This is a genomic window from Phycicoccus ginsengisoli, from assembly GCF_054779295.1.
In genome coordinates this window covers 168,328-222,944 of sequence record NZ_BAAGYN010000004.1, presented here as the reverse complement: position 1 = coordinate 222,944, position 54,617 = coordinate 168,328, and the positions used below count along the sequence as shown (strand labels likewise).

Sequence of the window (54,617 nt, the reverse complement as noted above, 5' to 3'; positions counted from 1 at the left end):
CCGAGCGCCCCGACCCGCTGGGCGAGCCGGAGCAGCCGTACGACGTGGTCGTCGACGACCGACTCGTCCACCGCGCCGGACCGCACGTCGGCCACGAGGGCGTCGCCCCACGGGCCGTCCGGTCCCGGCATGACGAGGTCGAGCCCGCCGAGGGCGGCGGGCGCGGAGGACTTCGTGGCGTACCAGTCGGACATGAGCAGGCCGTCCCAGCCCCACTCGTCCTTGACCACCTCGGTGTTGACGTGGACCTGCTCGGTCGCCGGGAGGCCGTTGACGTCGTTGTAGGCCGCCATGATCGACCACGGGTTCGCCTCGTCGACCGCGATCTCGAACGGCAGCAGGTAGACCTCCCGCAGCGCGTCCTCGCTCACGACCGAGTTCACGTAGTTGCGCAGCGTCTCGGACTCGTTGGCCACCAGGTGCTTGAGGCAGGCGCCGATCCCCCTGTCCTGCATGCCCTGCACGTAGGCCGCGGCGAGGCGGCCGGTGAGCAGCGGGTCCTCCGAGTAGGCCTCGAACAGCCTGCCGCCGAGCGGGGTCCGGTGCAGGTTGATGGTCGGGCCGAGGACGACGTGGATGTGCTGGCGCTCGGCCTCCTCCGCCAGCAGCGCCCCCACCTCCCGGGCGGTGTCCTCGCTCCAGGCCGAGGCCAGCAGCGTCGCGTTCGGGAAGAGGGCGACCTGGTCGCCACCAGTGAACTTCAGGCCCCGGACGCCGGTCGGGCCGTCGGAGAACGCCATCGGCGCCAGGCCGATCGAGTCCTCCCCGTGCAGGGTGAAGGAGGTGGCGCCGGTGAGCAGGCGCACCTTGGTCTCGAGGTCGAGCTGGCTGACGAGGGCGGCGAGGTCGGTCACCGTCCCAGTGTCGTGCCCGAGCGGCGATCCGTCTCCGTGGAGGTCGCGCCGTCCCGGCGACCGGGACGCGGTCAGTCCCCGGCGGCGGGCCGCGTCGGTATTCCGGTGGCGAGGACGTCACCGCCGACAGGCAGAATGACGCGGTGACCACGATCGTCTTCCTCCACGCCCACCCCGACGACGAGGCGTCGCAGACCGCCGGCTCGATGGCGCGTGCCGTCGCCGAGGGGAGTCGGGTCGTCACCGTCTTCGCGACGAACGGTGACCACGGCGAGCTGCCGGCTGCCGGTCTGCCCGAGGGCGAGACGCTCGTCGACTGGCGCCGGCGGGAGGTGCTCGCGGCGGCCGACGTGCTCGGCGTCCAGCGGGTCGCCTGGCTCGGCTACGCCGACTCGGGCATGCGCGGGTGGGAGCAGAACGACGCCGACGGTTCGTTCCACGGGGCCGACGTCGAGGAGGCAGCCCGCCGGCTGGCCGACATCCTCGACGAGGAGGACGCCGACGTGCTGGTCGGCTACGACTCCCACGGCGGCTACGGCCACCCCGACCACGTCAAGGTGCACCCGGTCGTGCACCGCGCTGCCGAGCTCGCCCGCCGCCGGCCCCGGCTGCTGGAGTCGACGATGAACCGCGACGCCGCGCGCCGGATGTACCAGGCGGCCCTCGACGCGGGGATGCCCGAACAGGCGTGGGACCCCGACCAGCCGATGGACGACGGCAACCCGCTGGGCACCCCCGAGGCCGAGATCACCTGGGAGGTCGACGTCAGCGGCTACCTCGCCCAGCGCCGCGAGGCCCTGGAGGCCCACCGCAGCCAGGCCAGCGACATCGAGATGATGCTCGGCATGCCGGACGAGGTCTTCGCGACGATGTTCGGGACCGAGCACTACATCGAGCCCGGCGCGGAGCCGGGCATGCGACCGGGCTGGCCGTTCGGCGGCTGAGCGTGGCGCAGCCGAACGACCCCGCACCCCCCGCGCCGGCCGGGGCGGCCGGGGCGGCCGCGGTCGGCGTCCACCCGGTCGACCTGCTGCGTCGTCCCCAGGTGGGTCGGCTGCTCGTGTCGGCCCTCGTGGGCCGGTTGCCTAACGGCATGGTGCCGCTCGCCCTCGTGCTCTTCACCCGTGACAGCGGCAGCGGGTACGGGCGCGCGGGACTGCTCACGGCGGCATACTCCCTGGGTTGTTGCCTCGGCGGCCCGGCGCTGTCGCGCGCCATGGACCTGCGCGGCCAGCGCGCGCCCCTGGTCCTGGGCGGCGTGGTGTCGTCGCTGGCCCTCGCGCTGCTGCCGGTGACTCCGGCCGCCTGGGGGCTGGTCGTCGCGCTCGCAGCCGGCCTGGCCACCCCGCCGCTGGAGCCGGCGCTGCGCACGCTGTGGCCGTCGGTCCTGGCGCCGCGGCAGGTGCCGGCGGCGTTCGCGCTCGACGCCGCGGCCCAGGAGCTGGTCTTCGTCCTCGGGCCGCTGGTCGTCCTGCTCGCACAGCTGACCGGCGCCGGTGGCGGCCTGCTCGCCGCGGCACTGGTGGGCCTCGCGGGCACCGTGTGGTTCACCTCGGCGCCGGCGTCGCGCGGCTGGGTGCCGCCGGTGCACGAGGACCGCCACTGGCTGGGCCCGCTGCGCTCGCGTCGCCTCGTCGTGCTCTACGCCGCCCTGCTGCTCGTCGGCCTCACCATCGGCGTGCCCGCAGTCGCCCTCGTCGCGTGGGCCGAGCAGGCCGGTGACCGTGGCCTCGCACCGTGGCTCGTCGCCGCCAACGCCCTCGGGGCGCTCGCCGGCGGTGTCGGGTACAGCCCGAGGGCGCCGCACCGCGACGCGCGGCGTGACCTCCTGGTGGGAATCGGGGTGCTCGTCGTGACGTATGCCGCGCTGGCCCTGGTGCCGCGGAGCCTTGCCCTCATGGCCCTGCTCACCGTCGCGAGCGGGGTGGGACTGCCCGTGGTGCTGACCTGCGTCTTCCAGCTCGTGGACCGGTTGGCCCCGCCCGGGACGACGACCGAGGCCTTCGCCTGGCTGATCTCGGCGTTCCTCGTGGGGTCGTCGGTGGGGGCGGCAGCGGCCGGGTCGCTGTCGGACGCGGGCCGGATCGCGGGAGCGTTCCTCGTCGCAGCGGGTGCCTCGGCCCTCGCGGGGCTGGTGGCCACCGGAGTGGTCAGAGGTGTCGCAGCGCCTCGCGCCGACTGAGCGCGCTGAGCCGGCCGTCCCACTCGGCCACCCTGGCCAGGACCCAGTCCGGGTCGGTGCGCGCGTGCTGGCGCAGCGCCCAGCCGATGGCCTTGCGGAGCCAGAAGCTCGGGTCGTCGAGGTTCCACTCGATCGCGTGGCGCAGCAGCTCCACGTCCGTGCGCTCGCGGGCAGCGAGCTGGCAGATCACGCTCGTACGCCGCAGCCACAGGTCGTCGTCGGTCGCCCACGACCACACGACGGGGGTCGCAGTCTCCCGGTGCGACAACAGGATCGGGCCGACGTGGTGGCTGGCCACGTCGTCGACGAGGTCCCACCAGGCGCCGGTCACGACGAGGTGCCGGTACAGCGGCAGCGTCGCGTCGTCCTGCCACGCCCGGTAGGAGCGGTGCCCGGCGAGGGCCGTCGCGGCATACCGCTCCTCGCGGTGGGTAGCCTCGTCCCACAGCTCGCGGACGGCGCCCTCCCACGTCGCACGGTCCCCGATGCGCAGGGTGGGGTCGGCGAGGAGGGGGCGCAGCAGGGCCTTGAGCTCGGGCGAGGTGAGGCCGCGGAACGGCATCGCGGACTTCAGGTACGCCTGCTGGGCACGCGCCCGCTGCGGGTCACCGGCGGGGGCGAGAGTCTCGCGGACGGCCTCGACGAGCGGGTGTGTCACGGGACCAGCATGGGCCAGCAGCCAGCACACTGTCGCCACGCCGGGACGCCCGGCCGACCTCGAGGGGGAACCGTGACCACACCACCACTGCAGCCCGCGCCCGTGCGCCCGGCGTCCGACCGCCGCACGCCGGTGACGCTGCCGACGTGGGTCAACGTCGTGCTCGTCCTCATCCTGTTCGTGTCGTGCGGGGCAGCCACGGACAGCACCCCGGCCCCGCCCTCGTCCTCGGAGATCGCGGACCAGGTGACGCAGCGGCTGCAGAACGGTGGAGGCGGCTCGGGCATCGCGCCGGCATCGGGCGAGGACGTCCAGGACCTGTGCCGGCTCATGGGTGCGGTGCTCGCCGGGCAGAAGCAGAAGGTGGACACCGTCATCGGCGCCGACGCGACCACGCAGTGCGCCGAGGCCGCCCGCGAAGGCGCAGCACCCCACTGACACCACACGGCTGGGGCTGGGTCAGTGATGCGCCCGACGCATCACTGACCCAGCCCCGCCGGAACGCATGCCGGTCCCCGGCCGAGAGGGCATCGACATCGCCGTCGGGACGCCGGCCGGGACCCGGCACGGTGGCGAGACCAGGCGGTGGGCCTGGGGCGTCGGGGGCCGTCAGTGCCCGGCGTGCCCGCCCTCACCCGTCGTGGCCGGCGTGCGGACCGCGAAGGCGATCCCGACCGCGACCACCGCGAGCACGGCCCCGACACCGAAGCCCCACCGGACGCCCTCGCTGAGCGCCACCAGCGGTGCCGCGCCGCCCTCGGCCGCGGTGGCAGCGCGCCCCGCCATGACGCTCACGACGACGGCGGTGCCGGCGGCGGCCGCGACCTGCTGCAGCGAGCCGAGGACGGCGCTGCCGTGGGCGTACAGGTGCGGGGGCAGGACCGACAGGCCGGAGGTGAAGACCGGCGTGAAGATGAGTGCCAGCGACACCATGAGCACGACGTGGGCGGCGAGCACGAGCCACGGGGAGGTCTGCGTCGACACCTGCGTGAACACGGCCAGGGTGCCGGCCATGACCACCGCGCCGGGGATCACGAGCTTGGGCGCGCCCAGCCGGTCGTACGCGCGGCCGACGACCGGCCCGAGCACGCCCATGGCCAGGCCGCCGGGCATGAGCAGCAGCCCGGTCGAGAGGGTGCTGAGCCCGAGGACGTCCTGCAGGTACAGGGGCAGCAGGATCATCGCGCCCATCATCGCCATGAACGCCGAGCACATGAGCGCGAGCGCGATCGTGAACGGAGCGAAGGTGAGGGTGCGCAGGTCGAGCAGCGGCCCGGCACCGCGCTGCAGCCGCACCTGGCGGACGGCGAACGCGGCGAGCGCGACCACGCCGACGACGGTGACCAGCAGCGGGGGCACCGCGTGGGTCGCCCGGCCGCCCTCGCCGAGACCGCTGAGGCCGTAGACGAGCGCGCCGAACCCGACCGCCGACAGGACCACGCTGGGCAGGTCGATCCGGCTGGCACTGGGCTCGCCGATGTCGACGAGGGCGCGCAGCCCGAGCACCGCGGTCACCCCGGCGATCGGCAGGACCACCGCGAAGATCAGCCGCCACGACCCGAGCTGCAGCAGCACCCCCGAGACCGCCGGCCCGAGGGCCGGGGCCACCGACATCACGAGGGTCACGTTGCCCATGACCCGGCCACGGTCCCGTGGGGCGACGAGGGTCATCATCGTGGTCATCAGCAGCGGCATCATCACGGCCGTGCCGCTGGCCTGGACGACGCGGGCGGCGAGCAGGACGCCGAAGGTCGGGGCGGCTGCCGCGAGTGCCGTGCCGGTGAGGAACAGCCCCATGGCCAGTGCGTAGGCCGTGCGCGTCCGGACCCGCTGCAGGAACCAGCCGGTCGCCGGGATGACGACGGCCATGGTGAGCATGAACGCGGTCGAGAGCCACTGCGCGCTGGTGGCGGGGACGGCGAAGTCGCGCATCAGCCGCGGGATGGCGTTGACCATGATCGTCTCGTTGAGGATCACCACGAACGTGGAGAGCACGAGGATCCGCAGCACCAGCGTGGTGTCGACGGCGACGGGAGCCGCGTCGGTCGCCATGGCGCCGGTGGCACCGGGAGCTGTCGCGGCGTCGAGGGTCGCGGGTGAGTGGGCTTCGTCCGGTCCGCGGCCAGGCACGGCGAGCTCGTCTGTGGTGGCAGTCATGGGAGAGGTCCTTCGGTCAGCGGGTTCACGGGTTTCGACCGGGGTCGGTCGCGGAACTCATCGCTCGTCCATGACGGACATCGTCGTGGGTGGCGCGGGCCACCCTCAACGGGTTATCGGGGGAGGCCGACGTGTCGGCGGCCGACACAGGTTGCGCCGGCTCAGCGCGGAGGGTCGACGATCGCGCCGTCACGCACCGGTGGGCGGCGCAGGTCCACCACGACGCCGATGGTGTTGCCGGTGCCGCGTTCGTAGGCGGCGAGGGCCAGGTGGTCGCCGTCCCCGTCCAGGGTGAAGAGCACGCCGATCGGGGCGGGACGGGTCGTCACCTGCGCGAAGCCCTCCCGCCGCGCCTGCTCGACGACGTCGGCGTGACGGCGCGCATGAACCCGGTCCGGCGGCCGTCGTGGAAGCACCCCAGCCCCGAGGTCGTGCGCAGGTCACGGACCGCGACGTCGCCGCGTCCCATGCTCCACTCCGCGCGCTCCGTCACCTCCAGGACCGGGCCCTGGATCCGCTCGAGGTCCGCAGTCAGGACGTCCTCACGGTCGCGCATCCGGTCACGGCGCCCCAGGTCGACCACCCACAGCTCGCCCGAGGTGGAGCGGACCTCGACGGAGCGTCGGCGGCGGTCGAACCTCAGTCGCGCCCCGTCGGCCGACCGCACTCCGGTGGGCAGCGACGACCAGTCCAGGGACAGATTCGGGTCCTGGAGGTGGGCCAGTGCCTCCCGCGCGGTCAGCCGCCGCAGGTGGGCGGCGAGCCCGGAGGTGTCGTCGTCCTCGTCGGGCGGTCGAGGCATGGCCGGGTCAGGCCACGCCGTAGCGGACCCGGGCGCGTTCGCGGGCCTTCTCCGCCTCCACCTCGCGGTCCTTGGGTGGCGCCGTGGTGGTGAGGTGGTCGAGCAGGTGCTGGGTCGCGTGGGCCACCTCGAGGACGGCCGCGTCGAACGCGGCCTGGTTCGTCTGGCTCGGGCGGGTGCTTCCGCTGACCTTGCGGACGTACTGCAGGGCCGCGGCGCGCACCTCCTCGGAGGTCGCGGGGGGCTCGAAGTTGTGCAGCTGGCGGATGTTCCGGCACATGGGGGCAGGCTACGTCGGACCGGCCCCCGGTGTCGCGGACCGAGGACCCTCCGGCACCGCCGGGGCCGCTGCCGGGGCTGCTGCCGGGGCTGCCGTCGGGGACAGGGCAGGAGGGGTGCACGACGGCCGTCGTGAGGGCGGCGGCTGGGGAAACGGCTCCGGACTGCAACACGCCCGGAAGTTTCTGTGGTCCACACCCGGTGGACCACGTCCGTGCAGGTCAGCGACCCGCGCCGGGCACGGTGCGGCCGGAATCCACAGGGTTATCCCCCGACTGTGCACAAGCGGGTCGGGCGTTGCGCACACCTTCTCCCCAGCTCCTCCACAGGAGGGATTTGGGGGCCGTCCGCCCGCGGCCCTACCGTGGGCCGGTCACCCGCCCGGGGCGCTGTCAGTGCCCACTGGTCCACTGGAACCACACGGGTGTCGTTCGTCGCCGCACAGACAGGGGAGTAGCCGGTGTCACTGGCCGAGTTGAGCACCAGCGCCTTCGGCTCGGCCGGCGACGGTGCCCCCGGCGGTGGCGACCAGCGGGTCCCGCCGCAGGACGTCCACGCGGAGCAGTCGGTCCTCGGCGGCATGCTGCTGTCCAAGGACGCGATCGCCGACTGCGTCGAGGGCCTCAAGGGCACCGACTTCTACCGCCCGGCGCACGAGCTGATCTACGACGCCATCCTCGACCTGTACTCCCGCGGGGAGCCGGCCGACGCGATCACCGTCTCCGACGAGCTGTCCAAGCGCGGCGACCTGCAGCGGGTGGGCGGGCAGGCGTACCTCCACCAGCTCATCCAGGCGGTCCCGACCGCCGCCAACGCCGGCTACTACGCCGAGATCGTGGCCGAGCGGGCCGTGCTGCGCCGGCTCGTCGAGGCGGGCACCCGGATCGTGCAGCTCGGGTACCAGCAGGGCAACGGCGACGTCGAGGACATCGTCAACGCCGCCCAGGCCGAGGTGTATGCCGTTGCTGACAAGCGCGGCGGCGAGGACTACGTCGCGCTCGGCGACGTCCTCGAGGAGACCCTCAACGAGATCGAGGTCGCGGCCGGGCGCGACGCCAACGAGATGCTGGGCGTGCCGACCGGCTTCATCGAGCTCGACGAGCTGACCCACGGCCTGCACCCCGGCCAAATGATCGTCCTCGCGGCCCGACCTGCCGTCGGAAAGTCGACGATGGGCCTCGACATCGCCCGCTCCGCGGCCATCAAGCACAAGCAGGCCACGGCCATCTTCTCGCTCGAGATGAGCCGTTCCGAGATCACCATGCGCTGCCTGTCCGCCGAGGCCCAGATCCAGCTGCAGGACCTGCGCAAGGGCACGATCGGCGACGCCGGCTGGAAGAAGCTGGCGCGGATCATGGGGCAGATCTCCGACAGCCCGCTGTTCATCGACGACTCCCCGAACATGTCGCTCATGGAGATCCGGGCGAAGTGCCGCCGGCTCAAGCAGCAGCACAACCTCAAGCTCGTCGTCATCGACTACCTGCAGCTCATGAGCTCGGGCAAGAAGGTCGAGTCGCGCCAGCAGGAGGTGTCGGAGTTCTCCCGTGCGCTCAAGCTGCTCGCCAAGGAGCTCGAGGTCCCGGTCATTGCGATCAGCCAGCTGAACCGTGGCTCGGAGCAGCGCGCCGACAAGCGGCCGGCCATGTCCGACCTGCGTGAGTCGGGCTCGATCGAGCAGGACGCCGACATGGTGATCCTGCTGCACCGCGAGCCCAAGGTCGAGGGCCGCGAGGGCGAGGTCGACGTGATCGTCGCCAAGCACCGCAACGGCCCCACCAAGGATATGGTGCTGGCCTTCCAGGGCCACTACGCCCGGTTCGCCAACATGGCCCGCGACGGCTTCTGACCGGCCTGTCGTGTGTCGCGACACCAGGGTGTCACCGCGCGCGACATCGGGTGTCACGGTAACGACACGGGAGTGTCACCGGTCGCGACGCCTGAGTGTCACCACTGATTGTGGATAAGTGACATGGAGCGTCACCGGTGACGCCTCGTGTCGTTTGTCCACAGGGACAGCAAGAACGCCCCGACCCGTGATGGGTCGAGGCGTTGGCTGGTTCGAAGACACCGTTCCGTGGGCCCGACCGACTGGGGGGATCTGTCCACCTGGTGTGCCAACATGAACGCGATGAAGGGGGGACGGTGTTCGTACTTGCTGCACTCGCGTTGGCCGCGACTGATGACGATCGGCCGGGCTGACTCGCGTTGTCTGCCCGTCCTTGGGGTTAGACCTAGACGAACGGTCACGGGTTGCCGGAACGGCTGCAGGAGCCCGCGGCACCCGTCGATGATGTGGCCGTGAGCGGCCAGGACCTCGTGGTGAACCGGTGGCGGCGGTACGGCAAGGACCGCCTGTACGTCGAAACGCCGGACGGGTCCAAGGTCGGGTTCTGGGACCTCGTCACGGAGACGGGGCACCCCGAGTCACCGGACTCCGAGTCGTCCCTGCTGGCGGCGGTCGCGTCATGGAAGTCGACCGCGGGACTGGCCGCCGCTGGGCCAGCGGCCACCGCGCCGGTTGAGGCCGACCAGGCCGCCTCAGCGCCCCAGGGCGGGGACGAGGAGCGCAACGGAGCGGGAGAACCGGCCGCGCCCGTTACGGCGCTGGTCGAGTCAGGGGACCACGCGGCAGACCTGCTCCTCGGGTTGCCCGATGACGCCACTTCGACGCATCCAGCGGAGGTCGTCGATGCCTCTGGTTCTGGCTCCGTGCCTGAACCGGCCCGGCCCTGGGTCGACCTGGCCACCAACAGTCCCGGAGCCGAAGCGCGAGAGCGCGCCCAGGCGGCCCGTGACTCGGCCCCTGTCAAGACCGTTCTCGCCCGCGTCCTCGGCGTCCACACCAACGAGCGGGCGTGGCGCATCGGCGCGGACGGCGAGGAGAAGGTCGCCGCCCAACTCGCGAAGGTCGCCAAGAAGGACCCTCGCTGGCGGTTCCTGCACGCCGTCCCCGTCGGCAACCGCGGCTCGGACATCGACCACATCATCATCGGGCCAGGTGGTGTGTTCACCGCCAACGCCAAGCACCACCCCGGGGCAAAGATCTGGGTCGGTGGGAACACGTTCATGGTCAACGGCGCCAAGCAGCCGTACGTGCGGAACGCCCGCCATGAGGCCCAGCGCGCCGCGAAGGTCCTCACTGAGGCGTGCGGGTTCCCCGTCCATGTCGAAGGCCTGATCGTCACGGTCAACGCGAGTGACGTCGTGGTCAAGACCCAGCCAGAAGGCGTCTCGGTGACCCCGCGCATGCAGGTCGCGCGGTGGCTCCTGCGGCACGGTGACATCCTCACGCCCGAGGCCATCGATGCGGTCTACGACGTCGCTCGGCGTTCCACGACCTGGCGGTAGGTCCCGTGGCGTCGAACCTGTCCCGTCCGCCTGTCAGGATGCCCGCATGACCGCGTACGAGCCGACGACCACGGCCTTCAGCGCGGTCGGGCTCCTCACCCTCGTCGGTCCCGTCGACGGCAGTTGGGAAAGGGTCACGTGAGCGACGCACCCGACAGCCGGTCGGCCCGCTATGAGGACCGGCCCTACCGCGGACTGGCGTCAGCGTCCATGGCAGCCGGTCTGCTGTTCGGTCTAGGCGCGTTCGTCGTCGCCGCCGTGCTCATGGGCTTCGACTACTTCGCCGTGCGCGACAAGCCGACCGAGCACGCTGTGGTCATCTCACAGGGACCGTCGGGCACCAGGGAGGCATGCGGGCCCCGAGCGCTCACCCCGGACACGCCGGGGGAGCAGACCACGTACCGCTCGACCGACCCGCCCGCTGGCCTGCCTGCGGAGTTCAGGATCAACCACTGCCCGGACTGGGACGACCACCCCGGCGACGTCGTCGAGGTCCGCCGCACAGGCCTGACGCAGGACGACATCTACGTCGACCCGATCCAGAGCGCCGGGCAGTGGCTCGGCATGGCCGGAGCAGTCGGGGCCGCCGCAACCCTGATCGCCGCCGTGCTCACCTACGTGAAAGAGGCCTGGGGAGTGCACCGCGCTCAGCGCAGGATTCGCCGCCACAAGCACGCCCCGGCCAAGTAGGAGGCCAACACTCATGGTGATCAGCCGACGACAACTGGCGCTCCTTGCCGTGGGAGCGGCCGCCGCCTAGCGGCGCGACGTCCGGCTTCTCGGGCACGTCGCCTCTCGTCACACCCAGATCGCCGCGGGTATGCCGTCCGTGAAGGTCTCCGGAGGATCCGGCAGCGACCGGGCCTCGCCGTTCACCCACCGGGCCGCCGTCCACGCGGCGGCGCAGGCGTCGAGGACGTCGTCCGCGGCATACCCGCTCCCCGAGAGGACCGACGGGGAGGCGAGGCCTGCGGCGCGGAGCGCGGCGAGCCGGGCGACCCGGCCCTCGTCCGTCTTCTTGCCTGCCGTGATCGGCGCGCCGGCCATGGTGGCGAAGCAGAGCTCGGGATGCACCTCGAGCACCCGGACCGTCGGGCGACTGCGCACCCACGTGTCGACCTCGAGGATCTTGGCGCGCAACCCGAACGCCTGCGCCCCCACCCCCTGACCGGTCAACGCGCGGTTCACCGGGTCCGCGGCAGTCCTGGTCGGCTCACCGTAGGCAGCGCGGGTCAGCGTCGTGAACACCGAGGAAGCCTTGCCCCGCAACGCCTTTCGTGCCAGCGAATCAGCCTTCCGCGTCGTCGTGTCGGGCAGCCCGATCGGGATGTCGATCGCCACCACCTGGATCGCCAGCGACCGGCGGACCGTCTCCACCAGCGCGTCGATGGTCGCCGCCACCGCGATGCGGGGGCGAGGGGTGCCGGGCTCGAGGATCGCACCGACCCAACCGGCCCTGCACGCGTCGACGCCGAGCACAGGTGCCGACACGACGACCGGCGGCAGCGGTTGCGGCCCGGAGCCGGCCCTCGCGACGGCGACTGTCGTCTCGATCTCGGTCACCGTGGAGCGAGCGGCCAGCAGCGCGGCCTCGACAGCGGCCGGATCGGGGACATCCGTGTCGAGCAGACCCGCGAGCGCGGCTGCCTGGTCGGCCAACCGTCGCGAGAGCTCACGAGCCTGCCGACCACCCGCCATGCCGATGCCGCCTCCCGTCGAACCGTCGAGGGGTGACACAGTGCCAGACATGCAGGCAACCCCCGAGCACCAGGCTGCACCCGCCTTCGACGTCGCGGCGCTGCGCGCGCAGTTCCCCGCGCTGCAGGGAGGCGCGGCGCACTTCGACGGACCGGGCGGCTCGCAGGTCCCGCAGGCCGTCGCCGACGCGATCTCCCAGCAGCTGACCAGCCCGATGTCCACCCGCGGCGAGGTGACCGCCGCCGAGCGGAACTCCGACGCGGCCGTCCGCAGCGCACGACAGGCGCTCGGCGACCTGATGGGCACCGACCCGGGTGGCGTGGTGTTCGGGCGCAGCATGACGGCGCTGACCTTCGAGCTGGCCCGCACCCTGGCCCGGGACTGGGGACCCGGCGACGAGGTCGTCGTCAGCCGGCTCGACCACGACGCGAACATCCGGCCGTGGCTGCTCGCCGCGGAGCAGGTCGGCGCGACGGTGCGGTGGGCCGAGTTCGACCCGTCCACCGGCGAGCTGCCCCCCGAGGCGGTCGGTGCGGTCGTGACCGACCGCACCCGGCTGGTCGCGGTCACCGCCGCGTCGAACCTGGTCGGCACGAAGCCCGACCTCCCGGCCATCGCGGCACTCGCCCACAACCGGGGCGCGCTGCTGTTCGTCGACGCCGTCCACCTCGCGCCGCACGGGCTCGTCGACCGGGTGGCGATGGGGGCAGACCTGGTGACGTGCTCGCCGTACAAGTTCTTCGGGCCGCACTGTGGCGCCCTCGCCGCCGCGCCCGAGCTGCTCGAGTCGCTGCACCCCGACAAGCTGGTGCCCTCGTCCGACGCGGTGCCCGAACGGTTCGAGCTCGGCACGCTGCCCTACGAGCTAATGGCCGGCGTCACCGCTGCCATCGACGTGATCGCGGGCATCGTCCCCGGCGACGGCTCCCGCCGGGACAGGCTCACCACCTCGCTCGCGGCGGTCGGCGCCCACGAGCTTCGGCTGCGCATGGACCTCGAGCCACGACTGGCCGAGCTCCCGGGCGCCACGCTCCACTCCCGCGTTCCGGAGCGCACGCCGACGCTCCTGGTGACCTTCGAGGGCCACGACAGCAAGGACGTCTCCCGCCAGCTCGCGGCCCGCGGCGTCAACGCCCCCGCTGGGCACTTCTACGCGCTCGAGGCCTCCCGTGCCCTCGGCCTCGGTGACACCGGCGGCCTGCGCATCGGCCTCGCCTCCTACACCGATGCCGACGACCTCGAGCGCCTCCTGGCCGGTCTCAGCGAGGTCGTCGGGCGCTGACTGCCGGCCATACCCCGGGGTCGGGCGGAGGTGGCCAGCCGGGCGAGCGGGGGCAGGGCCGTGAGGCCTCGGTCGCGCCGTGCCGACCTCGAGCCGTCGCGCGGCGTCAGGGGTTCTGGACCAGGCGCAGCAGGGTGCCGTCGGGGTCGACGAGGTAGCCGATCCGCAGCCCCGAGTGCTCAAGCCGTGGTGGGTGCAGGCGCGGCCACCCGCGGTCCGTCTCCGGGATGCCCGTCGCGCGGCACGTCTCGTAGAAGCCGTCGACGTCGTCGAGCCGCAGGCAGCAGCTGAACGAGCTCGTCGCCGGGTCGACGCCCGGGTAGAGGAAGAACTCCAGCATGAGGTCGGACCTCGTCAGGATCAGCCAGCCCTCGTCACGGTACGCGGGCTCGAACCCCAGCCCCGCGTAGAACTCCGTCGTCGCGTCGAAGTCGCGCGACGGCAGGTTGGGTGTCGCCACGTTGCCCACCGGGTCCCCCTTCGTCTCCTCGAGGGCAGTCTTCACCCGGCGACGCCGCGACGGAAGGGCCCCGGGGCGGCGTTGGGGGTCTCACGCGAGCGACCCCACGGGGGCGACGCCCGGTCGGGCGGCGGCGCGGCGAGGCCGCCGTCGGGCGTGCGGATGCCCCTCAGCGCCAGGACCCCGGCGAGGCAGATCTCCCACGCGAAGAGCGGCACGGCCAGCACGGGCTGGGGGCTCGCGACGCCGAACATCACGCCGACGTTCATCACCGCGACGAGGACGGCGCCGACGATCCCCAGCACCGGCACGAACCGGGGCACGAGCCGGCGACGCAGCAGCAGGACGGCCAGCACGACCGCGTTCACGGGGTTGACCAGTCCCGGACCCACCAGAAACGTCCAGTCGTGGACGAGGTGGAGACCCGCGACGACGCCCGGCTCGAGGGCCGGTGAGGCCGTCGAGCCCGGCCGGGACACCGCGGGGAGGATGGCGACGACGCCGGTGAGGATGACCGTCGCCTCGAGGGTGCGCAGCGCGGAATACCCCACCGCAGCGCCTGGCCCGTGGGGTCGCAGCAGCGGGTAGAGCGCCAGCGCCGTCCCGACGACGGCGAGCGCGAGGACGACCTCGAGCAGCCCGGCGGCGAGCACGGACCCGCGCGCGGCGAGCGGGGCGCCGGCATCGAACGCCGAGCCGCCATAGAGCGGCACGGCGGCGACAGACGTCACCCAGGTGACGAGGTAGAGGGCGGCGGCGACGAGGGCGAGGCGACGGGGTGCGGTCATGGCTTCTCCCGGGGAACAGAAGGTGTACGGCGTACACCTCGGGAAACGACGACGGTAGGTGTACGCTGTACACCTCGTCAACCCCCAACCCTCTGGAGGCGGTATGCCGCGTGGTGGCCGGGAGTCCCTCACCCGCGCCAGGGTCCTGCGCGCCGCCGTCGCGCTCGCGGACTCCGAGGGCCTCGACGCGGTGACCATGCGGCGGCTCGCCGACGTGCTCGACGTCGTGCCGATGGCGCTCTACAAGCACGTGGCGGACAAGGACGACCTCCTCGCCGGCATGGTCGACGTCCTCGTCGAGGACATGGCGGCCCCGCCTCCCGCCTCGCCGAGGCGGTGGCGCGACGGCGTCCGGGCGGCGCTGCACGCAGCCCGCCGGGTGGTGGTGGCGCACCCGTGGGCGCAGCGGGCGATCGAGTCCAGGACCGTGCGCACGCCTGCCGTCCTCGGCCACATGGAGCGGGTGAGCGGGGTCTTCCTCGCGGCCGGGTTCACCCCGGACCAGACGCACCACGTCATGCACCTGCTCGGCAACCGGATCTGGGGGTTCAGCCCCGAGCTGTTCACCGGCGCCCCGGACGCCGGTGCGGCGTCGGCCCCGGCTCGTCGGAGCCGGGCGCCCGAGCCGGACCCGGCGGACTACCCGGCGATCGTGGCCATCGCCACGGATGCCCGGGCGCGGCGCCCCGACGCCACCGGGTGCGACGAGGACTTCGAGTTCGACTTCGCCCTCGACGTGCTCCTCGCCGGGATCGAGCGGCTGCGACGGGCGCACTGGTCGTCCCCGTCCTGACCGGCAGGGTGCCCGCCCGACCCGACGGGCCGGACGCCACCCGGCGCCGCCGCAACGACGGGCCGGCGCCGGCCGCAGTCCGGCCGCCGTCGCCCGCCGTCCGCCCGCCGTCCGCCCGCCGTCAGGCGGATGCCCGCGCGAGCACCTGCTGGGTGTGGCAGTCCGCCGGCAGGAACGTCTCGAGGTGCAGCTCGTCCAGCGTCGCGTCCGTGGCCGTCTCCAGGCGCGCGCTCACGCTGAAGAACCGCAGGACCGTGCCCTCGTGCTCGAGCTCCAGGGCCAGCACCGGCCCGGTGGGACGTGCTGCTCGCGCGGCACCGGGCACGTGCCCCGCAGCCTCCCGGGCGAGCGCGGCGAGGGCCGGGTCGTGGGTCGCCTCGGCGCGCGCCTGCACCTGGGAGACCAGGTGCGCCGCCCACTGCGACAGGTTCCGGATCCGGGGGGCCAGCCCACCCGGGTGCAGGCTGACGCGGATCGCGTTGACGGGCGGCTCGAGCAGCTCGGGGGCGCAGCCGGCCAGCAGCAGGTCCGTCGCCGCGTTGGCGTCGACGACGTCCCAGTGCCGGTCGAGGAGCAGCGCCGGGTTCGGCAGGTGCGCGTCGAGCAGGTGGCGCAGCCCCTCCATCACCACGCCGAGGTCCGCGTCGTCGAGGCCGCGGCCGGTCGTGGCGCGGCGCGTAGCCGCCGGCGAGGAGCAGCTCGTCGCGCGAGCGCAGCGGCACCTCCAGGGACTCGGCGATGCGCTCGATCATCTCCGCCGTCGGCCGTGAGCGCCCTGTCTCGACGTAGCTGAGGTGCCGGGTGCTCACGTGCGCCCGCGTCGACAGCTCCAGCTGGCTCAGCCGGCGGCGCTCGCGCCAGCTCCGCAGGAGGGTGCCCACCTCGGGCCGGGTCTGCGTCGTCGTCACCGCCGCAGTCTCGCAGCCAGCCTGCAGTCTGGCCATGACCTCCGAGGTCATCGACCCGCCGCACCCGGCCGGGGGAGCCTTCGGTTGCCGGGCGGGACCGCCGGCCGGCCACCATCCAAGGAGAAGCCATGCAGGACAACGGAATCCACACCCACACCGGCGCCGTCGACACCACCGACGCCGTCGACACCACCGCCACCGACACCGGCGCCGTCGACACCACCGCCGTCGCGACCGCACCGGACGCTGCCGTCGACGGCGGGCGAGTCCGCACGGCATACCTCGCCACGTGGAACGCGACCGACCCCGGTGAGCTGCGCGCCCTCCTCGAGGCCCACTGGAGCCCGGAGGCCACCTACATCGACCCGCTCGCCGAGGTGGCCGGGCACGAGGGCGTCGCGGCGCTCGTCGGTGCCGTGCAGGCGCAGTTCCCCGGCTTCGTCTTCACCGCCGTCGGGCAGCCGGACGCCCACCACCGCCAGGTGCGCTTCCAATGGGGGCTGGGGCCGCAGGGTGCCGCGCCGGTCGTGGTCGGCTCCGACGTCGTCGTGCTTGACGCAGCCGGTCGGGTCGCCGACGTGCGCGGCTTCCTCGACGTCGTGCCCGAGGGCGCGGCCTGAGCGGCGTGGATGCCGGGCCCGTGTCTGCCGTGCGGCGGGTCAGTGGGCGGAGTCGCGCACCCGGCGGCCCACCCACTCGAGGGCGTCGGCGACCTCGGGTCGGACCCGGGCCGGGTCGGTGAGCCAGTCGACCAGGGCGCGGTCGTCGCGGGCGATCCCGGCCAGGACGTCGGCGGCCGCCGCGGCGATCAGGGCCCCGGCCCGGGGGACCGGCAGCTCGTCCCCCACCGCGTCGTCGGCCCAGCCGTCGGCCAGCGCGAGCAGCTCGTCCTCGACGTGCCGGCGACGGGTGTCGGTCACGACGGCAGCAGCAGCCGGAAGCGCCCCCAGCGCCTCCTCCCCGGCGCTCGCGCGGACCTCGCCGAGCAGCTCGACGAGGTGCAGCTCCATCAGCCAGGACGGCATGCCGCGACCGGCGAGCACGCGACACAGCCAGCCGACCTGGCGGACGGCCCGCTCCTCACCGAGGCCGGCGAGCGAGACCAGCCACGCCGAGTCGGTGCTGGCGAAGCGTGACCCGCGCTCGCCGTAGCGGATCCCGTAGTACGGCATCGCGTCGAGCGACCGCTGCGCCGCCCGGACCGCGGCCCGCACGAGCGTGGCGTCCGTCGTCACCTCGTGGGCGCCGGCGTCCGGGTTCACCAGGGCGGCGTCCACCGCCTGCCGGTTGGCTCGGCGCACCAGTCCCGCGGCGACGTGCCGCTCGCCCTCCGCGACCAGGTTGGCGACGTCCGAGCCGTGGCCGTGCTCCGGCAGGCGCCCCTGAAGGACCGCCCGCAGCACCTCGGGGTCGGCCGAGCCGGTCGCGACCACCAGCCGCTCGACCCCCACCACCGCCGCGAACACCGCCGGGTCGTCGAGCCGCCCGGTGACGGTGCGGTCGGCGTGCGCGAGCAGGAGCTGTCGGGCCTCGTCGGAGGGGTCGGTCATGACGGGCATTGTGTCGTGCCGGGCAGCGGCGGGGGACGACGACGCCGCAGGTCAGCCGCCGGTCGGTGCCCAGCCGTAGACGCGCTCGACGCGCAGGGTGACCAGCAGCCGGCGCTCGCGGACCATGGCGGCCCGGAAGTCCTCCCAGTCCGGGTGCTCGCCGTTGAGGGCGCGGTAGTGGTCGACCAGGGCGTCGACCGCCGCGTCCTCCGGCGCCACGGCCACCGGGCCCAGCTCCGCGGCGGCCTCGGCCACGGCATACGCGCCCAGGTCGCCGGTCGTCACCATGAGGCTGGCGCGCGGGTCGCGCCGCAGGTTCCGGGTCTTGGCCCGGTCATCGGTGACGGACACGAGGGCGGTGCGGGCCGAGGGGTCCCACAGGTAGCCGACGTTGGAGAGCTGGGGGCGACCGTTGCCGCGGATGGTCGCCAGGATGGCGCGACGGGTCGTGCCCAGCAGGGCCCACAGCGGCTGGTCGTCGGCGCTCACCGCTCCACCGTCCCACAGGGTCCGGGTCCTCGCGCGGCGTCGCCGCGGCAGCGCGATCGGCGTCCGCGCGCGGGTGGCGGCCGTGCCTGCGCCACAATGCGGGGGTGTCGCAGGGGACGGGTGCGGGATCGACGGGTGCGGGCTCGACGGCTGCCGGGTCGACGGGTGCGGGGTCGACGGCGGCCGGGACGAGCCCGTGGGCGCGGGCTGCAGTCGCGCACGTCGACGGCCTGGCCCAGGGTCCGCCGCTGGACCGGTCCCTGCGGGTGACGGTGAACTTCCACCCCGACCGGGCGTCGGGGGGCCTGACCGTGCTGGAGCACCTGGCGCGCGACGGCGTGTACCGGTCCCAGTTCGAGACCGGCACGAGCAACGGCGGACTCACCGCCCACCCCGGTGGGGACCGGTGGCGCTGGGAGCAGCGGATCTTCGGGCACGCGTACGACGACGCGCCCGCCTCCGAGCGGCCCCGTTACGGCGCCCTCAACCACCGTCGACGCAGCACCGGCGGCTCGCTGCGCTTCGGGTCGGCGTACCTGCGCCTGGCCGAGCACGTGCTCGATCGCACGACCTTCTGCTTCCCCGACTCGGTCTTCGAGCCGGTCGCGTTCGGGACGTCGAGACGGTTCGACCTGCTGCGCCTGGCCGACGCCTTCGACGCCCGGCCCCGCACCGACGCCCTCGAGCTCAGCGAGGGCGGCCTGCTCGACGACTACGTCGAGGCGCACGTCCACGGCCCGGTCATCCTCGCGACGGACGTCGAGGCCCTCGTCCTCGACCCGGCCCACTGCGGGACGCCGACTCAGGAGCACGCGGCCGCACTCGGCATACCGGTGGAGTGGCACGAAGGGCGCCGCCTCACCCTCGGCGAGCTGGACCGGCACCCGGACTTCCGCGGGCCCCACGTCGTCGAGGTCGGGCACCGGGTGGCCCGCGGAGGGGTCCTCGACGCGGCCGTGGTGGGCGAGGCGGTGCGTCGCGGTGCCGAGGACCCGCAGGACCTCAAGAAGGTGTGGCACCACGTCGCCCGGTTCGGGTCACCGCTGGGAGAGGGCGGGGCCTGACAGGGCGCCACCCGGCGGCGCGGGTTAGCGTGCGGCCCATGGACCTCATCACGATCGACGCGCCCGACGGACCGGCCGAGGCGTACGTCGCCAGGCCGGAGGGCGGCAGCGGCCCCGGCGTGCTGTTCGTCATCGACGCCATCGGCCTGCGGCCACGGATCGCCGAGATGGCCGACCGAATCGCGTCGTGGGGCTACGTCGTGCTCGCCCCCAACGTGCTCTACCGCAGCGGCACCGCCGCCGAGACCAGCCCCAGCCCCAACGCCGACCTGCGCGAGCCCGGGGCGCGCGAGGCCTTCTTCGCCCACACCGGGCCGCGCATCGCGGCGATCACCGCTCCCCGGGCCGAGGCCGACATCCGGGTCTGGACCGACACCCTGGCGGGTCTGGACGGTGTCGACCCCGGCGGCCCGTTCGGCGTCGTCGGCTTCTGCATGGGGGCGCGGATCGCCATCCGTGCCTCCGGCCTGGACCAGCGGTATGCCGCGGTCGGCGGCTTCCACGGCGGTGCCCTGGCCACCGACGCCCCCGACAGCCCGCACCTGTCGCTGGCCGCGGCGCGCGCCGAGTACGTGTTCGGCCATGCCGACCAGGACCGGTCGATGCCCCCGGAGCAGGTGGCCCGGCTGGGCGACGCCCTCGATGCCGCCGGCCTCACGGCGAGCAACGAGATCTACCCCGGCGCCGCGCACGGCTACTCCATGTCCGACACCTCGATGTACGACGAGGCCGCGACCGAGCGCATGTTCACCGAGCTCGAGGCCCTCTTCGCCCGCACCCTGCGATCCGGCTGACCCGGTTCGTCCTCGCCTCGCCTCGCCGCGGCTCGGCTCGGCTCAGCGAGGCCAGGCCACCCCCGCAAAACGGCAGTTGCGTGCACGAAACGGCAGTTCTGGAGTCCCGTTTCACGCACGCAACTGCCGTTTTGCGCTCGCCGGACCGGCCCGGCCCGGCCGTCGTGGCGTCTATGGTGCTCGGATGCGCCGCACGCTCTGGTTCGGGCTGCTCCTCGTCCTGGTGACGGGCTGTGCCCAGGCGACCGACCGCGGCGCGGGCGCCTCGACCCCCGCGCCGACCACCTCGGACGCCAGCACGACCACGACGTCCCCGGCCGCGACTCCCAGCTCAACCCCCACCACGACCGCCCCCACGACCACCACGAGACCGAGGCCCACGGTGACGCCGAGACCGAGCCGGACGTCCGCCGCGCCGTCCCCGACCGGCCTGACCAGCCTGCGCGGCAACACCCGCAACGCCATCGCGTGGGCGCCGCTGTCGGACCCCGGCGACGTCCACGTCGAGGGCTCGGTCCCCAGCTCCCGCGCCTGGTCGACGTCGAAGGTGCTCGTCGTCGCGGCCTACCTCGACACGGTCGTCGACGGCGACCCGAGCCGGATCCCCGCCAGGGAGCGCGGCTGGATCAAGGCCGCCCTCACCGCCTCGGACGGCGACGCCGTCGTGGCCATCAGGAACGAGATCCCCGGTCGGCCCGGCCCCGCCATCGACCGCGTCCTGCGCAGCATCGGCGACACCACGACGCACGCACCGGACACCTCCCAGGGCAGCATGCAGTGGACCGTGCGGCAGCAGCTGCGGTTCCTGGCGGCCCTGCACGCCGGTCGCGTCGTGTCGCCGGAGGCCAGCGCGTTCCTGCTCGGCCAGATGCACCCCATCGCCGCGCACCGGTGGGGGCTCGGGCGGATCGGGGCCCGCTCGTTCAAGGGCGGCTGGCTGCGCGCGGACACCGAGACCCGCCAGATGGGGATCGTCGGCGGGTATGCCGTGGCCATCATCACCGCGGGCGACGGACCGGCCGTGCTGCAGACCGACGGCGACTCGGCGCACGTGCAGCAGATGGACCGCCTCGCCGCCCTGCTCGCGACCCGCCTGCGCTGAGAGGATGCGGCCATGGTGTCCGAAGCGAAGAAGTTCCCCGACCTGTGGGTCGACCCCGAGGACGACCCCCGGGAGGCGGCGAGCAGTTCCGCGACGGACGAGCGCAGCGTCCTCACCGGCTACCTGCGCCAATTCCGGATGACGTTCGAGCTCAAGTGCGAAGGCCTCGACGCCGAGCAGCTGGCGCGCCGGTCGGTGGAGCCGTCGACCCTGTCACTGCTCGGCCTGCTGCGGCACCTCGCCCACGTGGAGCATGTCTGGTTCCGGATCACCATGGAGGGCAACGAGATCCCGCGGCTGTGGGGCAAGGACGAGCACCGCGACGCCGACTTCGACGGCGCGGTCGCGGACGAAGCGGTCGTGGCCGAGGCCTGGGAGGTGTGGCGCCGCGAGGTCGCCCACGCCGAGGCGTTCGTCGAGCGCGCGGCGAGCCTGGAGGTGGTCAGCCTCCACCCCACCCGCGGGCCGATCACGCTGCGCGAGCTGCTCGTGCACCTCATCGAGGAGTACGCGCGCCACTGTGGCCACGCCGACCTGATCCGGGAGCGGATCGACGGGCGCACGGGCCAATAGCCTGTCCTGCGTGAGCGACGCGCAGCCAGAAGACCCGGTCCAGCGGTATGCCGCGCTGCGGCCCGAGCTGCTCGCCGTCACCGAGGGCTTCACCGCCCTCGTCCGCGAGCTGCTGGACGACGCCGGCATCAACTACCTCAGCGTGACCGGGCGGACCAAGAGCGTGGAGTCGTTCGCTGCCAAGGCCTCCCGGACCGTCGACGGCCACCCCGTGTACGCCGACCCGCTGCGCGACCTGACCGACCAGATCGGGGTGCGGGTCGTCACCTTCCTGCGCGGCGACGTCACCGCGGTCGCCGACGTGCTGACCGACCAGTTCATCGTGTTCGACGACCGCGACATGGGTCGCGAGACCGCCCAGCAGGGCCGGTTCGGGTATGCCAGCCGGCACCTGCTCGTGGCCCCCGACCCGCTGAAGGCGCTGCCCCCGGCATACGAGGGGCTCAAGGGGCGCACCGCCTCGGTGCAGGTGCGCACGATCCTGCAGCACGCGTGGGCCGAGTTCGAGCACGACATCCGCTACAAGGGCACGATCCCGCAGGAGCACGTGCCCGACCTCGACCGGCGGTTCACCCTGGCCGCGGGGCTGCTCGAGCTCGCGGACCGGGAGTTCTCCGAGATCCGCGACCGGCTGCAGGCGAGCATGGAGGGCCAGCAGGTGTCCGGCTCGGCGGACCACGGCGACCCGCGCATCGGTGCCGCCGAGCTCGCGACGTTCCTCGCCGGGCAGTTCCAGGGGGCGCGCTGGTCGCGCACCGACCACTACGCGTGGATCTCCGGGCTGCTGCTCGAGCTGGGCATCACCTCGCTCGACGAGCTGGCGGGACTGCTGCGCTCGATCGACGTCGACGGGATCACTGCCCGGATGGGCTACCGGGACGCCCCGGCCGCGGTCCGCCGGCTCGACGACGCGCTGCTCGCGGTCTTCGGGCAGCGGTACATCGGGCTGCACGGCAACGCCCACCGCGAGGCGGCACTGCGGGCCAGGCTGGAGAAGCTCCGCGCCTGACCCGCACCGCCCCGCCGGCGCATGCGCCCTCACCGGCATTCTTTGAGCGATCACGGCGGTCCAGACCGCTGCGATCGCTCAAAGACCTCGGGCGACGTGCCTCAGCGACGGGTGGCCGTGACGAGCAGGTACTCCCAGGGCATGACGCCGCCGTCGAGGTGCCGGTCGCCGAGTTCGGCCAGCGCCGTGTCGAGGGCCGCGACCTGGGCCGGGTCGCCGGCGATCCGGCGGTAGGTCGCGATGGTCGGCCCGTAGTACGCCTTGAAGAAGTCGCGGAACTCGGCCCCGTCGGCGAACCGGTCGACGGGCAGCTCCTCGCGGACAGCCACGAGCTCGGTGACCCGGTCCCCGAAGAGGTCCCGCACGTGCGCCTCGTCCCCCCACAGCGGCGGCGGCTGCGCTCCGGGGGCCGGCGGCGCGGCATACGGCTTCATCGTCGCGAACATCTCGCCGATAAAGCCTGCCGGCGTCCAGCTGACGAGCGCCACCGTGCCGCCCGGACGGGTGACCCGCAGGAGCTCGTCGGCGACCGGCTGGTGGTGCGGTGCGAACATGGCGCCGACGCACGACGTCACGACGTCGAAGGTGGCCTCGCCGTACGGGAGCCGCTCGGCGTCACCCACCTCCCAGGTGAGCTCCACTGCCGCCGCGCGCGCGGTGGCCCGCCCGGCGTCGAGCAGCTCCGGGGTGAGGTCGCTGGCGACGACCTCGGCGCCGGCCGCCGCCGCGGGGATGGCGACGTTGCCGGACCCGGCGGCGACGTCGAGGACCCGCTGGCCGGGCCCGATGCCGGCCGCGGCGACGAGGCGGTGCCCGAGGGCGGCGATGACCTCGGTGGCCACGGCCGGGTAGTCGCCGAGCGCCCACAGGGCGCGGTGCGCCGCCTTGAGCGCCGTGTCGGCCTCGGTGGGGTCGGGGGTGGTTGCGGCGGTGCCGGTCTGTGCAGTCATGGCGTTCTCCTCGCTGGTCCGTCCTGCGCGACCAGCGTCGTCCGGCGGGGGCGGTCCGCTCCAGTGCCGGATGTGTACCGGGGGCAGTTCTCGATCTGTACTGGTCGCCGCCCTCGTCCCGGGCGTCTACTGGTGGCACGAGCTGAGGGAGTGTGCGCGATGACGTCGTACGGCCAGTTCTGCCCGGTCGCCAAGGCCATGGAGGTCCTCGACGAGCGGTGGACGCTGCTCGTCGTCCGCGAGCTGCTGATGGGCAGCACCCACTTCAACGAGCTGCGCCGCGGCGTGCCGAAGATGTCACCGGCGCTGCTGAGCAAGCGGCTGCGCTCCCTCGAGCGCGCCGGCATCGTCACGCGGTCGGTGCGCGGCCAGCGGGTCGTCTACGAGCTGACCGAGTGCGGTCGCGAGCTCGAACTGGTCGTGAACACGTTGGGGCAGTGGGGACTTCGCTGGATCGGCGATCTCGGCGAGGAGGACTACGACCCGCACCTGCTGCTGTGGGACGTGCGCCGCTCGATCCCCGTCGACCGCTGGCCCCGGTCGCGGACGGTGCTGCGGATCTCTTTCGACGACGTGGCCGGGCCGGTGTCGCACTGGTGGCTCGTCGTGGCCAACGGCGAGGTCGACCTGTGCGACTACGACCCCGGGCACGAGGTGACGGCCAGCCTCGAGACCAGCCTGCGCACCCTGACCCGGATCTGGCGGGGCGAGGTGGTCTGGCCGCAGGCGCTGCGCTCAGGCGACGTCGTGGTGGCCGGCCCGGCGGCGGTCCGGCGCGAGGTCCCCGAGTGGCTCGGCTACTCCCTGCTCGCCCGGTCGCTGCACCCCGCCTGACGCCGGGGAGCGCCGCCTGACACAGCGGAGCGCCGCCCCCGCCTGACGCCCGGGGAGCGTCGAGCCCGTCGCCTAGGGTGGGGTGATGACGACGTGGGGGCGTTGGGGGAGCAGGCTGCTCGTCGTGGCCGGGCTCGTCGGCCTGGTCGGCGTCGGCTGGTCGTACGGCAGGTACCTGCCGGTCTGGGGGGACACGCCCTGCGAGCGCGACCGCGCGCTGTGCGACGCCGCCGCGAACGTCGCCGCCCAGCGGCGGCTCGCGTGGTGGTATGCCGGGTGCGCCCTGCTCCTCGTCCTCGGCCTCCTCGCGACCCTGGCCGTACGGGCGCTCGCGCCGCGGACCGGCGTCACCGCTCGTGCCGGAGGGCGACCCGCGGCCGACGACGGGGCCGTCGCCGGGAGCACGCGGCTCGCCGTGTCCACGGCCGCCCGGGCTGCAGCCGTGGCCGTCGGCGTGCTCGTGGCAGCACCGTTCTGGCTCTTCGGGGGCATCGCGGTGGTGCTGGCCCTCGGGGGGGCCGCCGTGGTGGTCCTGGCCTGGCTCGTGGACCTGCGGCTGCGGGCGTCCGGTCGGACGGGTGACCTGGGGGCCCTGCTCGTCGCCGGGCTGGCGGCGGTCGCGGCGGTGTCGGTCTCCACCACGGTGGTGGCGGCGACCGTGCACTGGTCGTCCCGCGGCCGCCCCGGGGGTGACTCCTGGGGCTGGCTCGTGGCAGGTCTGGTCCTCGGTGCCGCCGCCGGCTCGGCCGCCGTGGTCGCCGCACTGGTGCGCCTCGACCCCCGCGGTCAGCGCGCGGCGGCGACCGCCATCTGGGCGGTCGTCGTCCTCGCCGTCCTGGTGAGCGCGGCGAGCCCGCCCGGCCGCGAGGCGCTCGACCGGGTGCGCCGTGACCTGTACCCCCTCGCGCTCGCGGAGCCGCCCCCGGCCCGGGCCGCCCCCGAGCCGACGCCTCAGCCCCTCCCGCCGAACCCCTCGCCGACCACGCCCCGTACCCACCCGGTCGTGGCCGCCGCGCGGGCGTGCGCACCCGGCGACCTCACCCTGTCGGCTCGCGCCTGGGACTCGGCGATGGGGACCTCGGCGGTGACCCTCGCGCTCACCAACCGGAGCGCCAGCGCCTGCTGGGTCGAGGGCTTCGCCACCGTGGCGATCGCCCAGGCCGGGCGCGACCTGGGCGTCGACGTCGGCCGGTCGACCACGACGGCATACGGCACCACCTCGCCGGTGACCAGGGTGGGCCTGCCGGCTCGCGGCGGCGAGGCGCTCGCCGCGCTGTGGTGGAAGGGGTACCGCGCGCAGGCCGACTCGACCAGCCCGCAGGTGGTCGCGGTGACCCTGCGCGGGGCAACCACCCCGCTGCGGCTGACCCTCGACGGGACGACCCCGCGCATCGACGTCATCGAGGGCGCCGCGATGACCCTCGCCCCGTGGCAGTACCCGCCCTCCGGCTGACGCGTCAGCCCTCGTGGATGGGCTGCTTGGGCAGCTTGCGCACCTTGGCCCGGCGGCGGCGGCGTTCGGGGATCATCGAGCGCATCTCCTCGAGCTTGCCGAAGCACAGCAGCCGGTCCTCGGCCTCGAGCAGCTGACCCGGCTTGGGGTTGGGCACGACCTGGGTGCCCCGGTGCAGCGTCAGTACGGAGATGTCGCGGTCGGTCAGCCCCGAGTCGCGCAGCCGCTGGCCGACGAGGTCGGAGGCGGAGTGCACGACGAGCTCGGCCACGCCGTAGCCCGTCGACACCGTGAGCCGCTGCCGCACGTCGATCTCGGGAAAGGCGACCTGGTTGGAGACGAAGTCGATGATCGCGCCCGCCACGTCGAGCTTGGTGGCGGTCTCGATGCCCTGCAGCCCCGGGGATGAGTTGACCTCCATGACCAGCGGACCCTCGTTGCCCTCGAGCATGTCGACGCCCGCGACCCGCAGGCCCATGATCTGCGCCGCCCGGACGGCCGTCTCCTCGTACTCCGCGCTCAGCTCGACGCCCTCGACGGAGCCGCCGCGGTGGACGTTGGACCGGAACTCCCCGCCCTGGGCGGTCCGGCGCATCGCCGCGACCACCCGGTCGCCGACGACGAGGGCCCGGATGTCGCGACCGCGGCTCTCGCTGACGAAGCTCTGGATGAGGACGTTCTGCTGGGTGCTCTGCAGGGTCTCGATGATCGCCTCGGCGACCTTGATCTCCGGCGCGAGGATGACCCCGATGCCCTGGGTGCCCTCGAGCAGCTTGATGACGACGGGCGCGCCGCCCACGCGGTTGATGGCGGCGAGGACGTCGGCGCGGTTGCGCACGAAGGTCGTGGCCGGCATACCGATGTTGTGCCGGGAGAGGATCTGCGTGGCGCGCAGCTTGTCACGGGAGTTGGCGATCCCGTTGGCGGTGTTGGGGGTGTAGACGTCCATCTGCTCGAACTGGCGCACGACGGCGGTGCCGAAGTAGGTGATCGAGTTGCCGATCCGCGGCACGACGGCGTCGTAGTCGGACAGCGGCCGGCCGCGGAACTGCAGGTCCGGCTCGGGCCCCGACAGGTCGATGGCGAAGCGCAGCGTGTTGAGCACCTTGACGTCGTGGCCGCGGTCGAGCGCGGCGGTGCGCAGGCGCTGGGTGGAGTACGTGCGCGGGGCACGCGAGAGGATTGCCAGTTTCACGAGCCGTCCCTGCCAAGATGGAGCGGTGTCAGAGCCGAACCATCTAAGCACCCCGGTCGGGTGGCGCGAGTGGGTGAGCCTGCCGGGCGCCGGGGTGCCCTGGCTCAAGGCCAAGCTCGACACCGGGGCCCGCACCTCGGCCCTGCACGCGTTCGACGTCGAGGAGTTCGAGCGGGGCGGGCAGCCCTGGGTCCGCTTCTCGGTCCACCCGTGGCAGCGCTCGCCCGAGGACGCCGTCACCGTCGAGCGCCCGGTCCACGACCGCCGCGCCGTGCGGAGCTCGTCGGGCCACCGCGAGGAGCGGGTCGTCGTGCTCCTCGACCTGTCGCTGCACGACCGGCCCGTGACCGCGGAGGTGACCCTCACCAACCGCGACGCCATGGGGTTCCGGATGCTCGTGGGCCGCGAGGTCCTGCGGCAGGGGTTCCTCGTGGACTCGGCCCGCTCCTACCTCGGCGGCCGGCCGCCGCTGGCCGTGCGCCGCCAGAACCGGGGCCGCTGATGGCCCGCCCCTCCTTCGCGATGGGCCCGGTGCGGGTCCGGGCAGGCAGCAAGCAGGACGTCGGGCTGCCCATCACCCGCCTGGTGACCGGCGCCGACGTCAGCCTGCCCGTCCAGGTGATGCACGGGCGCGAGGACGGCCCGACGGTCTGGGTCAACGCCGCGATCCACGGCGACGAGGTGGTCGGGGTCGAGGTCGTGCGCCGCGTGCTCGCCGGCCTGTCGCCCAAGACCCTGCGCGGCACCCTGATCGCGGTCCCGATCGTCAACGTCCACGGGTTCATGGCCGGCGACCGGTACCTGCCCGACCGCCGGGACCTCAACCGGTCCTTCCCCGGCTCCTCCCGCGGCTCGCTCGCCGGCCGGATCGCGCACCTGATGATGACCGAGGTGGTCGCCCAGAGCGAGGTCGGCATCGACCTGCACACCGGCGCCGACGGCCGCACCAACCTCCCCCAGGTCCGGGCCGACCTCGACGACCCCAAGACGCTCGCGCTCGCGGAGGCGTTCGGCGCCCCGGTGATGCTGCACGCCAAGCTGCGCGACGGGTCGCTGCGCTCCGCCGCACGGGAGGAGGGCGCCACCGTCCTGCTCTACGAGGCCGGCGAGGCGTGGCGCTTCGACGAGTGGGCGATCGCGGCCGGTGTCGTGGGCGTACGCCGCGTGCTCGCCACCCTGGGCATGACCGAACCCGTGGAGCCGGCCGAGGAGCCGAGCCTGCCGTGCCGCACGAGCGGCTGGGTCCGAGCCCGCCGCACCGGGATCCTGCACCTCGAGGTCGAGCTCGGCCGTCGGGTGACCCAGGGCGACCGGCTGGGTGCCTTGTCGGACTCGTTCGGGCGGACCCTGCGCCTGGTGCGCGCCGACCGGGACGGGATCGTCATCGGCCACACCCGGGCGCCGCTGGTCAACCGCGGCGACGCCCTCGTGCACATCGCCTCGGCCTGAGGACGGGACCGGGGTGCCGCTGCAGTCGGTCGAGCTGCTGCTCGACACCGCCACGGACGAGACCGTCCGCGCGTTGTGGCAGACACTGTCCGACCACGGGATCCGCAGCCAGGCCGACCACGGCGGTGTGACGAACGCGCCACACGTGACCCTCGCCGCGGTCCCGGTCGTGACGCCCGCCGCCGAGGAGGCGCTCGTCCCCCTCGCCGCGCGGCTGCCCCTGTCCCTCGCGCTCAGCGGCCCGGTGCTGCTGGGGGAGCGACGGCCCGCGCTGGTCCTCCCAGTCCGGGCCGAGGCCCCCCTCGGCCGGCTGCACACCGACGTCCGGGCCGCGCTGGTCGTCCCCGGCGGCTCCGGGGACGAGGTAGCCGGGTCGCGGGGCGCCGGCGGCCCGTGGCCCGTCACCCGGCTCCCGTGGGCGCCGCACATCACCCTCGTCCGGCGCCTGCGCCCCGAGGACGTGGAGCCGGCTTCGGCCGTGCTGGCCGCCGTGTCGACCCCGGACCGGGCGACCGCCACTGCCCTGCGCCGCTGGGACCCCGACCGGCGGTTCGCCTGGCTCGTGGGCTGACGGTCCGGCCCCCGGGCCCCCACAGCGGGCGCCCCCGACCTCCGCCCTGGACCCCCGAGCTCGTGGGCGACGGGCTCGACCCTCGCCAGCGTCGGCGGTGGCTCCTAGTCTCGGGAGGACAACCCCACCACCACCAGGAGGTCGACGATGACGTCACGGCTCAACCCGTACATCGGGTTCAAGGACTCCGCGCGCGAGGCGCTCACGTTCTACCAGGAGGTCTTCGGCGGGGACCTCACCATGAGCACCTTCGGCGAGTTCGGTCAGGCCGACCAGCCCTTCGCCGAGGGCATCATGCACGGCCAGCTCGAGACGCCACAGGGCTTCACGCTCATGGTGTCCGACACCCCGCCCGGCATGGAGTACCGCGAGGGCAGCCGCATCTCCGTCAGCCTCTCGGGCGACGACGCGGCGCAGCTGCGCGGCTTCTGGGACAAGCTGTCCGAGGACGGCAGCGTCTCGGTCCCCATGGCCGCACAGCCCTGGGGCGACGAGTTCGGGATGTGCACCGACCGGTTCGGCGTCGACTGGATGGTCAACATCGCAGGCGACCACTCGGGCGCCGGCGCCCAGGGCTGACGCCGGGCGTTGCCGAGAAGGGCCGGTGGACCGCTGGCGGGTCATCGGCCGCCGGCCGGTTCCGCCGACCGGTTCCGCCGGCCGGTCGAGCCGCGCCCGGCCGGCGGGCCCTCAGTCCACCGGGCCGGGGTTGCGCTCCTGGAAGGCCAGCGCCGGTCCGGCGAGGATGCCACCGTCAACCGGCAGCGTGATGCCGGTGACCCAGGAGGCGTCGTCCGAGGCGAGGAACGCGACCGCCGCGGCGATGTCCTCGGGCAGTCCCACCCGTCCCATCGGGTAGAGGGGGACCAGCGCGTCGGGGTCCTGGTCGTCCCACACGCGGGTGCGGACCGTGCCGGGAGCGACCACGGTGAAGCGCACGGGTCGCTGGCCGTCGCCGACCCGGGAGGCGGAGTACTCCACGGCGAGGTTCTGGGCCAGGTTGGGCAGGGCCGCCTTGGCGACCGAGTACCCGACGTTGCCGAAGGCCGCCAGCCCGTTGACCGAACCCGTCATCACGACCGCCCCGCCCCAGCGCGAGGTGAGCAGGTGGGGCAGGGCGGCCTGGATGCAGCGCACGGTGCCGTGCAGGGTCGGCTCGAGCTGCCCCGACCAGGCGGCGTCGTCCAGGGCCTCGAACCGCTCGCCCGTGGCGATCCCCACGTTGCAGACGAGCACGTCCAGCGCACCGAACTGCTCGACCCCGGCCTGCACCGCGTGGTGCACCGAGGCGGCGTCGGTGACGTCGCACTCCAGGGCCAGCGCCCGGTCGCCGAGGCTGGCTGCGGCATCCTTGGCGGCGACGGCGTCCAGGTCTGCAACCACCACGTTCGCCCCCTCGGCGTGCAGCCGTCCTGCGGTGGCGCGGCCGATGCCGTGCGCGGCACCGGTCACGAGGGCGGTCCGTCCGGTGAAGCGGGCCAGGGCGGGTGCGGGCTGCGAGGTCATGGCGTCAGTCTGTCCGACGTCAGGGCCCGAGCCGGTCAGGTCCGCGCTCGCCCAACGCGAACGCCACCAACCCGTCGGGCGACAGCTGCCCGGCGAGGACCTCGACCGACCACCGTCGGTCCGCCTCCGGCAGCCGGTCCGTCGCCAGTACGTCGTCGGCGAAGTCGAGGAAGTCGTGCAGGGCCCGGGTCGCCTGCGCGTACCGCAGCCGCGCCGGGTCGAGCCGCACCGCTCCGTACCCCTCGACGACCGCCGCCCGGTCGGCCTCGGACGGCGTCGCCAGCACGCCGCCCAGCACGAACATGAGGTCCCACTCCGGGGTAGCGACGGCCGCGTCGTCCCAGTCGACCAGCCAGACGCCGTCCTGTCCGTCGTCGGCCAGCAGGACGTTGCCCGAGTGGGGGTCGGTGTGTGCCACCACCCACGGTGCGTCGGCCCACGCGTGCCGGTCGTCGGCCGTCGTGCGCGCGAGCTCCGCGACCGCGAGGAGGCGCTCACGCCCGCGCCCGGCCCACAGCCGCCCCAGCTCGTCGACATACGGGTCGTCCGAGCCCGTCGCCCCCAGCAGGCGGTCGAGCTCGTGCAGGCGGCCGAGGAGCGGCCGGGGGTCGCGGTCGGCGCGGGGAAGGTCGCGCAGGACCGGGGTGTGGACGGACACCCGGTGGAGCGCGCCGAGCACGGCACCGAGCGACCGCCAGTGTCCCGGCCGCAGGCCCTCGTCGAGGCCGCGGTGGTCGGCCACCCACGGCACGACGCTGAGCCGGTCGCCGTCGAGCACCGACGTCAGGCCACCGTCGAGCGCGTGCAGCGGTCCCGGCACGCCCGGCACCCCGGCGTCGGCCAGGTGGGCTGCCACCGCCACCCCGGGCTGGGGGCGGGTGCTGGTCTTGACGGCATACGCACGGCCGTCGCTCGCCTCGCCGCGGAACAGGGGCGCCCGCGCGTCGGCGCCCACCCCGACGGGATGGGCGCCGACGAGCTCGACGCCGAACTCCTCGCGGACCCGCAGCAGGAGGTCCTGCGTCAGTGCATCATCACCGGCGGTGCGCCCTGGGCGTCGGCGTCGTCGAGCAGGTGCGACTCCTCGTGTTTGCGGGGCAGGAAGAGGGCGGCGACCAGGGAGAGGCTGACGAGGCAGGCGGCGACCCAGAAGGTGTGGGCGTAGGCGTCGGCGGTGAGGGTGGCGACCTCGTCGGCGAGTGCTTTCAGAGCGGTGGCGGGGTTGCCGCCGTGGTCGGTGAAGAACTGTCCGACCAGGGGCAGCTGCCTGGCGGCGGCTTGGGCGGCCTTGACGCCTTGGGTGGTGGCGACCTCGAGGTACTGCCCGCCCTGGGCGGCCAGGGGGCGGCTGTTGATCTGGTTGGTCAGGACGACGGAGAAGGTGGCGACGCCGACGGAGCTGGCGATCTGTTGGGTGATGTTGAGCAGGGTGGACCCGCGGGCGACGTCGTGGTGGGTGAGGGTCTTCAGTGCCGAGGTCATGATCGGCATCATCGTGGCGCCCATGCCCAGGCCCATGACGAACAGGACGGGGATGAGGAACCCCCAGTGGGAGGAGTCGGCCTGGATCTGGGTGAGGGTGAACATGCCGGCGATGATCAGGACCAGCCCGAACGGGACGATCCGGCCGACGGGGAACCGGTCGGCCAGCGCGCCCGCGATGGGCATGGTGAGCATGGCCCCGACGCCCTGGGGGGCGACCAGCCAGCCCGCGGTCAGGGGGGTCTCGTGCTGGACCTGTTGCAGGAACTGCGGGATCAGCAGCAGCCCGCCGAAGAACGAGGCGGCGAAGATGAACATGGTGATGATCGAGACCGTGAGGTTGCGGTTGGCGAACAGGCGCAGGTCCAGCAGCGGGTGCTTGGGTTTGAAGCTGTAGAGCACGAACGCGACCATCAGGGCGAGGCCGACCAGGCCGGGCAGCAGCACCTTGGTGTGGCCGATGCCGCCCTCGCCGGGGATCGAGGACACGCCGTACAGGAACAGGGCCAGGCCCGGGCTCATCATCAGCATGCCGACGAAGTCGAAGGACTCCGAGGGTTGGGGGTTGTCCTTGGGCAGGGCGAACCAGGCGTAGACCAGGGCGACCAGGCCGATCGGGGCGTTGATCAGGAAGATCCAGTGCCAGGTGAAGTGGTCGATCAGCCAGCCGCCCAGGATGGGGCCGAAGATCGGGCCCAGCAGCATCGGGATGCCCAGGATCGCCATGAGCCGGCCCATCCGGTTCGGGCCGGCGGCGCGGGTCATGATCGTCATGCCCAGCGGCATCAGCATGCCCCCGCCCAGGCCCTGCAGGACCCGGAAGCTGATCAGCATCCCGATCGACGTGGCGGTCGCGCACAGCACCGAGCCGAGGGTGAACAGCAGGATCGCCATCATGTACAGCCGCTTGGTGCCGAACCGGTCGGCGGCCCACCCCGACATCGGGATCACGGTGGCCAGGGCCAAGGTGTACCCGGTGACGGTCCACGCGACGGTGGAGTACGCCAGCGGTTCACCACCGAACGCGGTCTGGAACGTGCGCAGGGCGACATTGACGACGGTGATGTCCAGGATCGACATGATCGCCCCGAGGACGACCACACCGGCGACCTTCAGCACGGCCGCGTCGATCTTCTCGGGGTAGTTCACAGGAGTCGTGGCTGGTGCAGACACGGGTACCTCTTCGGACGGTGACAGGTTCGGACGGGTGCCCACGGCGAAGCCGCGAGGCGTTGGCTGAGCGGTGCGCGACCCTGCGACGCCCCCTCGACCGAGGCTAGTACCGGTCCCCGACAACGCGCGCCACCTTTTCTGCCGGGTTAGCGTCATCCCCATGGTCGACGTCATCCGCTCGTTCCCGGTCAGCAGCCCGCCCGCCGAGGTGGTCTCCTACCTCGCCGACTTCACCCACGCTGTGGCCTGGGACCCCGGGACCGTGCGCTGCGAACGCGTCGACGACGGACCGGTGCAGGTCGGCGCGCGGTGGCGCAACGTGACCAAGCTGCTGGGACGGGAGACCGAGATCGACTACGAGCTGGTGACCCTCGAGTCCGACCACGTCGTCCTGCGCGGCACCAACAAGACGGCCACCTCCACCGACGACATCCGGGTCGTGGCCACCAGGGCCGGCAGCACGGTGACCTACCACGCCCACATCGTCTTCAACGGCGTCGCCAAGCTGGCGGAGCCGTTGATGCAGCGGATCTTCGAGAAGCTGGGCGACGAGACGGTCGAGGGCATCCAGCGCGAGCTGGGCGCCCCGTAGCCACCGCCCCGGTGGCCGTGGGCCCACGCCCGCGGATGCCGTAGCGTTGCCACCGTGCGCCCGTCACCACCCGCCCCACGGCCGGACCCGGCGCCCGGAGGTGGGCCGCAGACGGACGCCGAGGTCCCGGCATACTGGCGCGGCCTCGGGCTCCCGGGCCTCGCGGACATCCACGTGCACTTCCTGCCCGAGCGGATGCTGGCCAGGGTGTGGGCCTACTTCGACGAGGCGGCCCAGCACTACGGGCAGCCGTGGCCGATCCACTACCGCGACGACGAGGCCACGCGGCTGGCCACCCTGCGCGCGATCGGGGTGCGGGCGATCCCGTCGCTGACCTACCCCCACAAGCCGGGGATGGTGGGTTGGCTCAACGAGTGGTGCGCCGAGTTCGCCGGCCGCGTGCCGGACGCCGTGCACAGCGCGACCCTCTACCCCGAGCCCGGCGTCGGCGACCTGGTCGAGCGGGCGCTGGCCGACGGGGCCCGGCTGTTCAAGATGCACGTCCAGGTGGGCCGGTACGCCCCGGACGACCCGCAGCTGGACCCCGCGTGGGCGGCCCTGGAGGCGGCGGGGGTCCCCGTCGTCCTGCACGCAGGCTCGGCGCCCAAGGACGGCGAGCACACCGGCCCCCGGCCGGTCGAGACGGTGCTCGAGCGGTTCCCGGGGCTGGTGCTCGTCGTCGCGCACCTCGGCATGGGCGAGTACGACGCGTTCGCGGACCTCGCCGAGCGGTACCCGGGCGTGCACCTCGACACGACCATGGCCGGCACCGACTTCGCGAACGCCTTCGCCCCGCTGCCACCGGCCTACGTCGAGCGGCTCGCCGGGCTCGCCGACCGGGTCGTCCTGGGGTCTGACTTCCCCAACATCCCCTACCCGTACGCGCATCAGCTCGAGGCCCTCCACCGGCTGGGCCTGGGCGACGAGTGGCTGCGGAAGGTGCTGTGGCACAACGGTGCCCGGTTGCTGGGGTTGGAGGTCGGCGGTGCCTGACCGGGTCGCGGAGGCGATGCAGGAGCTGTATGCCGTGGAGCCGGACACGTTCATGGCCACCCGGTCGCGGCTGGTCGCCGCTGCGAAGGCGGACTCGGACAAGGCAGCCGCCACGGAGATCGGGAAGCTGCGCAAGCCGAGCGTGGCCGCGTGGGCCGTCAACGCCACGGCCCGTGAGGAGGCCGGCGTCGTCGCGGACCTGGTCGAGCTGGGGGAGCGGATGCGCGAGGCCCAGTCACGTCTCGACGCCGCCGCGCTGACCGGGATGCGCAAGGAGCGCGATGCCGCCGTCGAGGCGTTCGTGACCGCGGCCGCGCGGGTGGCCGCGGCGGCGGCCCGGTCGCTCAGCCCGGCGGTCCTGCAGGAGGTGCGGGCCACGGCCATCGCGGCGCTGGCCGACGAGAGGGCGTCCGCCGCCGTGACGTCGGGGCAGCTGACCCGGTCGCTGTCGTACAGCGGCTTCGGCGAGGTCGACCTGGCCGAGGCGCTCGCCCGGACGGCCGGTGGCGCGATCCTCACGGTGGTCCCCGGAGGTGGCGGCGCGCGTCGAGGCGGCCCCGGCCTCGGCGACGGGGCTCGTCGTGGCACCGGGTCCGGCCGCGGCGCCAGCCGCGGTCGCGGCAGTACCGCCGGGCAGGGGGAGCCGGCCGACGCGACCGACGAGGACCTCGAGGAGGCTGCCGACGAGTCCGACCTGTCCGAGGAGTCCGGCGAGCCGGACGAGGCCGAGGTCCGGGCCGAGCGCGCGGCGCAGCTGGCCGAGGCCGAGGGCCGGCTCGACGTTGCCGAGCGCGCGGTGACGGCCGCCCGGGAGAAGGCCGAGGAGACCCGCGAGCGCCTCGCGGTCGTCGAGCGCCAGCTGGCCAAGGCCCGGGAGGCCGACGAGCGAGCGCTCGAGGCGGTCACCGACGCCGTCCGGGCGCGCAAGCAGGCGCAGGCGGTGCTGGTCGAGGCGCGGCAGGCGCTGGAGGACCGCGACTGACGCAGGTCGCGCGCGCTGCCGCCTCACCAGCCGTGCGTGCCGGGCCCTCCCTTGAACGGGCCGACGACCGCGTCGGTGACCCACCCGCCGTAGAAGCCGCCCTCCTGCGGGCGCACCGTCTCGCCGTCGACGACGCAGCGGTCCACCAGGCCGGGCATCACGGCATACGCCCCCCGCAGCTCCTCGAACCCGGCGCTCGGCTCGGGGTAGGTCCACACGGCTCGTGGCGCGAGGACCTCGCCCGCCACGAGGTCGAGGTAGGCCGCGCGGCCCTTCCACTCGCACCACGACGAGCCCTCGGCGGGGCGCAGCGCACCGGGCGCGAACGCGTCGCTGGGCAGGTAGTAGGTCGGGGGGTGGCTCGTCTCGAGCACCCGCCACGAGCGTGTCGTGTCGGCCACCCGCACCCCGCCGAGCCAGACCTCGACGTGCTGGTCGCTGCGCTCGACGCGGGGCGGGCGGGGGTAGTCCCAGACGGACTCCTGCCCGGGACCGGCCGGCAGGGGCGTGGGGCGTCTCATGCCGCCACGCTAGGTCGTCCCGGGCGATCGCGCCGGTTGCGTCCTACCGTGGGGTCCGGAGGTGGTCCGATGCAAGACCCGACGAGTGAGCAGCAGACCGACAGGGTCCGCGAGGGGATCTACCCGGACGTCCCGCCGAGCGGCACCGGGTGCGTCGAGTGCCTGGCGGCCGGCGGCTGGTGGGTGCACCTGCGCCGGTGCGCCCAGTGCGGGCACGTCGGCTGCTGCGACACCTCGCCGTCGCAGCACGCGACGGCGCACCACCGCGAGACCGGCCACCCGGTCATCGCCAGCTTCGAGCCCGGGGAGGACTGGTTCTGGGACTACCCGAGCGGTCAGGGGTTCCTGGGCCCGCGGCTCGCCGACCCGCAGAGCCACCCGGCCGACCAGCCCGTCCCCGGTCCGGCCGGGGCCGTCCCCGCCGACTGGCGCGAGCACCTGCACTGACCGCCCGCGGCGGACCGGAGCGGGCCACCGGTCCTCGGGGTCGACCCTGAGGGACTAGTCCGTCATGGGGGTCGAGATGGGTAGAAAGCCGGATGCGCCGGGCGCTGCGGACCGGGCACCGTGGGGGCATGGCCCTCCACACCGAGCCGACCCAGCCGACGGCGCCGACCGCACCACCGCGGTCCGCGACCGCGCCGGACCGGCTCGCCCGCCGTGCACCGGGGGGTCGCGGCGGGGGGAGGGCCGCCAAGCTGCTGCTGTCCGGCGGCCTCGCGGTCGGGATCCTCGCCCTGGCGCTGCCGAAGGTGGCCGGCGCCGAGTGGTCCCAGATCGCGGCGGCACTCGGCGGGCTGAGCCTGCTGCAGATCGGCGTCCTCACCGTCGTGTGGCTGGCCGGCCTGTGGGCCCAGACCCCCGCGCTCACCGCCGCGATGCCCGGGCTGTCGCACCGCCGGGCGCTGCTGCTCAACCTCACGGGGTCGTTCGTGTCCAACCTGCTGCCGCTCGGCGGCGCGGCCGGCACTGTCGCGAACTGGCGGATGGCCCGCTCGTGGGGCTTCACCACCGCCGCGTTCGGCCGCTGGGCCGTGATCACCAACCTCGTCGACACCCTGCTCAAGTTCGTCCTGCCGGGTCTCGCCCTGCTCTGGCTCGCCGTGGCCGGGGTGGAGGTGTCGAGCAGCGTCAGCGCCGCGGCCTACGTGGGGCTCGGGCTGCTCACCGGCAGCGTCCTGGTGGTCTGGCTGGTGGCGCGCGATGACCGGGCGGTCCGGTGCGTCGGCCGGTGGGCCGACCGCGTCGTCGCCCGGGTCCGTTTCCTGCCCCGGGCCGAGGAGGGGTACGCCGAGCGGGCCGCGTCGTTCCGCCGCGAGAGCGCCGGCCTCGTCGCCGCCGGGTGGGGCCGGATGGTCCTGGCCAAGCTCGCGTATGCCGGGCTGCAGGCGCTGCTTCTCTGGGCCGGCCTGCGGATGATCGGGGCCGACGTGCACCCGGCCGTCGTGGCCGCGGCGTTCGCGGTGGAGCGGATCCTGACCATGGCGGCGATCACGCCGGGGGCCTCGGGGATCGTCGAGCTGGGGATGGTCGGCGTGCTCGTCGCGTTCGGGGTCGAGCCGGCGCTGGCGGCGGCGGGGGTGCTGCTCTACCGGGGCTTCGTCTTCGGGGCGGAGATCCCGGTCGGGGGGCTGTCGATGCTGGCCTGGTCGCTGCGTCGCCGCCCCGTCGCGGCCTAGGGTCCACCCCGTCGAGCCCTCCGCGCAGCCGGCGGCCTCGCGTCGGGGCCCGTCCGGTGCCTACGCTCGACGGGTGTCGAACGATCCGTCCACCCGACCGGCAGCGCCGAGGTCCGGGGACGCGCGCGCCCGCCTCCTCGAGCGGGCCAGGGAGCTGCTCGGGCAGGAGCGGGAGCGGACGCTCGCCGCGCTGCGCGACCGCGAGGCCGACGTGGCCGCGATCGTCGCGGCGTCGGAGGGCTCGAACGCCGACGACGAGCACGACCCGGAGGGCGCGACGATCGCGTACGAGCGGGCGCAGGTCGATGCCCTGGCCCGGCTCGCCGTCGACCACCTCGACGCGGTGACGGCCGCGCTTCACCGCGTCGAGGACGGCAGCTACGGGGTGTGCACGGTGTGTGGGCTGCCCATCCCGGAGGAACGGCTGGAGGCGCGCCCGACCGCCACGACCCACGTCGCCTGCGCCGGCTGACCCACGACCCCTGGCCGGCAACGCCCCGCCCGCCCGGCCGGCCCGGCTGGCCCGGACCGGCCGGCCGGCTCCGGCTGACACTCGCTGCGGGCTCAGAGGTGGCGCAGGAGGGCGTCGGCCTCGGCGTGCAGGCGGTCGGCGGCATCCGCGCGGCCGGCCGAGGTGAGCTGGTCGGCCGCCTGGCGGCGCTCGGCCACCTCGGCCTCGACGAGCGCGCGGACCTCGCCGTCGACGAGCTCGCGCCGGGGAGCCTCCGCGGCGCCGACCCCGACGGCGCCGGCCACGGGGCCGTCGCCGAGGGACGCACTCGGCCGCTGCACCGGGACGGCCTCGGCGTTGGCGACGGCTGCGAGTGCCGAGCGGATCGCGCTCACCGCGGCGGCGTCGCGAGCCCGCATGGCCGGGAGCAGGGCCTGCTGCAGCCGGTTCCGGAGGTCCTGGTCGCTCATCCGACGATACTGCCAGCCCCGCCTGCTCCCCTTCACCCGGTTTTGGGGGCGCAGGGGTGACGGATACGCCACCTCTGCACCCCAACCCCGCCGGGAGCCCTCGTGGTCGACCTCTCTCGGTGAGCTCGTCCCGGGACCAGGGCCGTCAGCGGGCCGGCTGGAATCCCCGCAGCCGCAGGCTGTTGGTCACCACGAACACCGAGGACAGCGCCATCGCGCCACCGGCGATCATCGGGCTCAGCAGCCCCGTCGCGGCGAGCGGGATCGCTGCCACGTTGTAGGCGAACGCCCAGAACAGGTTGCCGCGGATCGTGCCGAGGGTCCGCCGGGCCAGCCGGATCGCGTCCGGCGCGGCCCGCAGGTCGCCCCGCACGAGCGTCAGGTCGCTCGCCTCGATCGCGACGTCGCTGCCGGTGCCCATCGCGAGCCCGAGGTCGGCCTGGGCCAGGGCGGCCGCGTCGTTGACACCGTCGCCGACCATCGCGACGACCCGGCCCTCGTCCTGGAGCCGGCGCACGACGTCGACCTTGTCCTGCGGCAGGACGTCGGCGATGACCTCGTCGATGCCCACCGCGCGGGCGACCTCGTGCGCCGCGGCCTCGTGGTCTCCGGTGAGCAGGACGGGGTGCAGCCCGAGGTCACGCAACCGCCGGACGGCCTCGGCCGAGGTGTCCTTGACGGTGTCGGCGACCGCGACGACGCCGCGGGCGGCCCCGTCCCAGGCGACGACGACGGCGGTGGCGCCACGCCCCCGTGCGGTGTCGAGCGCCGCGACCAGGTCCTCGGGCACGGTGACGGACCAGTCCTGCAGCAGCTGCGGGCGGCCGACCACGACGGCGTGGCCCTCGACGACGCCCTGCACCCCGAGCCCGGCCGTCGAGGCGAAGTCCTCGACCGCGGGCAGGGTGCCCGCCTCGGCCGCGCGGGTGGTGATGGCGTGGGCGACCGGGTGCTCGGACGCGCCCTCGACCGCGCCGGCCAGGCGCAGCACCTCGGCGGCGTCCTCGCCCTCGGCGGCCACGACGTCCTGGACCGTCATCCGGCCCGTGGTCACGGTGCCGGTCTTGTCGAGCACCACGGTGTCGACCCGACGCGTGGACTCGAGCACCTCGGGTCCACGGATGATGAGGCCGAGCTGGGCCCCACGGCCGGTCCCGACCATGAGGGCGGTCGGGGTGGCCAGGCCGAGGGCACAGGGGCAGGCGACGATGAGCACGGCGACCGCGGCGGTGAACGCTGCGGTCCAGCCGCCCCCCGCGCCGACCCAGAAGCCGAGCGTCGCGACGGCCAGGGCGATGACGACGGGCACGAACACCGCCGACACGCGGTCGGCCAGGCGCTGCACCTGGGCCTTGCCGTTCTGGGCGTCCTCGACGAGCCGGGCCATCTGCGCGAGCTGGGTGTCGGCACCGACCCGGGTGGCGCGGACGACCAGGCGGCCGCCGGCGTTCACGGTCGCGCCGATGACGGCGTCCCCGGGGCCGACCTCGACGGGCACGGACTCACCGGTCACCATCGAGGCGTCGACGGCGCTGGTGCCCTGCTCGACCTCGCCGTCGGTGGCGATCTTCTCGCCCGGGCGCACGACGAACCGCGTGCCCACCGTGAGCTCGGAGACCGGCACGCGTTCCTCGCGGGCCGAGTCGCCCTCGCCCCGCAGGACGCTGACCTCCTTGGCCCCCATCTCGAGCAGCGCCCTCAGGGCGGCGCCGGACGCGCGCTTGGCCCGCGCCTCGGCATACCGGCCCGCGAGGAGGAACGCGGTGACGCCCGCGGCGGCCTCGAGGTAGATGTTGCCTGCGCCGTCGGTGCGTTCGAGGGTGAACCGGAACGGGTGGGTCATGCCCGGCTCGCCGGCGGTGCCGAGGAACAGGGCGTAGAGCGACCAGCCGAGGGCGGCGAGCGTGCCGACCGAGACGAGCGTGTCCATCGTCGACTGGCCGTGCCGCAGGTTGGTCCAGGCGGCGCGGTGGAACTGCCAGCCGCCCCACACGACGACCGGCGCCGCGAGGACGAGCGAGGCCCACTGCCAGTAGCGGAACTGCCACGCGGGCACCATCGCGAGGACGATGACCGGGGCGGCGAGGGCCGCCGAGACGAGGAAGCGGTGGCGCAGGGTGCGCAGGGCCGTGTCGGCCTGCTCCTCGGGACCCGCCGTGCCGGTCGGCGCGGACTCCCGGGGCGCGGGGACCTCGGCGGTGTAGCCGGTCTGCTCGACGGTCTGCACGAGGTCGTCGGGCGTGAGGGTGTCGGGGAAGGTCACGCGCGCCTTCTCGGTCGCGTAGTTCACCGACGCCGTGACGCCCTCGAGCTTGTTGAGCTTCCTCTCGATCCGGGCGGCGCAGGACGCGCAGGTCATGCCGCCGATGACGAGCTCGACGTCGCGGGTGGCGGTGGCGGTGGCGGTGGCGGCGCCGGCGTCGGGGGTACCGCCGGTCGTTCCGGTGTCAGTGGCCATGGGGGGTGGCCTCCTTCCCGGCGACGACGGTGAACGCTGCGGTCCGCACGACGTCGCCGTGCTTGAAGTCGAGGTACAGCCGGTAGGTGCCGGCACTCGGTGCGGTGGTGTGGAAGACGATGCCGGGCCCGGGCTGCGTGCGTCCGTCGCCGGGCTCGCCGTCGGGGTGGACGTGGAGGTACGCCAGGTCACCCTGGCGCAGGGCCACGAGGTGCCCGTATGCCGCGAGGTACGGCTGCAGGTCGGTGACCGGCCGGCCGGCGCGGGACACCGAGAGGGTGAGGCGCGAGTCGCGGCCGGGCGTCAGGGTGCCGTCGAGCGTGACGGTGTACCCGTCGACGGCCGCGGTCCTGCTCGCGGCCGGGAGCTCCTGTGGGACAAAGGATCCCGGCACGAAGACGTCCGCGCCCAGCGTGGTTGGCGGGGCCTGGCCGGCCGGGTCGAAGTCGGCGAAGACGCGCCACGGCCCGGGCGTCAGGTCGAGCGCGCTCGACCAGGTGCCGTCGGCGGCCAGCGTCGGGTGGACGTGCTGGAAACCGGTCTGGTCGCGGCGCACCGCGATGAGGTGCAGGTCCTTGTCGTGCGCCCGGGTGTAGGTGGTGAGCGGCTCGGCCTGCGCGTCCAGGACGCGGAACGAGACGGGGACGCCGCGGCCCGCGGCGGTGGTCGGGTGGTCGAGCACGAGCCGGTAGCCGTTCTCGGCGACCTGGAGACCGCCGGGCACCTCGGCCGCGGCCGGTTCGGCCTCCATGCCGGCGTGACCGCCGTCGGAGTGACCGCCCGCGGCCTCCCCGGTCATCGCGTCGTCACCCGCGCCGTCGTGGCCGCCGGCGTCCGCGTGGGCGCCGGCCGGGGCCGAGGGCATCCGGGGATCGGTGAGGTGCCCGACGCCGAGGGCAGCGCCGAACGCGACCGCCAGGCCGGCGCCGAAGGCGCCGACCCGGGTCGCGGTTTTCACTGCGCGAGGCTGTAGTTGCCCGCTTCGTCGAGCGCGGCGTTCACCTCAGCCGGGGTGAGCTCACGGTCGGCCTCGACGGTGACGGCGGACGTGCCGCCGGCGACGAGGGAGACCTGGACGTCGGTGACGCCGTCGAGGGCGCTGAGCTCCTCGGTGACGGCGCTGGCGCAGTGGCCGCAGGTCATGCCGACGACGTCGAAGGTCTGGGTGCTCATGGGGTTCTCCTCGGGTGGTGGGGTGGGGTAGCCGGGCGAGGCTCGCCGGGCCGGTCGGACCAGGTGGTCAGGAGCGGACGAGCCGCGCGATGGCGTCGGAGGCCTCGCGGACCTTCTCCTGCGCCTCGGGGCCGCCCTTGCGCGCGGCGTCGACGACGCAGTGCTCGAGGTGCTCCTCGAGCAGCTCGAGCGAGAACGACTGCAGCGCCTTCGTGGCCGCGGAGACCTGGGTGAGGATGTCGATGCAGTACTTGTCCTCCTCGACCATCCGCTGCAGGCCCCGCACCTGTCCCTCGATGCGACGCAGTCGCTTGAGGTGGCTGTCCTTCATCGGGGTGTACCCGTGCACGGGGTGCTGTGTCTCACTCATGCTCATGGCAACACGATACCCCCCTATGGTATTTCGTCAAGCCGGGGGAACCGCTCACCTCGGCGTCCGACCCCCGGACCCCGACACGGCAAAACGGCAGTTGCGTGCGTGAAACGGGACTGCGCAAGTGCCGTTTCATGCTCGCAACTGCCGTTGTGCGGAACAGCCGGTGCGCCGGTGCGCCGGTGTGCCGCCGGGTGGGCCGGTATGCCGGGTGCGCCGGTATGCCGGGTGGGCCGGCTGTGCCGGCTGTGCCGGCCGACGGGGTCAGCGCAACGGGCTGAAGGGCCTCAGCTGCTCGACCTGCTTGCCGGTGACCATGGTCTGCGCGAGCAGCCGGCCGGTGACCGGGCCGAGGGTGATGCCCCACATGCCGTGGCCGCCCGCGGCATACACGCGCGGGGACTTCGTCGCCCCGATGAGGGGCAGGCCGTCGGCGGTGCACGGGCGGGAGCCGACCCACTCGTCCTGGCGGGCGTCGAGGTCGGCGCCGCGCAGCAGCGGGCGGGCGGCCTCGGCGATGGCCGAGATGCGGCGCTGGTCGAGGGCGGCCTCGGGCTTGCGGAACTCCATCATCCCCGCGACGCGCAGCCGGTCGCCGATCGGCGTGCAGGCGACGCGCTGGGCGGGGAAGTAGACGGGGCCGTTCGGGACGTGGTCGATCGCGACGGAGAAGGAGTAGCCGCGGCCGGCCTGGACGACCTTCTTCACGCCGAACTGCCGGGCCAGCTTCCCGAGCCAGGCGCCGGTCGCGAGGACGGCGGCGTCGAACTCCTCGACCGCGCCCTCGGCGGTGGTGACCGCCACGCCCCGGCCCGTGTCGCGGATGTCGGACACGGTGGCGCCGTCGACGATCTTGCCGCCGCGGGCCCGCACCGAGTCGGCGAGGGCGTGGACGTAGGCGCCCGGGTTGATGAACCGCTGGCCCTTGAGCAGGATCGCCGCGCCGATCTCGTCGGAGAGGCTCGGCTCGATGGCGCGGGCCTGGTCGCCGGTGAGCGCCTCGAACTCGATCGCCTGGCCGGCGGCGTGGATGTGCTCGATCTCCTCGAACAGCGTCCGGCGCTCTTCCTCGGTGCGGTACGACGCGAGGAACGACTTCGCCTCGATCGTGTCGGCCTGCACCCCGCCCGCCTTGAGCAGGTCGAAGCTCTCCAGCGACAGGTCGTTCACCGGCACGAGCGAGCCCATGGCCTTCTTCCAGGCCTTCATGGTCGAGTGACGGGTGAAGCCGGTGACGAACTTGAGGAAGTCCGGGTTCGCGCTCGGCGGCACGTAGACGGGGGACGACGGCGACAGCACCGCGCGCAGGCCGTACTTGAGGACCGCGGGCTCGGGCAGCGGGGTCGCGATGCCCGGGGTCAGCCAGCCGGCGTTGCCCCACGACGAGCCGGCGGCGACGCCCTCGCGGTCGAGGACGACGACCTCGACCCCGTGCTCCTGGAGGAACCAGGCGGTGGACAGGCCCACCATCCCGGCGCCGACGACGGCGACACGACGGGGAGTGGGCAGACCGGCAGCGGTGACGGCGGGGGAGGAAGTCATGGTTCGAGCGTGACAGGCAGCGGCTGCGGTCGCCTTGGCGCCGGAGCATGAACCAGACGCACCAGGTTGTGCGCTGAGCACCACCCGATCCAGACTGGGACCGTGCTCGCCGTCACCGACCTCGTGGGGACGCTCTCCGGCCTGCTGTCGCTCGCCGTCCCCCGCCCGGGGGCCGAGGTGGACGACCTCACCATCGCCGAACCCGCGCAGGACATCGTCGGCCAGCCGGGCGACCTGGTCCTCGGCGTCGGGGTCGACGGGCCGGACGCGGCCGGGGACCTCCTGGCCCGGGCCGCCGCCGCAGGGGCGGGTGGCGTCGTCCTGCGCCGCTCCCTCGGTCGCCGGCGGGAGGTCCGCGCCCGCGCCAGGCGTGAGGGCATCGCCCTGGTCGAGCTCGCCGACCAGGCCTCCTGGGCGCACCTGGTGTGGCTGCTGCGCGGCGTCCTCGACCGCGCGGCGGTCGGACCCGGGCGCCGGGAGGACGCCCCCGTCCAGGACGACCTGTTCGCCCTGGCGGACGCGGCGGCCGCCCTCGTCGAGGCACCGGTGACGATCGAGGACGCGCAGTCGCGGGTGCTCGCGTACTCCTCCCGGCAGGACCTCGCCGACCCTGCCCGCGTGTCGACGATCGTCGGCCGCCGGGTCCCCGACGAGGTGCTGGCGACCCTGCGTGCGCAGGGCGTCTTCCGCCGGCTCGCTCGGTCATCCGAGCCGGTCTACGTCCCGGCCTCGGGTGTCACCAAACCCCGGCTCGTGGTGCCGGTCCGCGCGGGTGGGGAGTGGCTCGGCTCGATCTGGGCCGTGGTGGAGCAGCGGCCACCCGCCACCCTCGTCGCCGAGCTCGTGCAGACCTCTGCCGTCGTCGCGCTGCACCTGTTGCGCCTGCGCGCGCAGAGCGACCTGTCGCGCCGGGTCGCCGCAGACCGGCTCCGCGCGGCGCTGTCGGGCAACGCCAGCGGGGCCGAGGACTGGCTCCCGCGCGGGCCGTGGCGGGTCGTGGCGCTCGGGGCGGCCGGCGACCCCTCGCGCACGCTCGACGTGTGGGAGTCGGTGCTGCGGCGGCACGCGTGGAACCAGCCGCTCATCGCCGACCTCGACGGCAGGGCGTATGCCGTGGTGCGCGAGGGCGAGGACGCCGCGCCGGGGTCGTGGCCCTGGCTCTGCGAGGTCGTCAAGCGGACCCGGGGCGAGGGCCTCCGGCTCACGGCACGGGCCGGCCGCCCGGCCTCCCACCCCACCGGGCTGGAGCGGTCACGCGCCGAGGCCCAGGAGGCCGACCGCGTCGCGGCGGGCACCGAGATGGTGCGCCGGCACGAGGACCTGTGGGCCGAGGTGACCGTCGCCCGCGCAGCCGCCGCGCTGCCCGACGAGGCCCTCGGGCCGCTGCGGCTGCTCCAGGAGCACGACGCCGTGCACGCGACCGACCACCTGCGCACCCTCGCCGCGTGGCTGGACCACCCGGGCGCCCCGAGTGCGGCTGCCCGGGCGATCCACGTGCACCCCAACACGATGCGCTACCGGATGACGCGCCTCGCCGACCTGGCCGGGCTGGACCTCGACGACCCCACGGTCCGGCTGGCGGTCCGGCTCCAGCTGGCCGCCCTCGAGGGGCCCCCGTCGGCATAGCGGCTCACGCCTCGTCACGGGCTGAACCGGGACCGGCGACCCGCTCGGGTCAGCCGGCCGTCTCAGTCCACCCAGTGGTTGTCGTGGTACCGCATGAACTCGTCGCGCTCGGCGTCGGTCATGGTCTCGCCGGCGCCCAGCCGCGCCAGCCCCTCGAAGTAGGCCTCGCGCGGCGCGCCCGGCGCGAAGTGCAGCAGCATCGCGGCCGGCCCCGACTCGTTGCGGAACCCGTGCAGCCCACCGGCGGGCACGTGCACGAAGTCACCGGCGTGCATCGCGTTCCACGCGGCCCCGTCGAAGATCGTGACCTCCCCCTCGAGGACGTAGAACGACTCGGTGATGGTCCGGTGGAAGTGCGCGCCGGGACCGCTGGGGGGACCGGCGAACTCCCACCGGTAGAGCCCGTAGGTGCCGCCGCTGCCCTCTCCCGTCGTGAGGTAGTGCACGCGGTTCCCGTTGGGGTACACCAGGTCCGGCTCGCCGCCGGCCAGCCTCGCCCGGGCGCTCACCTCGCCCGTCTCGCCGTCGTAGATCGGTGGTGGGTAGCTCATGGCGCCATCGTGCCCGCCAACGCCCTGCGGATCACGCCCTCGGCCCGGTGAACCTTCACCAGCAGGGCGAATGTTGGGCCAACATTCGCTGGGACGGTGAATCTTCACCAGCAGGGCGAATGTTGGGCCAAGATTGCGGGGGGTCAGCGGGCGTGGACGGTGGCGAGCAGGGCGGCGTACCTGCCCAGGACCTCGTCCGCGGCCCCATCACCGGCCCCACCTCCGTCCGGCTCGAGGTTCTGCTCCAGCCGGACCTCCCACTGCGGTGGCTGCTCGGCGCCCGAGAGCACCCAGGCCGCCTGCCGTGCGGCGCCCAGCCCCACGTACTCGCCCGGCTCCGGGACGCCCACCGGCACCCCGAACAGCGACCGGGCCACCTCGCGGACGGCGCGCGAGGCCGACGCACCACCGATGAGCAGCACGCGCTCGACCGGCGTTCCCAGCGAGCGCAGCGCCTCGACGCCGGCGACCAGGTTGGCCAGCATTCCCTCGACGGCGGCGCGGGCGAGGTTCTCCGGCGTCGCGTTGGTGCGGGTCAGGCCGCCCAGGGTGCCGGTCGCGTGCGGCAGGTTCGGGGTGCGCTCGCCGTCGAGGTACGGCAGCAGGCTGAGGCCACCGGCGCCGGGGTCGGCCGCGAGGGCGAGCCGGTCGAGGCCGGCGAGGTCGGTCCCCACGAGCTGGGCCGCCGCCGTCAGCACCCGGGCGGCGTTGAGCGTGCACATCAGCGGCAGGAAGCCGCCGCTCGCGCTCGCGAACCCCGCCACGTCGCCGCTCGGGTCCCGGACCTGCCGTGCGTTGTCCGCGAAGACCGCACCACTGGTGCCCAGCGACACGACCACGTCGCCACGCCGCAGCCCCAGGCCGAGGGCGGCCCCGGCGTTGTCGCCGGTGCCCGGCCCGACGACCATGCCCGACTCCGTGCGCCCTGCCTCCTGTGCCGGGCCCAGCACCCTCGGCGTCCCGAACTCGCGGCCGAGCGCGAGCCGCTGGAGGTCGGGCAGGTAGGTGTCGTCGACCGCCGAGAAGTACCCGGTGCCGGACGCGTCCCCACGGTCCGTCACGTGCTCACGGAAACCGTTGCCCTGCTTGAGGATCTGCGACGTCAGCCAGTCGTGCGGCAGGACCACGCGCGCCAGCCGCTCGGCGTGCTCCGGCTCGTGCTCGGCCAGCCAGCGCACCTTGGTCACGGTGAAGCTGGGCACGGGCACCAGCGCCGTCCGGTCGACCCACTCGGCCGCCCCGCCGAGCTCCTCGATGAGGTCGCGGGACGCCTGGGCCGAGCTGGTGTCGTTCCACAGCATCGCCTCGCGGATCACCTCGTCGCCCTCGTCGAGCGCCACGAGGCCGTGCTGCTGGCCACCGACCGCGACGGCCGAGACGCCGTCGAGCAGGCCGCCCGCGGTCGCCGCGAGGTACGCCTCCCACCACCGGTCGGGGTGCACCTGGGTGCCGTCGGGGTGCGGTGCGCGACCGGTCCGCACCACCCGCCCGGTGTCGGCCTCGCAGACGACGACCTTGCACGACTGGGTCGAGGAGTCGACGCCCGCGACGAGGGTGGGCGCGGACGAGTCGGCAGCGGAGCTCATTCAGTCCTCCATCACGATGCAGACCTTGCCGGCGTGGCCGGCGTCGGCGACCTCGTATGCCGTGGCCGCCTCGGCGAGCGGGTAGCGGTGGGTCACGACGGCCTCCGGGTGCAGGCCGGTGCGGACCAGTAGGTGCAGCAGCTCGTCCATGTGCTGCAGCGAGGTGACCCAGGAGCCGTGCAGGGTGACCTGCTTGTGGATCAGCAGGTCCGAGACGGCGAAGTCGACCCGCCCGCCCTCCCCGACGAAGACGCACCGCCCCCAGCGTCGGGTGTTGCGCAGCGCGGCCTCCCGGGCCGGCGCGGCGCCCGAGCAGTCGATCGCCACCTCGCACCCCTCGCCGGCGGTGGCTGCAGCAACCGCCTCGTCGACCTCGTCGGCGGTGACGGCCACGTCGACCAGCCCGAGCTCCGCCGCCAGCGCGACGCGCTCGGGGGAGGTGTCCGTGCCCACGACCGTCGTGGCACCGAGCGCCCGGCCCAGCATCGCCGCGGCCAGCCCGACCGGCCCCAAACCGGTGACGAGCAGCCGGTCGCGACCGGAGGCCCGCGCCCGGAGCAGCCCCTCGTACGCCGTCCCGAAGCCGCACGACACGAGCGCGCCGTCGACGAAGGTCAACGGCGCGGGCAGCCGCAGGCACGACGCCTCCTCCGCGAGGAGGTAGTCCGCGTGCCCGCCGTCACGCTGCCACCCGTGGGCCGCGCGGAACGGCGAGAGGCACCCCACGGCATACCCGCGGCGGCACTCGTCGCACATCCCACACCCGGCGATGTGGTAGACGACGACCCGGTCGCCGACGGCGAGGCTGCGCCCTCCCGGCCCGACCTCCACGACCTCGCCGCACGGCTCGTGGCCGGCGACGACCCCCTGGTACGCCTCGGCGCCGTGACCGAGGTGCTCGCGGTAGATCGCGCGGATGTCGCTGCCGCAGATCGAGGACGCGCGCATCCGCAGCAGCACCTGGCCGTGTCCCGGAGCGGGGACGTCGACCTCGACGTGCTCCACCGTGCTGTCGCCCGGCAGCCGCACGCCCTGCATCGTCCGCGGGAGGGTCGCCGGCACGCTCACTCCTGCGGCTCGATGACCGACTTCACCGCGCCGGGGGTGTCGCGGGCGGCGGTGAGCGCGGCGGCCGTGTCGGCCAGCGGGAAACGCCCCGTGACCAGCCGCTCGAGGTCGACCTGACCGGAGGCGACGAGGGCGATCGCGGTGGGCCACGTCCCGGCGTACCGGAACGTCCCGGTCACGACGAGCTCGCGCTCCTGGACGACCGACAGCGGTAGGGGCAGCTCGTCGCCGCCCATGCCGACGAGGACGGCCCGTCCTGCCGGCGCGAGCGCGCGGATGCCGTCGACGGTGGCCCCGGGGTGGCCCGAGCACTCGAGCAGCACCTCGGGCGCCGCCCGCCCGGCGTACGCGTCGGCGAGCGACTGCTCGCCCGAGGTCACGGTGCCTGTGGCGCCGAGCTCGCGGGCGACCGCGAGCCGGTCGGGGTTGACGTCGGCGACCACCACCTCGCTGGCCCCGGCCGCGCGGGCGACCTGCACGCACACGAGCCCGATCGGGCCGGCGCCGGTGACGAGCACGCGGGAGCCCGGGCCGACGGCGCCCTTGCGGCACGCCCACACCCCCACGGACAGCGGCTCGCACAGGGCGGCTTCGAGGTCGCTGACGGAGTCGGGCACCGGGTGGGCGAACGCGTGGTGGATCGCGACGAGTTCGGCCAGCGAGCCGTCGACCGGCGGCGTCGCGTGGAAGACCATGTCGGGGCACAGGTTGTAGCGCCCGGCGAGGCACTGCTCGCACGACCGGCACGGCACGCCGGGCTCGACCGACACCCGCTGCCCGACGCGCGCTGGGTCGACGCCCGACCCGACCGCCTCGACGACCCCGGCGGCCTCGTGGCCGAGCACGAGCGGTGACTCGACGACGAACCGCCCGATCCGTCCGTGGTCGAAGTAGTGCGTGTCGGAGCCGCACACCCCCACGGCCCGGACGCGCACCAGCACCTCGTCGGGGGCGGGCACGGGGTCGGGCCGCTCGTGGAGCTCGACGACGCCGGGCGAGGTCAGGACTGCGACGCGCATGCGGTCAGTCTGCCCCGCTGCCGGGAACGTCGGCCGCCCGGTCCGAGGCGTCCCACGCCTCGAGCGTCGCCCGGGCGCCGACGTCGTGGAGCCGCGCCAGCGCCGAGGTGTAGGCCGCGGCGAACCGCTCGTCGTCGGCGAGGTCGCCGAAGAGGTCGCGGTCGCGGACGAACGCCAGCGGGTCCTCCCCCTGCCGCGCGGCCGCGGACATGACGCGGTCCCTGAGCCGGTCGACCACCTCGATCGGCTCGCCCCGCTCGTCGCGCCCCTCGGCATACCGGGCCCACGAGGCGACGACGAGGGCGGAGAGCTCGATCTCGCCATCGCTGCGCAGGTTCTCGCGGATGACCGGCACCAGCCACTTCGGGATGCGGTCGGAGGACTCGGCGCAGAGCCGGGCCAGGGTGTCGCGCACCTCGGGGTTGGCGAACCGCTCGACCAGCTCGTGCCGGTACGCGTCGAGGTCGACGCCCGGCACCTCGGGCAGGGTCGGGCTGCCCTCGCGCTCCATGTAGGCCAGCAGGAACCGGCGGAACAGCGGGTCCTGGCAGACCTCGTGCGCGTACCGGTACCCGGAGAGGAACCCCAGGTAGCACAGCGCCTGGTGGCTGGCGTTGAGCAGCCGCAGCTTCATCAGCTCGTACGGCACGACGTCGTCGACGACCTGGACTCCCGCGTCCTGGAACGGCGGGCGCCCCTGGCTGCCGAACGAGTCCTCGAGCACCCACTGGGTGAACGGCTCGCAGACGACGGGCCAGCCGTCTCGCACGCCGAACTCCTCGGCCAGCCGGTCGATGTCCTCCTGCGCGGTGACCGGGGTGATCCGGTCGACCATGCAGTTGGGGAACGACACCTCGCGCTCCATCCAGTCGGCGAGCTCGGGGTCCTTGAGCCGGGCGAAGGCGGTCATCATCCGCCGGGCGACGTCGCCGTTGTCGGGCAGGTTGTCGCAGCTCATCACCGTGAACGGCGCCCGCCCCTCGCGGCGGCGCCGGTCCAGCCCGGCCGTGATGAAGCCGAAGACCGTCGTGGGCGCGTCGCCCCCGGCGAAGTCGGCCGCGAGGTCGCCCTGGATCGAGGGGTCCTGCGCGTCGAACTCGCCCGTCACCTGGTTGACGAGGTAGCCGCCCTCGGTGATCGTCGTCGACACGATCCGCGTCCCCTCGTCGGCCAGCCGGTCCACCACGGCAGCCGGGTCGTCGGGGGCGAAGAGCAGGTCGACGATGCTGCCGATGACGCGGGGCTCGCGGTGCCCGTCCGGGTGCTTGACCACGAGCGTGTAGAGGCCGTCCTGGGCTCGCAGGGTGTCGATGATCCGCCGGTCGTGCGGCAGCGCCCCGACCCCGCACAGCCCCCACTCGAGGGCCTCGCCGTCGTTCATGAGCGCGTCGAGGTACATCGCCTGGTGCGCGCGGTGGAACCCGCCGACGCCGAAGTGGACGATGCTCGCGGTCACCTTCGACCGGTCGTATGCCGGGACGGCCACGCGCGGGTCGAGGTCACCGAGCGTGCTGCCGGACAACGGGACCGGCGCGGTGCTGGCGGCCGCCGGCGGCTGGTCGGGTGCTGCCCCCGTCACTTGACGGCTCCCATCGACAGGCCCTGCACGAGCTTGTCCTGGGCGGCGAACCCGGCCGCCAGCACGGGCAGCGACACGACGAAGGAGGCTGCGCACACCTTGGCGAGGAAGAGGCCCTGGCTCGTCACGAAGCCGGTGAGGAACACCGGCGCCGTCCCTGCCACCGTGCCGGTCAGCACCCGCGCCAGCAGCAGCTCGTTCCAGCTGAAGATGAAGCAGATCAGCGCAGCCGAGGCGATGCCGGGCATGACGACAGGGGCGACGATGTCCCTGAGGGTCCGGGTGAGGCTGGCACCGTCGACCGAGGCGGCCTCGAGCATCTCCACCGGCACCTCGGCGAGGAACGAGCGCAGCATCCACACCGCGATCGGCAGGTTCATCGAGGTGTAGAGCAGGATGAGCCACCAGATGTTGTCGAGCAGGCCGACCTTCTGCGCGAAGAGGTACAGCGGGAGGATGCCCGCCACGATCGGCAGCATCTTGGTCGAGAGGAAGAAGAACAGGACGTCGGTCCACTTCTTCACGGGCTTGATCGACAGGGCGTACGCCGCGGGGAACGCCAGCAGGAGCACGAGCACCGTCGACAGCACGCTGGCCGTGAGGGAGTTGAGCAGCGGCGGCCACGGTCCCGCGGCGAAGAAGGTGCGGTAGCCGTCGAGCGACAGCGGCGCGAAGACGTCGGGCGGGTTCTTGGCCGCGTCGGTCTCCTTGTGGAACGACGTGAGGATCATCCACAGGACCGGCAGGGCGAAGAGGATGCCCACGAGCCACGCCACGGCGGTGAGGAGCAGCCCGCTGCGGGGGGCGCGGGCATACCGGACCTCCTGGCGCGGTCCCGACCCCGGGACGGTGCCGGAGCGGCGTGCCTGCCCCGTGGGGGTGTCCGTGGTCTCCGGCTCGGCAGCGGTGCTCATCGGGTCTCCTCCTTGAACAGGCTGAAGGCAGTGCGCAGTGCGGCGGTCGCGATGAGGATGGTGCCGATCACGACGACCACGCCGGCGGCGGACGCCCGGCCGTAGTCCTGTGCGGTGTAGAACGTCTGGTAGATGAAGTACGGCAGGTTCGCGGTGCCGAGGCCGCCGGACGTGATCGTGAAGACGTGGTCGAAGTTCTGCACCACGTAGATCGCCCCGAGCAGGGCGGAGAGCTCGATGTACTGCCGCAGGTGCGGGAGCGTCATGCTCCGGAAGATCTGCCACGAGCCGGCCCCGTCGATGCGCGCTGCCTCCACGACGTCGAGCGGCCGGCTCTGCAGTCCCGCCAGGAGGATCAGCATCATGAACGGCGTCCACTGCCACACGAGGGCGGCGATGATCGCGATGAGCGGGTTGTTCGTGATCCAGTCGGGCTGCGGCGCGTTGGCGCCGAAGACAGCCTTGAGCAGGCCGTTGAACAGGCCGTACTCGGGGTTGTAGAGGGCGTGCTTCCACAGCAGCGCCGCGGCCACCGGCACCACGAGGAACGGGGTGATCATGAGCGTGCGCACCGCACCGCGACCCACGAACTTCCGGTCGAGGAGCAGGGCGATGGCCAGCCCCAGGACGAGGCTCACGACGACCACGCTGACGGTGAGCAAGATGGTCACCAGGACGGCGGAGCGGGTGTTGGTGTCGGTGAAGACGCGGGCGAAGTTGTCGAAGCCCGCGAACCCGCGCTCGTCCGGGTAGTACGCGTTCCAGTTCATGAACGAGATGACCAGCGTCGCCAGGAACGGGACCTGCGTCATCACGATGATGAAGACGAGTGCGGGCAGCAGGGGCGCCCGTCGCGCCCAGGCACCCGTCTTCTGCAGCGTCCGGCTCGGTGCCGCCACCTCGCCGTGCCCCGTCCGGGCCGTCGCCGTGGTCGCCATCACTGCCCCCTCGCCTGGTAGCGCTCGGCGACGTCGTCGGCGAGCTGTTGTCCCTTGTCGAGCGCGTCCTTGACGGACGTCTTGCCTGCGATGGCCGAGCTCACGTCCTGGCTGACCTGCGTGCCGAGGTCCGGGAACTCGGGGATGTCGACGAACTGGATGCCGATGGCGGGCCTGGGCTGGACACCGGGGTTCTCCGGGTCGGCCGCCTGGATGGCGTCCCGGGTGGGGCCGGCGAAGGCCGAGGCGACCTTGAGGTAGTCGGGGTTCTCGTAGGTCGAGGCCCGCTTGCCGGCCGGCACCTTGGCCCAGCCGAGCTGGGTGCCGACGAGCTTCTCGTAGTCCTTGCCGCTGGCCCAGGAGATGAACTTCCAGGCGTTGTCCTTCTTGGTGCTGGCCTGCTGGATCGACCACGACCACGCGTAGAGCCAGCCCGAGGAGTCGGTCTTCACCACGGGTGCGGGGGCGTAGCCGAACTTGCCCTTGGTGGGGGAGTCGTCGGCCTCGAGCGAGCCGGCCGCCGACGTGGCGTCGTACCACATGGCGACGTTGCCCTGGACGAGGTTGTTGAGGCACTCGGTGAAGCCGGCCTGCGGTGCGCCCTTCTCGCCGTGGGCCCGGACCAGGCCGACGTAGAACTGCACGGCCTGGGTGAACTCCGGCGCGTTGACCCTGGGCGTCCAGTCCTTGTCGAACCAC

59 protein-coding genes and 1 pseudogene (2 of these 60 only partly in view) are annotated in these 54,617 nt (G+C 73.8%); 27 read left to right on the top strand and 33 right to left on the bottom strand.

Annotated elements, in window-relative coordinates:
• A protein-coding gene (locus ACYVDO_RS08450; RefSeq protein WP_460934710.1) for a beta-glucosidase crosses the window boundary here: on the bottom strand, nt 1–854 show its 5' end (the start). It extends 1,624 nt beyond the left edge of the window; 854 of the gene's 2,478 nt are visible here — the first part of the coding sequence; its start codon is at nt 852–854; its stop codon lies beyond the left edge, outside the window.
• A gap of 143 nt (nt 855–997) precedes the next feature.
• Between ACYVDO_RS08450 and ACYVDO_RS08445 the strand changes: the two genes are divergently transcribed.
• Nucleotides 998–1,798 (top strand): PIG-L deacetylase family protein, encoded by an 801-nt coding sequence (locus ACYVDO_RS08445; protein WP_460934708.1) that lies wholly within the window; start codon nt 998–1,000, stop codon nt 1,796–1,798.
• Between the two features lie 2 nt (nt 1,799–1,800).
• Nucleotides 1,801–3,036, top strand: coding sequence for an MFS transporter (locus ACYVDO_RS08440; RefSeq protein WP_460934706.1), 1,236 nt, complete (start codon nt 1,801–1,803; stop codon nt 3,034–3,036).
• On the opposite strand, the gene ACYVDO_RS08435 is transcribed toward ACYVDO_RS08440, so the two are convergent.
• Nucleotides 3,005–3,694 (bottom strand): DNA alkylation repair protein, encoded by a 690-nt coding sequence (locus ACYVDO_RS08435; RefSeq protein ID WP_460934703.1) that lies wholly within the window; start codon nt 3,692–3,694, stop codon nt 3,005–3,007. The genes ACYVDO_RS08440 and ACYVDO_RS08435 overlap by 32 nt on opposite strands.
• A 72-nt stretch (nt 3,695–3,766) precedes the next feature.
• Here ACYVDO_RS08435 and ACYVDO_RS08430 point away from each other — a divergent pair, with 72 nt between their 5' ends.
• A complete protein-coding gene (locus ACYVDO_RS08430; RefSeq protein ID WP_460934701.1) occupies nt 3,767–4,132 on the top strand; it encodes a hypothetical protein in 366 nt (121 codons plus the stop codon).
• Between the two features lie 171 nt (nt 4,133–4,303).
• Here the strand turns inward: ACYVDO_RS08430 and ACYVDO_RS08425 are convergent, their stop codons facing one another.
• The 4 genes from ACYVDO_RS08425 to ACYVDO_RS08410 all read right to left on the bottom strand — a co-directional run bounded on the left by ACYVDO_RS08425 (nt 4,304) and on the right by ACYVDO_RS08410 (nt 6,933).
• Nucleotides 4,304–5,851 (bottom strand): DHA2 family efflux MFS transporter permease subunit, encoded by a 1,548-nt coding sequence (locus ACYVDO_RS08425; RefSeq protein WP_460934699.1) that lies wholly within the window; start codon nt 5,849–5,851, stop codon nt 4,304–4,306.
• A gap of 161 nt (nt 5,852–6,012) precedes the next feature.
• Nucleotides 6,013–6,180, bottom strand: a complete 168-nt coding sequence (locus ACYVDO_RS08420; RefSeq protein WP_460934697.1) for a hypothetical protein — start codon at nt 6,178–6,180, stop codon at nt 6,013–6,015.
• On the bottom strand, nt 6,177–6,653 hold the full coding sequence (locus tag ACYVDO_RS08415) for a hypothetical protein (RefSeq protein ID WP_460934695.1): 477 nt from the start codon (nt 6,651–6,653) through the stop codon (nt 6,177–6,179). The genes ACYVDO_RS08420 and ACYVDO_RS08415 overlap by 4 nt, the downstream gene beginning before the upstream one ends.
• Before the next feature lie 7 nt (nt 6,654–6,660).
• The gene (locus ACYVDO_RS08410; protein ID WP_460934693.1) at nt 6,661–6,933 is read right to left on the bottom strand and encodes a DUF2277 domain-containing protein; all 273 of its coding nucleotides are present in this window, start codon (nt 6,931–6,933) and stop codon (nt 6,661–6,663) included.
• A gap of 474 nt (nt 6,934–7,407) precedes the next feature.
• Here ACYVDO_RS08410 and dnaB point away from each other — a divergent pair, with 474 nt between their 5' ends.
• The 3 genes from dnaB to ACYVDO_RS08395 all read left to right on the top strand — a co-directional run bounded on the left by dnaB (nt 7,408) and on the right by ACYVDO_RS08395 (nt 10,970).
• Nucleotides 7,408–8,778, top strand: coding sequence for a replicative DNA helicase (gene dnaB / locus ACYVDO_RS08405; protein ID WP_460934691.1), 1,371 nt, complete (start codon nt 7,408–7,410; stop codon nt 8,776–8,778).
• A gap of 452 nt (nt 8,779–9,230) precedes the next feature.
• Nucleotides 9,231–10,280, top strand: a complete 1,050-nt coding sequence (locus tag ACYVDO_RS08400; protein WP_460934689.1) for a nuclease-related domain-containing protein — start codon at nt 9,231–9,233, stop codon at nt 10,278–10,280.
• A 138-nt stretch (nt 10,281–10,418) separates the two neighbouring features.
• The gene (locus ACYVDO_RS08395; RefSeq protein WP_460934687.1) at nt 10,419–10,970 is read left to right on the top strand and encodes a hypothetical protein; all 552 of its coding nucleotides are present in this window, start codon (nt 10,419–10,421) and stop codon (nt 10,968–10,970) included.
• A 108-nt stretch (nt 10,971–11,078) separates the two neighbouring features.
• Here the strand turns inward: ACYVDO_RS08395 and ACYVDO_RS08390 are convergent, their stop codons facing one another.
• Nucleotides 11,079–12,029 (bottom strand): DUF429 domain-containing protein, encoded by a 951-nt coding sequence (locus tag ACYVDO_RS08390; RefSeq protein ID WP_460934685.1) that lies wholly within the window; start codon nt 12,027–12,029, stop codon nt 11,079–11,081.
• Here ACYVDO_RS08390 and ACYVDO_RS08385 point away from each other — a divergent pair.
• A complete protein-coding gene (locus tag ACYVDO_RS08385; protein WP_460934683.1) occupies nt 12,028–13,260 on the top strand; it encodes a cysteine desulfurase-like protein in 1,233 nt (410 codons plus the stop codon). The genes ACYVDO_RS08390 and ACYVDO_RS08385 overlap by 2 nt on opposite strands.
• Before the next feature lie 106 nt (nt 13,261–13,366).
• On the opposite strand, the gene ACYVDO_RS08380 is transcribed toward ACYVDO_RS08385, so the two are convergent.
• Nucleotides 13,367–13,729 carry a bleomycin resistance protein gene (locus tag ACYVDO_RS08380; RefSeq protein ID WP_460935053.1) on the bottom strand — a complete coding sequence of 121 codons (363 nt, stop codon included), beginning with the start codon at nt 13,727–13,729 and terminating at the stop codon, nt 13,367–13,369.
• 32 nt (nt 13,730–13,761) lie between these two features.
• Nucleotides 13,762–14,508, bottom strand: a complete 747-nt coding sequence (locus tag ACYVDO_RS08375) for a DUF4386 domain-containing protein (RefSeq protein ID WP_460934681.1) — start codon at nt 14,506–14,508, stop codon at nt 13,762–13,764.
• Nucleotides 14,509–14,566: 58 nt separating this feature from the next.
• On the opposite strand from ACYVDO_RS08375, the gene ACYVDO_RS08370 reads away from it, so the two are divergent.
• Entirely contained in the window at nt 14,567–15,301 is a 735-nt protein-coding gene (locus ACYVDO_RS08370) for a TetR/AcrR family transcriptional regulator (protein ID WP_460934679.1), read from the top strand.
• Nucleotides 15,302–15,422: 121 nt separating this feature from the next.
• Here ACYVDO_RS08370 and ACYVDO_RS08365 read toward each other — a convergent pair whose 3' ends face one another.
• Both ACYVDO_RS08365 and ACYVDO_RS08360 read right to left on the bottom strand, forming a co-directional pair.
• Nucleotides 15,423–15,926: an MmyB family transcriptional regulator gene (locus ACYVDO_RS08365; protein WP_460935051.1), complete on the bottom strand. Its 504-nt coding sequence runs from the start codon at nt 15,924–15,926 to the stop codon at nt 15,423–15,425.
• Nucleotides 15,927–16,056: 130 nt separating this feature from the next.
• A pseudogene (locus tag ACYVDO_RS08360) lies at nt 16,057–16,245 on the bottom strand (helix-turn-helix domain-containing protein); the annotation flags it as partial.
• Nucleotides 16,246–16,337: 92 nt separating this feature from the next.
• Between ACYVDO_RS08360 and ACYVDO_RS08355 the strand changes: the two are divergent.
• Nucleotides 16,338–16,829 (top strand): nuclear transport factor 2 family protein, encoded by a 492-nt coding sequence (locus ACYVDO_RS08355; RefSeq protein WP_460934677.1) that lies wholly within the window; start codon nt 16,338–16,340, stop codon nt 16,827–16,829.
• Between the two features lie 39 nt (nt 16,830–16,868).
• Here the strand turns inward: ACYVDO_RS08355 and ACYVDO_RS08350 are convergent, their stop codons facing one another.
• Together ACYVDO_RS08350 and ACYVDO_RS08345 are read right to left on the bottom strand one after the other, a co-directional pair.
• On the bottom strand, nt 16,869–17,759 hold the full coding sequence (locus tag ACYVDO_RS08350; RefSeq protein ID WP_460934675.1) for a hypothetical protein: 891 nt from the start codon (nt 17,757–17,759) through the stop codon (nt 16,869–16,871).
• A gap of 51 nt (nt 17,760–17,810) precedes the next feature.
• Entirely contained in the window at nt 17,811–18,248 is a 438-nt protein-coding gene (locus ACYVDO_RS08345) for a PPOX class F420-dependent oxidoreductase (RefSeq protein ID WP_460934673.1), read from the bottom strand.
• Between the two features lie 104 nt (nt 18,249–18,352).
• Here ACYVDO_RS08345 and ACYVDO_RS08340 point away from each other — a divergent pair, with 104 nt between their 5' ends.
• The 5 genes from ACYVDO_RS08340 to ACYVDO_RS08320 all read left to right on the top strand — a co-directional run bounded on the left by ACYVDO_RS08340 (nt 18,353) and on the right by ACYVDO_RS08320 (nt 22,790).
• Nucleotides 18,353–19,312, top strand: a complete 960-nt coding sequence (locus ACYVDO_RS08340) for a DUF3626 domain-containing protein (RefSeq protein WP_460934671.1) — start codon at nt 18,353–18,355, stop codon at nt 19,310–19,312.
• 38 nt (nt 19,313–19,350) lie between these two features.
• A complete protein-coding gene (locus ACYVDO_RS08335) occupies nt 19,351–20,106 on the top strand; it encodes a dienelactone hydrolase family protein (RefSeq protein WP_460934669.1) in 756 nt (251 codons plus the stop codon).
• 184 nt (nt 20,107–20,290) lie between these two features.
• Complete coding sequence (locus tag ACYVDO_RS08330) at nt 20,291–21,208, top strand: serine hydrolase (protein WP_460934667.1); 918 nt, start codon at nt 20,291–20,293, stop codon at nt 21,206–21,208.
• Nucleotides 21,209–21,220: 12 nt separating this feature from the next.
• Nucleotides 21,221–21,781 (top strand): DinB family protein, encoded by a 561-nt coding sequence (locus ACYVDO_RS08325; protein ID WP_460934665.1) that lies wholly within the window; start codon nt 21,221–21,223, stop codon nt 21,779–21,781.
• A gap of 10 nt (nt 21,782–21,791) precedes the next feature.
• Entirely contained in the window at nt 21,792–22,790 is a 999-nt protein-coding gene (locus tag ACYVDO_RS08320; protein WP_460934663.1) for a GTP pyrophosphokinase, read from the top strand.
• Nucleotides 22,791–22,891: 101 nt separating this feature from the next.
• On the opposite strand, the gene ACYVDO_RS08315 is transcribed toward ACYVDO_RS08320, so the two are convergent.
• On the bottom strand, nt 22,892–23,740 hold the full coding sequence (locus tag ACYVDO_RS08315; RefSeq protein ID WP_460934661.1) for a class I SAM-dependent methyltransferase: 849 nt from the start codon (nt 23,738–23,740) through the stop codon (nt 22,892–22,894).
• Nucleotides 23,741–23,899: 159 nt separating this feature from the next.
• On the opposite strand from ACYVDO_RS08315, the gene ACYVDO_RS08310 reads away from it, so the two are divergent.
• Nucleotides 23,900–24,574, top strand: coding sequence for a winged helix-turn-helix transcriptional regulator (locus ACYVDO_RS08310; protein WP_460934659.1), 675 nt, complete (start codon nt 23,900–23,902; stop codon nt 24,572–24,574).
• 85 nt (nt 24,575–24,659) lie between these two features.
• Nucleotides 24,660–26,027 carry a DUF4232 domain-containing protein gene (locus ACYVDO_RS08305; protein WP_460934657.1) on the top strand — a complete coding sequence of 456 codons (1,368 nt, stop codon included), beginning with the start codon at nt 24,660–24,662 and terminating at the stop codon, nt 26,025–26,027.
• Nucleotides 26,028–26,031: 4 nt separating this feature from the next.
• Here the strand turns inward: ACYVDO_RS08305 and ACYVDO_RS08300 are convergent, their stop codons facing one another.
• Nucleotides 26,032–27,222 (bottom strand): RimK family alpha-L-glutamate ligase, encoded by a 1,191-nt coding sequence (locus ACYVDO_RS08300; RefSeq protein WP_460934655.1) that lies wholly within the window; start codon nt 27,220–27,222, stop codon nt 26,032–26,034.
• 25 nt (nt 27,223–27,247) lie between these two features.
• Here ACYVDO_RS08300 and ACYVDO_RS08295 point away from each other — a divergent pair, with 25 nt between their 5' ends.
• The 4 genes from ACYVDO_RS08295 to ACYVDO_RS08280 all read left to right on the top strand — a co-directional run bounded on the left by ACYVDO_RS08295 (nt 27,248) and on the right by ACYVDO_RS08280 (nt 29,821).
• A complete protein-coding gene (locus ACYVDO_RS08295) occupies nt 27,248–27,724 on the top strand; it encodes an ATP-dependent zinc protease family protein (RefSeq protein ID WP_460934653.1) in 477 nt (158 codons plus the stop codon).
• Nucleotides 27,724–28,671 carry a succinylglutamate desuccinylase/aspartoacylase family protein gene (locus ACYVDO_RS08290; RefSeq protein ID WP_460934651.1) on the top strand — a complete coding sequence of 316 codons (948 nt, stop codon included), beginning with the start codon at nt 27,724–27,726 and terminating at the stop codon, nt 28,669–28,671. Before ACYVDO_RS08295 ends, ACYVDO_RS08290 begins: the two co-directional genes overlap by 1 nt.
• 13 nt (nt 28,672–28,684) lie before the next feature.
• Nucleotides 28,685–29,242: a 2'-5' RNA ligase family protein gene (locus ACYVDO_RS08285; protein WP_460934649.1), complete on the top strand. Its 558-nt coding sequence runs from the start codon at nt 28,685–28,687 to the stop codon at nt 29,240–29,242.
• Between the two features lie 147 nt (nt 29,243–29,389).
• The gene (locus tag ACYVDO_RS08280) at nt 29,390–29,821 is read left to right on the top strand and encodes a VOC family protein (RefSeq protein ID WP_460934647.1); all 432 of its coding nucleotides are present in this window, start codon (nt 29,390–29,392) and stop codon (nt 29,819–29,821) included.
• A gap of 111 nt (nt 29,822–29,932) precedes the next feature.
• On the opposite strand, the gene ACYVDO_RS08275 is transcribed toward ACYVDO_RS08280, so the two are convergent.
• From ACYVDO_RS08275 to ACYVDO_RS08265, 3 genes are all read right to left on the bottom strand, one after another.
• Nucleotides 29,933–30,748: an SDR family NAD(P)-dependent oxidoreductase gene (locus ACYVDO_RS08275; RefSeq protein WP_460934645.1), complete on the bottom strand. Its 816-nt coding sequence runs from the start codon at nt 30,746–30,748 to the stop codon at nt 29,933–29,935.
• Between the two features lie 19 nt (nt 30,749–30,767).
• Nucleotides 30,768–31,703 carry a phosphotransferase enzyme family protein gene (locus ACYVDO_RS08270; protein WP_460934643.1) on the bottom strand — a complete coding sequence of 312 codons (936 nt, stop codon included), beginning with the start codon at nt 31,701–31,703 and terminating at the stop codon, nt 30,768–30,770.
• 68 nt (nt 31,704–31,771) lie between these two features.
• Nucleotides 31,772–33,403, bottom strand: a complete 1,632-nt coding sequence (locus tag ACYVDO_RS08265; protein WP_460934641.1) for a DHA2 family efflux MFS transporter permease subunit — start codon at nt 33,401–33,403, stop codon at nt 31,772–31,774.
• Between the two features lie 160 nt (nt 33,404–33,563).
• Between ACYVDO_RS08265 and ACYVDO_RS08260 the strand changes: the two genes are divergently transcribed.
• The 3 genes from ACYVDO_RS08260 to ACYVDO_RS08250 are packed head-to-tail and all read left to right on the top strand — an operon-like array spanning nt 33,564 to nt 35,970.
• A complete protein-coding gene (locus ACYVDO_RS08260; RefSeq protein WP_460934639.1) occupies nt 33,564–33,995 on the top strand; it encodes an SRPBCC family protein in 432 nt (143 codons plus the stop codon).
• Nucleotides 33,996–34,049: 54 nt separating this feature from the next.
• Nucleotides 34,050–34,988 (top strand): amidohydrolase family protein, encoded by a 939-nt coding sequence (locus ACYVDO_RS08255; protein ID WP_460934637.1) that lies wholly within the window; start codon nt 34,050–34,052, stop codon nt 34,986–34,988.
• Nucleotides 34,981–35,970, top strand: coding sequence for a hypothetical protein (locus tag ACYVDO_RS08250; protein ID WP_460934635.1), 990 nt, complete (start codon nt 34,981–34,983; stop codon nt 35,968–35,970). Before ACYVDO_RS08255 ends, ACYVDO_RS08250 begins: the two co-directional genes overlap by 8 nt.
• A 23-nt stretch (nt 35,971–35,993) precedes the next feature.
• Here the strand turns inward: ACYVDO_RS08250 and ACYVDO_RS08245 are convergent, their stop codons facing one another.
• Nucleotides 35,994–36,491, bottom strand: a complete 498-nt coding sequence (locus tag ACYVDO_RS08245) for a DUF427 domain-containing protein (RefSeq protein ID WP_460934633.1) — start codon at nt 36,489–36,491, stop codon at nt 35,994–35,996.
• A gap of 69 nt (nt 36,492–36,560) precedes the next feature.
• Between ACYVDO_RS08245 and ACYVDO_RS08240 the strand changes: the two genes are divergently transcribed.
• From ACYVDO_RS08240 to ACYVDO_RS08230, 3 genes are all read left to right on the top strand, one after another.
• Complete coding sequence (locus tag ACYVDO_RS08240; RefSeq protein ID WP_460934631.1) at nt 36,561–36,938, top strand: UBP-type zinc finger domain-containing protein; 378 nt, start codon at nt 36,561–36,563, stop codon at nt 36,936–36,938.
• Between the two features lie 128 nt (nt 36,939–37,066).
• The gene (locus ACYVDO_RS08235) at nt 37,067–38,170 is read left to right on the top strand and encodes a lysylphosphatidylglycerol synthase transmembrane domain-containing protein (protein WP_460934629.1); all 1,104 of its coding nucleotides are present in this window, start codon (nt 37,067–37,069) and stop codon (nt 38,168–38,170) included.
• A gap of 73 nt (nt 38,171–38,243) precedes the next feature.
• Nucleotides 38,244–38,642 (top strand): TraR/DksA family transcriptional regulator, encoded by a 399-nt coding sequence (locus tag ACYVDO_RS08230; protein ID WP_460934627.1) that lies wholly within the window; start codon nt 38,244–38,246, stop codon nt 38,640–38,642.
• Between the two features lie 92 nt (nt 38,643–38,734).
• On the opposite strand, the gene ACYVDO_RS08225 is transcribed toward ACYVDO_RS08230, so the two are convergent.
• From ACYVDO_RS08225 to ACYVDO_RS08200, 6 genes are all read right to left on the bottom strand, one after another.
• Nucleotides 38,735–39,091: a GatB/YqeY domain-containing protein gene (locus ACYVDO_RS08225; protein WP_460934625.1), complete on the bottom strand. Its 357-nt coding sequence runs from the start codon at nt 39,089–39,091 to the stop codon at nt 38,735–38,737.
• Nucleotides 39,092–39,236: 145 nt separating this feature from the next.
• Entirely contained in the window at nt 39,237–41,549 is a 2,313-nt protein-coding gene (locus ACYVDO_RS08220) for a heavy metal translocating P-type ATPase (protein WP_460934623.1), read from the bottom strand.
• A complete protein-coding gene (locus ACYVDO_RS08215) occupies nt 41,539–42,507 on the bottom strand; it encodes a hypothetical protein (protein WP_460934621.1) in 969 nt (322 codons plus the stop codon). Before ACYVDO_RS08215 ends, ACYVDO_RS08220 begins: the two co-directional genes overlap by 11 nt.
• Nucleotides 42,504–42,722 carry a heavy-metal-associated domain-containing protein gene (locus ACYVDO_RS08210; RefSeq protein ID WP_460934619.1) on the bottom strand — a complete coding sequence of 73 codons (219 nt, stop codon included), beginning with the start codon at nt 42,720–42,722 and terminating at the stop codon, nt 42,504–42,506. Before ACYVDO_RS08210 ends, ACYVDO_RS08215 begins: the two co-directional genes overlap by 4 nt.
• Before the next feature lie 67 nt (nt 42,723–42,789).
• Nucleotides 42,790–43,092 (bottom strand): metal-sensitive transcriptional regulator, encoded by a 303-nt coding sequence (locus ACYVDO_RS08205; RefSeq protein ID WP_460934617.1) that lies wholly within the window; start codon nt 43,090–43,092, stop codon nt 42,790–42,792.
• A 267-nt stretch (nt 43,093–43,359) separates the two neighbouring features.
• Complete coding sequence (locus tag ACYVDO_RS08200) at nt 43,360–44,718, bottom strand: NAD(P)/FAD-dependent oxidoreductase (RefSeq protein ID WP_460935049.1); 1,359 nt, start codon at nt 44,716–44,718, stop codon at nt 43,360–43,362.
• Nucleotides 44,719–44,739: 21 nt separating this feature from the next.
• Here ACYVDO_RS08200 and ACYVDO_RS08195 point away from each other — a divergent pair, with 21 nt between their 5' ends.
• Nucleotides 44,740–46,263: a PucR family transcriptional regulator gene (locus ACYVDO_RS08195; RefSeq protein WP_460934615.1), complete on the top strand. Its 1,524-nt coding sequence runs from the start codon at nt 44,740–44,742 to the stop codon at nt 46,261–46,263.
• A gap of 62 nt (nt 46,264–46,325) precedes the next feature.
• On the opposite strand, the gene ACYVDO_RS08190 is transcribed toward ACYVDO_RS08195, so the two are convergent.
• From ACYVDO_RS08190 to ACYVDO_RS08155, 8 genes are all read right to left on the bottom strand, one after another.
• Entirely contained in the window at nt 46,326–46,814 is a 489-nt protein-coding gene (locus ACYVDO_RS08190; protein WP_460934613.1) for a cupin domain-containing protein, read from the bottom strand.
• 143 nt (nt 46,815–46,957) lie between these two features.
• A complete protein-coding gene (locus ACYVDO_RS08185; RefSeq protein WP_460934611.1) occupies nt 46,958–48,400 on the bottom strand; it encodes a xylulokinase in 1,443 nt (480 codons plus the stop codon).
• A complete protein-coding gene (locus tag ACYVDO_RS08180; RefSeq protein WP_460934609.1) occupies nt 48,401–49,462 on the bottom strand; it encodes a zinc-dependent alcohol dehydrogenase family protein in 1,062 nt (353 codons plus the stop codon).
• Nucleotides 49,463–49,464: 2 nt separating this feature from the next.
• Complete coding sequence (locus ACYVDO_RS08175; protein ID WP_460934607.1) at nt 49,465–50,487, bottom strand: NAD(P)-dependent alcohol dehydrogenase; 1,023 nt, start codon at nt 50,485–50,487, stop codon at nt 49,465–49,467.
• Between the two features lie 4 nt (nt 50,488–50,491).
• Nucleotides 50,492–52,066, bottom strand: a complete 1,575-nt coding sequence (locus tag ACYVDO_RS08170; RefSeq protein WP_460934605.1) for a mannitol dehydrogenase family protein — start codon at nt 52,064–52,066, stop codon at nt 50,492–50,494.
• Nucleotides 52,063–52,980, bottom strand: a complete 918-nt coding sequence (locus ACYVDO_RS08165; RefSeq protein WP_460934603.1) for a carbohydrate ABC transporter permease — start codon at nt 52,978–52,980, stop codon at nt 52,063–52,065. The genes ACYVDO_RS08170 and ACYVDO_RS08165 overlap by 4 nt, the downstream gene beginning before the upstream one ends.
• Complete coding sequence (locus ACYVDO_RS08160; RefSeq protein ID WP_460934601.1) at nt 52,977–53,918, bottom strand: carbohydrate ABC transporter permease; 942 nt, start codon at nt 53,916–53,918, stop codon at nt 52,977–52,979. Before ACYVDO_RS08160 ends, ACYVDO_RS08165 begins: the two co-directional genes overlap by 4 nt.
• Nucleotides 53,918–54,617 carry the 3' portion of an ABC transporter substrate-binding protein gene (locus ACYVDO_RS08155; RefSeq protein ID WP_460934599.1) on the bottom strand. 662 nt of this gene lie beyond the right edge of the window, so only the last 700 of its 1,362 coding nucleotides appear in the window; its start codon lies off the right edge, out of view; the stop codon is at nt 53,918–53,920. Before ACYVDO_RS08155 ends, ACYVDO_RS08160 begins: the two co-directional genes overlap by 1 nt.

What these genes read in the sequence shown, in the direction of transcription:
- ACYVDO_RS08425 (WP_460934699.1), bottom strand. Translation starts at nt 5,851, where the DNA reads ATGACTGCCACCACAGACGAGCTCGCCGTGCCTGGCCGCGGACCGGAC.
- ACYVDO_RS08415 (WP_460934695.1), bottom strand. Translation starts at nt 6,653, where the DNA reads ATGCCTCGACCGCCCGACGAGGACGACGACACCTCCGGGCTCGCCGCC.
- ACYVDO_RS08410 (WP_460934693.1), bottom strand. Translation starts at nt 6,933, where the DNA reads ATGTGCCGGAACATCCGCCAGCTGCACAACTTCGAGCCCCCCGCGACC.
- ACYVDO_RS08385 (WP_460934683.1), top strand. Translation starts at nt 12,028, where the DNA reads ATGCAGGCAACCCCCGAGCACCAGGCTGCACCCGCCTTCGACGTCGCG.
- ACYVDO_RS08390 (WP_460934685.1), bottom strand. Translation starts at nt 12,029, where the DNA reads ATGTCTGGCACTGTGTCACCCCTCGACGGTTCGACGGGAGGCGGCATC.
- ACYVDO_RS08375 (WP_460934681.1), bottom strand. Translation starts at nt 14,508, where the DNA reads ATGACCGCACCCCGTCGCCTCGCCCTCGTCGCCGCCGCCCTCTACCTC.
- ACYVDO_RS08365 (WP_460935051.1), bottom strand. Translation starts at nt 15,926, where the DNA reads ATGGAGGGGCTGCGCCACCTGCTCGACGCGCACCTGCCGAACCCGGCG.
- ACYVDO_RS08355 (WP_460934677.1), top strand. Translation starts at nt 16,338, where the DNA reads ATGCAGGACAACGGAATCCACACCCACACCGGCGCCGTCGACACCACC.
- ACYVDO_RS08350 (WP_460934675.1), bottom strand. Translation starts at nt 17,759, where the DNA reads ATGACCGACCCCTCCGACGAGGCCCGACAGCTCCTGCTCGCGCACGCC.
- ACYVDO_RS08335 (WP_460934669.1), top strand. Translation starts at nt 19,351, where the DNA reads ATGGACCTCATCACGATCGACGCGCCCGACGGACCGGCCGAGGCGTAC.
- ACYVDO_RS08330 (WP_460934667.1), top strand. Translation starts at nt 20,291, where the DNA reads ATGCGCCGCACGCTCTGGTTCGGGCTGCTCCTCGTCCTGGTGACGGGC.
- ACYVDO_RS08325 (WP_460934665.1), top strand. Translation starts at nt 21,221, where the DNA reads ATGGTGTCCGAAGCGAAGAAGTTCCCCGACCTGTGGGTCGACCCCGAG.
- ACYVDO_RS08315 (WP_460934661.1), bottom strand. Translation starts at nt 23,740, where the DNA reads ATGACTGCACAGACCGGCACCGCCGCAACCACCCCCGACCCCACCGAG.
- ACYVDO_RS08310 (WP_460934659.1), top strand. Translation starts at nt 23,900, where the DNA reads ATGACGTCGTACGGCCAGTTCTGCCCGGTCGCCAAGGCCATGGAGGTC.
- ACYVDO_RS08305 (WP_460934657.1), top strand. Translation starts at nt 24,660, where the DNA reads ATGACGACGTGGGGGCGTTGGGGGAGCAGGCTGCTCGTCGTGGCCGGG.
- ACYVDO_RS08290 (WP_460934651.1), top strand. Translation starts at nt 27,724, where the DNA reads ATGGCCCGCCCCTCCTTCGCGATGGGCCCGGTGCGGGTCCGGGCAGGC.
- ACYVDO_RS08280 (WP_460934647.1), top strand. Translation starts at nt 29,390, where the DNA reads ATGACGTCACGGCTCAACCCGTACATCGGGTTCAAGGACTCCGCGCGC.
- ACYVDO_RS08275 (WP_460934645.1), bottom strand. Translation starts at nt 30,748, where the DNA reads ATGACCTCGCAGCCCGCACCCGCCCTGGCCCGCTTCACCGGACGGACC.
- ACYVDO_RS08260 (WP_460934639.1), top strand. Translation starts at nt 33,564, where the DNA reads ATGGTCGACGTCATCCGCTCGTTCCCGGTCAGCAGCCCGCCCGCCGAG.
- ACYVDO_RS08245 (WP_460934633.1), bottom strand. Translation starts at nt 36,491, where the DNA reads ATGAGACGCCCCACGCCCCTGCCGGCCGGTCCCGGGCAGGAGTCCGTC.
- ACYVDO_RS08240 (WP_460934631.1), top strand. Translation starts at nt 36,561, where the DNA reads ATGCAAGACCCGACGAGTGAGCAGCAGACCGACAGGGTCCGCGAGGGG.
- ACYVDO_RS08235 (WP_460934629.1), top strand. Translation starts at nt 37,067, where the DNA reads ATGGCCCTCCACACCGAGCCGACCCAGCCGACGGCGCCGACCGCACCA.
- ACYVDO_RS08225 (WP_460934625.1), bottom strand. Translation starts at nt 39,091, where the DNA reads ATGAGCGACCAGGACCTCCGGAACCGGCTGCAGCAGGCCCTGCTCCCG.
- ACYVDO_RS08220 (WP_460934623.1), bottom strand. Translation starts at nt 41,549, where the DNA reads ATGGCCACTGACACCGGAACGACCGGCGGTACCCCCGACGCCGGCGCC.
- ACYVDO_RS08210 (WP_460934619.1), bottom strand. Translation starts at nt 42,722, where the DNA reads ATGAGCACCCAGACCTTCGACGTCGTCGGCATGACCTGCGGCCACTGC.
- ACYVDO_RS08205 (WP_460934617.1), bottom strand. Translation starts at nt 43,092, where the DNA reads ATGAGTGAGACACAGCACCCCGTGCACGGGTACACCCCGATGAAGGAC.
- ACYVDO_RS08190 (WP_460934613.1), bottom strand. Translation starts at nt 46,814, where the DNA reads ATGAGCTACCCACCACCGATCTACGACGGCGAGACGGGCGAGGTGAGC.
- ACYVDO_RS08185 (WP_460934611.1), bottom strand. Translation starts at nt 48,400, where the DNA reads ATGAGCTCCGCTGCCGACTCGTCCGCGCCCACCCTCGTCGCGGGCGTC.
- ACYVDO_RS08175 (WP_460934607.1), bottom strand. Translation starts at nt 50,487, where the DNA reads ATGCGCGTCGCAGTCCTGACCTCGCCCGGCGTCGTCGAGCTCCACGAG.
- ACYVDO_RS08165 (WP_460934603.1), bottom strand. Translation starts at nt 52,980, where the DNA reads ATGAGCACCGCTGCCGAGCCGGAGACCACGGACACCCCCACGGGGCAG.
- ACYVDO_RS08160 (WP_460934601.1), bottom strand. Translation starts at nt 53,918, where the DNA reads ATGGCGACCACGGCGACGGCCCGGACGGGGCACGGCGAGGTGGCGGCA.